General features: G+C 70.8%; 55 protein-coding genes (2 of these 55 only partly in view). 33 read left to right on the top strand and 22 right to left on the bottom strand.

Features of this window, described 5'->3' with window-relative positions; translation table 11 throughout:
* Positions 1-2071 carry the 5' portion of a nitrate reductase subunit alpha gene (locus ABEB12_RS23820; protein ID WP_185065890.1) on the bottom strand. The gene continues 1637 nt to the left of window position 1, outside the view, so 2071 of the gene's 3708 nt are visible here — the first part of the coding sequence; its start codon is at positions 2069-2071; its stop codon lies beyond the left edge, outside the window.
* A gap of 177 nt (positions 2072-2248) precedes the next feature.
* Between ABEB12_RS23820 and ABEB12_RS23815 the strand changes: the two genes are divergently transcribed.
* Positions 2249-3487: an MFS transporter gene (locus ABEB12_RS23815; protein ID WP_185065891.1), complete on the top strand. Its 1239-nt coding sequence runs from the start codon at positions 2249-2251 to the stop codon at positions 3485-3487.
* Positions 3484-3909 carry a hypothetical protein gene (locus ABEB12_RS23810; protein WP_185065892.1) on the top strand — a complete coding sequence of 142 codons (426 nt, stop codon included), beginning with the start codon at positions 3484-3486 and terminating at the stop codon, positions 3907-3909. The genes ABEB12_RS23815 and ABEB12_RS23810 overlap by 4 nt, the downstream gene beginning before the upstream one ends.
* On the opposite strand, the gene ABEB12_RS23805 is transcribed toward ABEB12_RS23810, so the two are convergent.
* The 5 genes from ABEB12_RS23805 to ABEB12_RS23785 all read right to left on the bottom strand — a co-directional run bounded on the left by ABEB12_RS23805 (position 3890) and on the right by ABEB12_RS23785 (position 11667).
* The gene (locus ABEB12_RS23805) at positions 3890-4564 is read right to left on the bottom strand and encodes a methyltransferase domain-containing protein (RefSeq protein WP_185065893.1); all 675 of its coding nucleotides are present in this window, start codon (positions 4562-4564) and stop codon (positions 3890-3892) included. The two genes, ABEB12_RS23810 and ABEB12_RS23805, sit on opposite strands and share 20 nt — an antisense overlap.
* A 217-nt stretch (positions 4565-4781) precedes the next feature.
* Positions 4782-5687, bottom strand: coding sequence for a universal stress protein (locus ABEB12_RS23800; protein ID WP_185065894.1), 906 nt, complete (start codon positions 5685-5687; stop codon positions 4782-4784).
* A complete protein-coding gene (gene cydD / locus ABEB12_RS23795; RefSeq protein ID WP_185065895.1) occupies positions 5656-9135 on the bottom strand; it encodes a thiol reductant ABC exporter subunit CydD in 3480 nt (1159 codons plus the stop codon). The genes ABEB12_RS23800 and cydD overlap by 32 nt, the downstream gene beginning before the upstream one ends.
* The gene (cydB, locus tag ABEB12_RS23790; RefSeq protein ID WP_185065896.1) at positions 9132-10238 is read right to left on the bottom strand and encodes a cytochrome d ubiquinol oxidase subunit II; all 1107 of its coding nucleotides are present in this window, start codon (positions 10236-10238) and stop codon (positions 9132-9134) included. Before cydB ends, cydD begins: the two co-directional genes overlap by 4 nt.
* Positions 10239-10251: 13 nt before the next feature.
* A complete protein-coding gene (locus ABEB12_RS23785) occupies positions 10252-11667 on the bottom strand; it encodes a cytochrome ubiquinol oxidase subunit I (protein ID WP_185065897.1) in 1416 nt (471 codons plus the stop codon).
* Between the two features lie 371 nt (positions 11668-12038).
* Here ABEB12_RS23785 and ABEB12_RS23780 point away from each other — a divergent pair, with 371 nt between their 5' ends.
* Positions 12039-12701, top strand: coding sequence for a response regulator (locus ABEB12_RS23780; protein ID WP_185065898.1), 663 nt, complete (start codon positions 12039-12041; stop codon positions 12699-12701).
* On the opposite strand, the gene ABEB12_RS23775 is transcribed toward ABEB12_RS23780, so the two are convergent.
* Together ABEB12_RS23775 and ABEB12_RS23770 are read right to left on the bottom strand one after the other, a co-directional pair.
* On the bottom strand, positions 12690-13667 hold the full coding sequence (locus ABEB12_RS23775; protein WP_185065899.1) for an Acg family FMN-binding oxidoreductase: 978 nt from the start codon (positions 13665-13667) through the stop codon (positions 12690-12692). The genes ABEB12_RS23780 and ABEB12_RS23775 overlap by 12 nt on opposite strands.
* A gap of 128 nt (positions 13668-13795) precedes the next feature.
* On the bottom strand, positions 13796-13969 hold the full coding sequence (locus tag ABEB12_RS23770; RefSeq protein ID WP_185065900.1) for a CBS domain-containing protein: 174 nt from the start codon (positions 13967-13969) through the stop codon (positions 13796-13798).
* 217 nt (positions 13970-14186) lie between these two features.
* Here ABEB12_RS23770 and ABEB12_RS23765 point away from each other — a divergent pair, with 217 nt between their 5' ends.
* From ABEB12_RS23765 to ABEB12_RS23735, 7 genes are all read left to right on the top strand, one after another.
* Complete coding sequence (locus ABEB12_RS23765; protein ID WP_185065901.1) at positions 14187-14780, top strand: Rv1733c family protein; 594 nt, start codon at positions 14187-14189, stop codon at positions 14778-14780.
* Between the two features lie 113 nt (positions 14781-14893).
* A complete protein-coding gene (locus tag ABEB12_RS23760) occupies positions 14894-15775 on the top strand; it encodes a universal stress protein (protein WP_185065902.1) in 882 nt (293 codons plus the stop codon).
* Positions 15776-15805: 30 nt separating this feature from the next.
* Positions 15806-16255: a universal stress protein gene (locus ABEB12_RS23755; RefSeq protein ID WP_185065903.1), complete on the top strand. Its 450-nt coding sequence runs from the start codon at positions 15806-15808 to the stop codon at positions 16253-16255.
* A 9-nt stretch (positions 16256-16264) separates the two neighbouring features.
* Positions 16265-18685: a phosphoketolase gene (locus ABEB12_RS23750; protein WP_185065904.1), complete on the top strand. Its 2421-nt coding sequence runs from the start codon at positions 16265-16267 to the stop codon at positions 18683-18685.
* Complete coding sequence (locus ABEB12_RS23745) at positions 18682-19872, top strand: acetate/propionate family kinase (protein ID WP_185065905.1); 1191 nt, start codon at positions 18682-18684, stop codon at positions 19870-19872. Before ABEB12_RS23750 ends, ABEB12_RS23745 begins: the two co-directional genes overlap by 4 nt.
* A gap of 7 nt (positions 19873-19879) precedes the next feature.
* Complete coding sequence (locus ABEB12_RS23740; protein WP_345703088.1) at positions 19880-20419, top strand: flavodoxin domain-containing protein; 540 nt, start codon at positions 19880-19882, stop codon at positions 20417-20419.
* Positions 20407-21096 (top strand): hypothetical protein, encoded by a 690-nt coding sequence (locus ABEB12_RS23735; protein WP_185065907.1) that lies wholly within the window; start codon positions 20407-20409, stop codon positions 21094-21096. The genes ABEB12_RS23740 and ABEB12_RS23735 overlap by 13 nt, the downstream gene beginning before the upstream one ends.
* A gap of 4 nt (positions 21097-21100) precedes the next feature.
* Here ABEB12_RS23735 and ABEB12_RS23730 read toward each other — a convergent pair whose 3' ends face one another.
* On the bottom strand, positions 21101-21385 hold the full coding sequence (locus tag ABEB12_RS23730; protein ID WP_185065908.1) for a hypothetical protein: 285 nt from the start codon (positions 21383-21385) through the stop codon (positions 21101-21103).
* A gap of 197 nt (positions 21386-21582) precedes the next feature.
* Between ABEB12_RS23730 and ABEB12_RS23725 the strand changes: the two genes are divergently transcribed.
* The 4 genes from ABEB12_RS23725 (at position 21583) to ABEB12_RS23710 (ending at position 23331) form a co-directional block, all read left to right on the top strand.
* A complete protein-coding gene (locus tag ABEB12_RS23725) occupies positions 21583-21879 on the top strand; it encodes a DUF3040 domain-containing protein (RefSeq protein WP_185065909.1) in 297 nt (98 codons plus the stop codon).
* Positions 21876-22346 carry a pyridoxamine 5'-phosphate oxidase family protein gene (locus ABEB12_RS23720; RefSeq protein WP_185065910.1) on the top strand — a complete coding sequence of 157 codons (471 nt, stop codon included), beginning with the start codon at positions 21876-21878 and terminating at the stop codon, positions 22344-22346. Before ABEB12_RS23725 ends, ABEB12_RS23720 begins: the two co-directional genes overlap by 4 nt.
* Before the next feature lie 278 nt (positions 22347-22624).
* Entirely contained in the window at positions 22625-22834 is a 210-nt protein-coding gene (locus ABEB12_RS23715) for a hypothetical protein (protein WP_221498806.1), read from the top strand.
* Positions 22831-23331, top strand: coding sequence for a hypothetical protein (locus tag ABEB12_RS23710; protein ID WP_221498807.1), 501 nt, complete (start codon positions 22831-22833; stop codon positions 23329-23331). Before ABEB12_RS23715 ends, ABEB12_RS23710 begins: the two co-directional genes overlap by 4 nt.
* On the opposite strand, the gene ABEB12_RS23705 is transcribed toward ABEB12_RS23710, so the two are convergent.
* From ABEB12_RS23705 to ABEB12_RS23685, 5 genes are all read right to left on the bottom strand, one after another.
* Entirely contained in the window at positions 23306-24313 is a 1008-nt protein-coding gene (locus ABEB12_RS23705; protein ID WP_185065911.1) for an Acg family FMN-binding oxidoreductase, read from the bottom strand. The two genes, ABEB12_RS23710 and ABEB12_RS23705, sit on opposite strands and share 26 nt — an antisense overlap.
* Before the next feature lie 63 nt (positions 24314-24376).
* Positions 24377-25285 (bottom strand): universal stress protein, encoded by a 909-nt coding sequence (locus ABEB12_RS23700; RefSeq protein ID WP_185065912.1) that lies wholly within the window; start codon positions 25283-25285, stop codon positions 24377-24379.
* 139 nt (positions 25286-25424) lie between these two features.
* Positions 25425-25868, bottom strand: coding sequence for a CBS domain-containing protein (locus ABEB12_RS23695; RefSeq protein ID WP_185065913.1), 444 nt, complete (start codon positions 25866-25868; stop codon positions 25425-25427).
* Between the two features lie 28 nt (positions 25869-25896).
* Positions 25897-26922 carry an Acg family FMN-binding oxidoreductase gene (locus ABEB12_RS23690; RefSeq protein ID WP_185065914.1) on the bottom strand — a complete coding sequence of 342 codons (1026 nt, stop codon included), beginning with the start codon at positions 26920-26922 and terminating at the stop codon, positions 25897-25899.
* Between the two features lie 248 nt (positions 26923-27170).
* Positions 27171-27941, bottom strand: coding sequence for a universal stress protein (locus ABEB12_RS23685; protein ID WP_345703087.1), 771 nt, complete (start codon positions 27939-27941; stop codon positions 27171-27173).
* A gap of 364 nt (positions 27942-28305) precedes the next feature.
* On the opposite strand from ABEB12_RS23685, the gene ABEB12_RS23680 reads away from it, so the two are divergent.
* Positions 28306-30033 (top strand): GAF domain-containing sensor histidine kinase, encoded by a 1728-nt coding sequence (locus tag ABEB12_RS23680; RefSeq protein WP_425572268.1) that lies wholly within the window; start codon positions 28306-28308, stop codon positions 30031-30033.
* Between the two features lie 53 nt (positions 30034-30086).
* Here the strand turns inward: ABEB12_RS23680 and ABEB12_RS23675 are convergent, their stop codons facing one another.
* Together ABEB12_RS23675 and ABEB12_RS23670 are read right to left on the bottom strand one after the other, a co-directional pair.
* Positions 30087-30455, bottom strand: coding sequence for an STAS/SEC14 domain-containing protein (locus ABEB12_RS23675; protein WP_185065917.1), 369 nt, complete (start codon positions 30453-30455; stop codon positions 30087-30089).
* Between the two features lie 372 nt (positions 30456-30827).
* A complete protein-coding gene (locus tag ABEB12_RS23670; RefSeq protein WP_185065918.1) occupies positions 30828-31724 on the bottom strand; it encodes a phosphate signaling complex PhoU family protein in 897 nt (298 codons plus the stop codon).
* 362 nt (positions 31725-32086) lie between these two features.
* Between ABEB12_RS23670 and ABEB12_RS23665 the strand changes: the two genes are divergently transcribed.
* The 6 genes from ABEB12_RS23665 to ABEB12_RS23640 all read left to right on the top strand — a co-directional run bounded on the left by ABEB12_RS23665 (position 32087) and on the right by ABEB12_RS23640 (position 38039).
* Positions 32087-33646 (top strand): AMP-binding protein, encoded by a 1560-nt coding sequence (locus ABEB12_RS23665; protein WP_345703085.1) that lies wholly within the window; start codon positions 32087-32089, stop codon positions 33644-33646.
* Between the two features lie 47 nt (positions 33647-33693).
* Positions 33694-33861 (top strand): hypothetical protein, encoded by a 168-nt coding sequence (locus ABEB12_RS23660; protein WP_185065920.1) that lies wholly within the window; start codon positions 33694-33696, stop codon positions 33859-33861.
* Positions 33858-35039, top strand: a complete 1182-nt coding sequence (locus tag ABEB12_RS23655; RefSeq protein WP_185065921.1) for a thiolase C-terminal domain-containing protein — start codon at positions 33858-33860, stop codon at positions 35037-35039. Before ABEB12_RS23660 ends, ABEB12_RS23655 begins: the two co-directional genes overlap by 4 nt.
* 167 nt (positions 35040-35206) lie before the next feature.
* Entirely contained in the window at positions 35207-36175 is a 969-nt protein-coding gene (locus tag ABEB12_RS23650; protein ID WP_185065922.1) for an NADPH:quinone oxidoreductase family protein, read from the top strand.
* Between the two features lie 41 nt (positions 36176-36216).
* The gene (locus ABEB12_RS23645; protein WP_185065923.1) at positions 36217-37245 is read left to right on the top strand and encodes an LLM class flavin-dependent oxidoreductase; all 1029 of its coding nucleotides are present in this window, start codon (positions 36217-36219) and stop codon (positions 37243-37245) included.
* Positions 37242-38039: an enoyl-CoA hydratase-related protein gene (locus tag ABEB12_RS23640; protein WP_185065924.1), complete on the top strand. Its 798-nt coding sequence runs from the start codon at positions 37242-37244 to the stop codon at positions 38037-38039. The genes ABEB12_RS23645 and ABEB12_RS23640 overlap by 4 nt, the downstream gene beginning before the upstream one ends.
* Here the strand turns inward: ABEB12_RS23640 and ABEB12_RS23635 are convergent.
* Genes ABEB12_RS23635 through ABEB12_RS23615 form a run of 5 tightly spaced genes read right to left on the bottom strand, consistent with a single transcriptional unit; the run spans position 37978 to position 42498 of the window.
* Positions 37978-38550, bottom strand: coding sequence for a TetR family transcriptional regulator (locus ABEB12_RS23635; protein ID WP_185065925.1), 573 nt, complete (start codon positions 38548-38550; stop codon positions 37978-37980). The genes ABEB12_RS23640 and ABEB12_RS23635 overlap by 62 nt on opposite strands.
* A gap of 3 nt (positions 38551-38553) precedes the next feature.
* Entirely contained in the window at positions 38554-39693 is a 1140-nt protein-coding gene (locus ABEB12_RS23630) for a CoA transferase (protein WP_185065926.1), read from the bottom strand.
* 11 nt (positions 39694-39704) lie between these two features.
* Entirely contained in the window at positions 39705-40490 is a 786-nt protein-coding gene (locus tag ABEB12_RS23625) for an SDR family NAD(P)-dependent oxidoreductase (protein WP_345703083.1), read from the bottom strand.
* 9 nt (positions 40491-40499) lie between these two features.
* Complete coding sequence (locus ABEB12_RS23620) at positions 40500-41315, bottom strand: enoyl-CoA hydratase-related protein (RefSeq protein ID WP_185065927.1); 816 nt, start codon at positions 41313-41315, stop codon at positions 40500-40502.
* 4 nt (positions 41316-41319) lie between these two features.
* Positions 41320-42498, bottom strand: a complete 1179-nt coding sequence (locus tag ABEB12_RS23615) for a thiolase family protein (protein ID WP_345703082.1) — start codon at positions 42496-42498, stop codon at positions 41320-41322.
* 142 nt (positions 42499-42640) lie between these two features.
* Between ABEB12_RS23615 and ABEB12_RS23610 the strand changes: the two genes are divergently transcribed.
* From ABEB12_RS23610 to ABEB12_RS23560, 11 genes are all read left to right on the top strand, one after another.
* Positions 42641-44236 carry an AMP-binding protein gene (locus tag ABEB12_RS23610; RefSeq protein WP_345703081.1) on the top strand — a complete coding sequence of 532 codons (1596 nt, stop codon included), beginning with the start codon at positions 42641-42643 and terminating at the stop codon, positions 44234-44236.
* Positions 44237-44256: 20 nt separating this feature from the next.
* The gene (locus ABEB12_RS23605; RefSeq protein ID WP_185065929.1) at positions 44257-45414 is read left to right on the top strand and encodes an acyl-CoA dehydrogenase family protein; all 1158 of its coding nucleotides are present in this window, start codon (positions 44257-44259) and stop codon (positions 45412-45414) included.
* A 1-nt stretch (position 45415) separates the two neighbouring features.
* Entirely contained in the window at positions 45416-46408 is a 993-nt protein-coding gene (locus ABEB12_RS23600) for a zinc-binding dehydrogenase (protein WP_185065930.1), read from the top strand.
* Between the two features lie 55 nt (positions 46409-46463).
* Positions 46464-47651, top strand: coding sequence for an iron-containing alcohol dehydrogenase (locus ABEB12_RS23595; RefSeq protein WP_185065931.1), 1188 nt, complete (start codon positions 46464-46466; stop codon positions 47649-47651).
* Positions 47652-47695: 44 nt separating this feature from the next.
* A complete protein-coding gene (locus ABEB12_RS23590) occupies positions 47696-47863 on the top strand; it encodes a hydantoinase/oxoprolinase N-terminal domain-containing protein (protein WP_221498808.1) in 168 nt (55 codons plus the stop codon).
* 20 nt (positions 47864-47883) lie between these two features.
* Positions 47884-48945, top strand: a complete 1062-nt coding sequence (locus ABEB12_RS23585) for an MBL fold metallo-hydrolase (RefSeq protein ID WP_185065932.1) — start codon at positions 47884-47886, stop codon at positions 48943-48945.
* A gap of 33 nt (positions 48946-48978) precedes the next feature.
* Positions 48979-49290, top strand: a complete 312-nt coding sequence (locus ABEB12_RS23580) for a DUF1330 domain-containing protein (RefSeq protein ID WP_185065933.1) — start codon at positions 48979-48981, stop codon at positions 49288-49290.
* Between the two features lie 287 nt (positions 49291-49577).
* Positions 49578-50801 carry an ABC transporter permease gene (locus ABEB12_RS23575; RefSeq protein ID WP_185065934.1) on the top strand — a complete coding sequence of 408 codons (1224 nt, stop codon included), beginning with the start codon at positions 49578-49580 and terminating at the stop codon, positions 50799-50801.
* 75 nt (positions 50802-50876) lie between these two features.
* The gene (locus tag ABEB12_RS23570) at positions 50877-52094 is read left to right on the top strand and encodes an ABC transporter permease (protein WP_185065935.1); all 1218 of its coding nucleotides are present in this window, start codon (positions 50877-50879) and stop codon (positions 52092-52094) included.
* Between the two features lie 534 nt (positions 52095-52628).
* Positions 52629-52931, top strand: a complete 303-nt coding sequence (locus tag ABEB12_RS23565) for a hypothetical protein (protein WP_185065936.1) — start codon at positions 52629-52631, stop codon at positions 52929-52931.
* Between the two features lie 349 nt (positions 52932-53280).
* Positions 53281-54075 (top strand): sigma 54 modulation/S30EA ribosomal C-terminal domain-containing protein, encoded by a 795-nt coding sequence (locus tag ABEB12_RS23560; RefSeq protein ID WP_345703080.1) that lies wholly within the window; start codon positions 53281-53283, stop codon positions 54073-54075.
* 178 nt (positions 54076-54253) lie between these two features.
* Here the strand turns inward: ABEB12_RS23560 and ABEB12_RS23555 are convergent, their stop codons facing one another.
* Positions 54254-55750: an AAA family ATPase gene (locus ABEB12_RS23555; protein WP_185065938.1), complete on the bottom strand. Its 1497-nt coding sequence runs from the start codon at positions 55748-55750 to the stop codon at positions 54254-54256.
* A 251-nt stretch (positions 55751-56001) separates the two neighbouring features.
* Here ABEB12_RS23555 and ABEB12_RS23550 point away from each other — a divergent pair, with 251 nt between their 5' ends.
* Positions 56002-56594: the 5' portion of a response regulator gene (locus ABEB12_RS23550; RefSeq protein ID WP_185065939.1), read on the top strand. The gene runs 52 nt beyond the window's last position; the window shows 593 of its 645 coding nt (coding positions 1-593); the start codon lies at positions 56002-56004; its stop codon lies beyond the right edge, outside the window.

Here is a 56594-nt window from a genome sequence, read left to right as displayed (position 1 = left end):
GGCCGTCGCGCAACCGCCCGGCGACGTGTGCCGCGACGTCCGGGCCGGCGGCCTGGGCCTCGTCGGCCACGTCCAGCGGATTGCGGTCGAACTGCGGGTAGGACGGCATCCAGCCCAGCCGGGTGGCCAGCGCGAGGGTGTCGATGGTGTGCATCCCGGCGAACCGCCCGCTGCCCAGCGGGGAGGCCAGCGCGTCGGCCCGGTATCCGTCGTAGCGCCACTGGTCGGTGTGCGTGTACCAGTACGCGGTGCCGATCATCTGCCGGGGCGGGCGCTGCCAGTCGGTGGCCATCGCCATGGTGGCCCACCCGGTGGCCGGCCGGCACTTCTCCTGGCCGACGTAGTGCGCCCAGCCGCCGCCGTTGCGGCCCATCGACCCGGTCAGCATCAGCAGCGCCAGCACCGCCCGGTAGGTGGCGTCGCCGTGGAACCACTGGCAGATCCCGGCACCCATGATGATCATGGTGCGGCCGTCGGACTCCTCGGCGTTTCGCGCCATCTCCCTGGCCACCCCCACCACCTGCTCGGCGGGTACCGAGGTGATCGGCTCCTGCCAGGCGGGGGTGTACGGCTCGGCGGCATCCTCATAGCCGGACGGCCACGTGCCGGGCAGGCCCTCGCGGTGCACCCCGTACTGGGCCAGCATCAGGTCGAACACCGTGGTGACCAGCCGCCCGGCCACCCTGCGCGCCGGAACGCCCCGGCACAGCACGCCGCCGGAACCGTCGATCGCGTCGAAACGGGGCAGCAGCACCTCCGCGACGTCGGAGGAGCCCAGCAGGGTCAGCTGGGGCGAGACCTCGCCGAGGTCCAGGTTCCACCGGCCCACCCCGGACTCGGTGTAGCGGAACCCGAGCGAGCCGTTCGGCACCACCGGCTCCCCGGTGCGCCCGTCCAGCAGCACGGTCCGCCACGCCGCGCCCTCGTCCTCCTCACCGAGGTCGGCGGCGGTGAGGAACTTGCCGGGGACATAGCCGCCGTCGCGGGCGTCCAGGGTGACCAGGAACGGCAGGTCGGTGTAGCGGCGCACATAGTCCACGAAGAACGGCACCCGCCGCTCGACGAAGAACTCCTTGAGCACCACGTGGCCCATCGCCATCGCCAGCGCCCCGTCGGTACCCGGCTGCGCGGGCAGCCAGGTGTCGGCGAACTTGGTGTTGTCGGCGTAGTCCGGGGACACCACCACGACCTTCTGGCCCTTGTAGCGGGCCTCGGCCATCCAGTGCGCGTCCGGGGTGCGGGTGACCGGCACGTTCGAGCCCCACATCACCAGGTAGGTGGCGTTCCACCAGTCCCCGGACTCCGGCACGTCGGTCTGGTCCCCGAACACCTGCGGCGAGGCCACCGGGAGGTCGGCGTACCAGTCGTAGAACGAGGTCATCGCCCCGCCGATCAGCTCGATGAACCGCGACCCGACCGCATGGCTGACCATGGACATGGCCGGGATCGGGGAGAACCCGGCGATCCGGTCCGGGCCGTAGGCGCGGATGGTGTGCACGTGCGCGGCGGCCACGATCTCCACCGCCTCGTCCCAGGACACCCGCACGTGGCCGCCCTTGCCCCGTGCGGACTGGTAGCGCCGGCGCTTGTCCGGATCGCCGGTGATCTCGGCCCAGGCTTCGACCGGGTCACCCAGGCGCGCCTTCGCCTCCCGGTACATGTCGACCAGCACACCCCGCGCGTACGGGTAGCGCACCCGGGTGGGGGAGTAGGTGTACCAGGAAAATGCCGCGCCGCGCGGGCAGCCGCGCGGCTCATACTCCGGCGAGTCCGGGCCGACCGAGGGGTAGTCGGTCTGCTGGGTTTCCCAGGTGATGATCCCGTCCTTGACGTACACCTTCCACGAGCACGAGCCGGTGCAGTTCACCCCGTGCGTGGAGCGCACCACCTTGTCGTGGCTCCACCGGTCCCGGTAGAACACGTCACCCTCGCGGCCCCCTTCGCGGTAGACCGCGCGCAGGTCGGCCGAGGTGTCGCGGCGGGTGAAGAAACGCCCTGTGCGCAGCAACGCGTCAGTGGCTGGGCTGTCGAGTGCGCCGCCGGCGTGGTGGTGTGGTCCGGGTTCGGGCATGGGCGCCTCCTCGGCAGGTTGCCCACCCACGGTGGCAGCGCCCACCGGGCCGATCAATACCCCGGGCGAAGGTGAGGACCAAGGTCCTTTCCTTCGAATCGAACCGGCCCTGCCGGGTACTCCAACCGCGAGGGACGCTTGTCCAGCAACCACCGAACCGGCGAAAAGGATCGCGTCATGCCCAGTGGAACGCCTCGACCAGCGCTGATGCTGGCAATGGCGACGGTCGGCTTCACGATCACCTTCTGGGCGTGGGCGCTGCTGGCCCCGCTCGGGGCGGCGCTGCGCGAGCAGCTCGGGCTCACCGCGTTCCAGCAGTCGCTGCTGGTGGCCACGCCGGTCATCGTGGGCTCCCTCGGGCGGATCCCGGTGGGTGCACTGACCGACCGGCTCGGTGCCCGCCGGATGTTCCCGGCCGTCGCGCTGCTCACCGTCGCGCCGGTGCTCTACCTCGGGCACGCCGCCGACTCGCTGGCCGGATACCTGGTCGGCGGGTTCTTCCTCGGACTCGGCGGCACGACCTTCGCCATCGGGATCCCGTTCGTCAACGCCTGGTACCCGCCGGCCCGCCGGGGCCTGGCCCTGGGCATCTTCGGCGCGGGCATGGGCGGCACCGCGATCTCCGCGTTCAGCACCGTGCAGCTGACCAAGGCCGTGTCACCCAGCTTCCCGTTCGACCTGGTCGCTGGCGTGCTGGTCGTCTACGTGGTGGTGGCCTACCTGCTGCTGCGCGATCGCCCCGACCGGCCGGTGCCGTCCGGTTCCATGCTGGCCCGGTTGGGCGCGACCCTGCGCATGCCGGCCACCTGGCAGCTGTCCTTCCTGTACGCGGTGGCCTTCGGCGGTTTCGTCGCGTTCAGCGTCTACCTCCCCAGCTACCTGGTCACCAGCTATCAGTTGGACCGTGCCGACGCGGCACTGCGCACCGCCGGGTTCGTGGTGCTGGCCGTGGCGATGCGCCCGGTGGGCGGCTGGCTGGCCGACCGCTATCAGCCGATACCGGTGCTGACCGGCGCCTTCGCCCTCGTGGCGGTGCTCGCGGCGGTCACATCACTGGAGGCGCCGCTGATCCCGGTCGGCACCACCGCCTTCCTGGGCATGGCCGCCGCGCTCGGTACCGGCACCGGCGCGGTGTTCGCGTTGGTCGCCCGGATGGTGGCGGCCGAGCGGGTCGGCGCGGTTACCGGCGTGGTCGGCGCGGCCGGCGGGCTCGGTGGATTCTTCCCGCCACTGGTGATGGGCCTGATCTACGGGGTGTTCGGCGACTACAGCGCGGGCTTCCTGCTGCTGGCGGCCACCGCCGCCGCCGCGGCGTTGTTCACCGCGACCGTGCTCCGGCACCGGGTTGCCGGCGCCCCAGGCCGCCGGCTCCGGCCGGCCACGATGTTCCGTCCGACCGTGAAGCGGGCGCGGTGAACGCCGCGTCCGCACTGACCGCCGCCAGCAGCCTGGTCTGGCTCGGCATGGTGCTCGGCATCTCGTTCCTGGAGGCGCCGCTGAAGTTTCGCGCGCCCGGCATCACCCTGCCTCTGGGCCTCGGCATCGGGCGGCTGGTCTTCCGGGCACTCAACCGGGTGGAGCTCGCGCTGTTGGTGGTGTTGCTCGCCGCCGTGGCGATCGCCCGCCCTGGCCCCGCTGCCGTGGCCGGCGTCGGTGCGCTCGCGCTGTTGCTCGCGGCGCAGCTGATCCTGGTGCGGCCCCGGCTGAACCGGCGCTCGGACCGGGTGCTGGCCGGGGAGCAGATGCCGCGATCCAGGGCGCACCACGCGTACGTGGCGCTCGAGGTCGCCAAGGTCGCCGCGCTGGTCACGGTGGGGTTCACCACGCTCCTACCTTGACGCGGGCGCCCCGTGTGCGGGCGGCTGCGTGATTGTCCGCGGCCATCTCGGCGCCGGGGCGCAGGACGGCGACCAGGAAGTCCGACTCATCGGTGAACGGACGGAGATCCCAGGTGGAAAGCCGAAGGTCGAACGCGAACGCGGCGGCCGCCGCGTCGGTGGCGAACTCGTCGAACCCGTAGTCGCGTCCGGCGCCGAAGCCGATCACCGCCCGGCCCTGGGGGGCGAGATGAGCACGCAGTCGTTTCAGCACCTCGCGGCGGGTGCTCGAGGCGAGAAACGGCATCACGTTCCCGGCGCAGACCACTACGTCGAACGGCGTGACGATCCCTCGCGCGGGCAGGTCGAGTTCCGCGAGGTCGCCGACCAACCAGCACGGCCCGGGATGGTCCTGCGCGGCGGCATCGATCAGGACCGGGTCGATGTCGACGCCGACGACATCGTGCCCGGCCTCGGCCAACGCGCCGCCGATCCGGCCCGGTCCGCAACCGGCGTCGAGGATACGGGCGTGGCGCGGCGCCATCGCATCGACAAACCGGGCCTCCCCGGCAAGGTCGTCGCCCGCGCGAGCCATAGCGCGGAAACGCTCGACGTACCAGGTTGAATGTCCCGGGTCGGCGGCGACCTTGCGCATCCAGATGCTCTGCTCGACCATGCGTGGATCCTCCTCGAACGGACAGGGCCACCGGTACTGGTCGGTGCCGGTGGCGATCAGGGCCTGGCAGGGACCCGCGCTGCATGGTCGGGACTGCGCGATGGTCTCGGGCCGAGCGGCGTCGATGGCGTGGGCAATGGAAGCCTGCCCTCGTCCGTGCGGCGTCTCGACGGCAGAAAGCCACCGGTCCGACCGTCTTTAGGCCTGCCGGGCGGGGTTACCAGAGCTGTTCGCGTGCGTGTGGATCCAGCCGCGCTCCGGTAGGGACCTCGGGCAGGACCAGCGCGTCCGGGTTGGCCACGATCACCGGGACCGGGCTGTGGCGCAGCACGGCGCGGCTGGTGGAGCCGAGCAAGGCCCGTCCGACCGGGCCGCGTCGTCGGCTGCCGGTCACGATGGCTTCGGCCCGGCCCGCGCCTCGCAACAACGCCGTGGACGGATCGCCGGACGGGAACCGGTACTCGACGTGGACGTTGGGGTAGCGCCGCCGCCAGACGTCCAGCTCCGCTTCCGGGCGTGGGTGCTCGGCCGACATGCGGGGGTGGTCGTGGCCGGCGTGCACCACGACGAGGGGGCGGCCCCGCCGGTTGGCCAGGTCGAACGCGACCTCAATCGCGACGGCGTCGTCGGGCACCGAGCTCACACCCAGGACGATGGGGCCGGCCTCGGTGTCCAGTGGCCATCGCCGCACGCCGACGACGGGGCAGTGGGCCTTGCCGCTGACCGCGAGGGTGGTGGAGCCGAGCAGGATCTCGGCGGCACCGCCGGCCCCGGTCAGGCCGAGCACCAGCAGTGAGGATTGTTCGCTGGCCTCGACCAGGGCGGTGACGGTGGTCGTGGGAGTGACTCGGGTGCGGGTCCACACCTCGCCGCGGTGGCGCTTGGCCTCCGCCTCGGCGCCGGCCAGGATCGCGTGGGCGTGTCCTTCTTCGGGTGTGTCGGGAAATTCGGGGCCGATGAACGGGGTGGCGTACAGCAGAGCCAGGTTGTGACGGCGCGCCACGGCCTCTTCCGTTGCCCAGCGGACAGCGGCCAGCGATGCCGTTGAACCGTCGACCCCGACGGTGACGGTCCCGGTCGGGAAGGAGGCCTCATACCGGGTGTCGGGAGCCTGCTCGTTCATGGGTGGCTTCTTTCGTTGACGTGGCGATGACCGGCCGGCGGGCGGACCGTGTCGAGCGTGTGCCGTCCGGGGTCCGGTGGGCGCCCATCGGGCCGGTGAGGGCCACGGTGGGCAGCCCGCCGAACTGCCGGGGCTGGTGGGTGACGATCAGGGCGGCCCGGCCGGTGGTGTAGGCCAGCAGGTCCTGGGCCAGGGCCGTGGCGGTCGGGGTGTCCAAGTGGGCGGTGGGTTCGTCGAGCAGCAGGATGGGGCGGTCGGCGAGCAGCGCGCGGGCGAGGCCGAGGCGTTGGCGTTCGCCCCCGGAGACGGGGGTGCCGTGCGTGCCGAGGCGGGTGTCGAGGCCGTCGGGCAGCGCGTCGAACCAGTCGCCGAGCCGGACCCGGCGCAGACCCGCGATCAGGTGGGTGTCGTCGGCGTCGGGTGCGGCGAGGCGGAGGTTCTCCCGCAGGGTGCTGTCGAACAGGTGGGTGTCGGGTCCGCACCAGGCGATCCGGGATCGCAGGTCGTCACCGGTGCAGCGGCGGGTGTCCAGGTCGTCGGCGTGGATGGTGCCGGCGGACGGGTCCAGGGTGCGCATGAGCGCGGCGAGCACGGTGGATTTCCCGGACCCGGACGGGCCGGTGAGGGCCAGCCGCCGGTCCGGGGAGACGGCGAGGGTGACGTTTTGGACGGCGTCAGTGGGTGAGTCTGGCCAGCGCACCGCCAGGTGAGTGGCGCGTAGTGAGCGGGTTGGCGGCACGGGCGCGGGTCGGCCGGGTTCGGTGCAGGTCGCGGGCATCTGGTCGAGCTCGGCCAGCCGGCGGACGGCGTGGCCGGCGCCGAGCAGGCGTTGGGCCGCCTCGGGCAGGCCGGTGACCAGTTCGGCGGTGGCGAGCGGGGTGAGCGCGAGCACCGCGAGCAGCGGCCCGGCCAGCCCGTCGCCGAGGGCCGCGACGCCGAGGGCGGCGCACGCCACCGCGGTGGCGCCGACGGCGAGGGTGGCCAGGCCGATCCCGGCGCCCCGGGTGAGCGCGGCGGTTCGCAGTGCCCGGGTAAGGGCGGTGTCGCGGGCGGCCACGGCGCGTTGGCGCGGTGCCACCGCGCCGAGGGCGATCAGGTCGGGTGCGGCGGTGAGCAGCTCGACGGTGCCGCTGACCACGTCGGCGCGCAGGGCCGAGGTGCGTCGTTCGGCGGCGCGTCCGGCCAGCGCGGACAGCCCGGGTGCGGCGATGCCGGCCACGGCCAACCCGACGAGCAGCGCCACTCCGGCCGCGGGCAGCAGCAGGCCTAGCCCGATGGCGGTGCCGGCGCCGACCACCGCGGCGGCCGCGACTGGGACGAGTCCGCGTACCAGCAGGTCCTGCTGGGCGTCCACGTCGGCGATCAGCCGGTGCAGCAGGTCGCCTCGGCGCAGCCGAGCCGTGGCGGCCGGGCCGAGCCGCACCAGCGCCTGCCACACCCGTACCCGCAGGTCGCCGAGCAGGCGCAGGGCGATGTCGTGCGAGATGAGCCGTTCCAGGTAGCGCAGCGCCGCCTTGGACAGCCCGAAGGTACGCACCGCGACGATGGCCACCATGAGGCTGAGTACCGGTGGGTGCAGGGCGGCGGTGGAGATCAGCCAGGCGGAGGTGGCGGTGAGTGCCACGCCGGAGGCGAGCGCCCCAGCGCCGGCTAAAGTGGCCAGCGCCAGTCGTGTGCGGTAGGGCCGGACCAGCCGCGCCAGCCAACGCCGGGCGCCCCCAGTCCCGATGTATTGGTCTTCGGGACGGATGACACCGGCCGCGGTGGGCGCTGCTGCGCCGCTGTCCTCGGGGACAGCCTGGCCGCTCTCGGACGGTTGGTTCGCCGCGACCGGGGTGGCGCCGGGCAGGGTGAGGACGGTGTCGCACAGGGCGAGGACGGCGGGTCGGTGGGTGGCGATGACGGCGGTGCGGCCGGCGAGCGCGGCGGGTAGAGCGGCCAGGATCGCCGCCTCGGTGTCGGCGTCCACCCCTTCGGTGGGCTCGTCGAGCAACAGCAGCGGCCGGTCGGCGAGCAGCGCCCGCGCGAGCGCGACCCGGCGTTGCTGCCCGGTGGACAGGCCAGCGCCCAGCTCGCCGACGACCCTGTCCAGCGGGATGTCCAGCCCCGCGGCGGTGGCGGCCGCGCGCACCCGCGCGTGCGTGGCCTCCGGGCGGCCCAGGCGCAGGTTCTGCTCGATCGTGCCGCGCACCAGGCGGGGTTGTTGGGGTACCCAGGCGATCCGGGCCAGCCAGGCGTCGCGGTCGATCTCGGTCAGGTCGACCCCACCCACGGTGACCCGCCCGGCGTCCGGGGTGCGGAAGGCCAGCAGCAGGTCGACCAGGGTGGACTTGCCGCACCCGCTCGGCCCGACCACACCGACCACCTGCCCCGGCGAGATCTCCAGAGTGAGCCGGTCGAGGATCGCGCTGGAGCGCCCGTCGACCCGTACGTCGTCCAGGCGCACGGGCAGCTTCGCCGGGTCCGGCGCCGGTCGCCGGCGGCCTTGCGGGGGTTCGGCGGCGTCGAGGACCGCGAACACGTCCTCGGCGGCGGCCAGGCCCTGGGCGCTGTCGTGGAAGCGGGCGCCGACCGCGCGCAGCGGCAGGTACACCTCCGGCACCAGGATCAGCACCAGCAGCGCGGTGTGCAGATCGAGGCCGCCGGAGACCAGGCGCAGCCCGACCGACACCGCCACCATCGCCACCGACAGCGTGGCCAGCAGCTCCAGGACGAGGGCGGACAGGAACGCCACGCGCAGCGTGCGCATGGTCTGGCCGCGGTAGCGCTCGGTGATCCGCCGGATCGTGGCCGCCTGCCCGCGTGCCCGGCCGAACGCGGTGAGCACGGCCAGGCCGGCGACCAGGTCCATGAAGTGATGCGCCAACACGCACAGCGTGTGCCACTGCCGGCGCACGTGACGCCGGGTGTAGAGCCCGATCAGGATCATGAACAGCGGGATCAGCGGCACGGTGGCCGCGACGATCAGCGCCGCGCCCCAGTCGGCCAGCAGGATGCGGGCACCGACCGCCGCGGGCACCACCGCCGCGAGCAGCAGCTGCGGCAGGTAGCGGGCGAAGTAGCCCTCCAGGCCGTCGATGCCGGTGCTGGCCAGGGTGGCCAGCTCGGCGGGCGAGCGGCCGCACGCGCGGGGCGAGCCGCGCAGCGCGTGCGCCACCAGCGTGGCGCGCAGCTGGGCCAGCACCGCCGCCGCGGCGCGGTGCGCGGTGGTCTCGGACAGCCAGGCCAGCGCGGCCCGCCCGACCACTACCGCGGCGAGCAGCCCGAGCACGCTGAGTAGCGCGTCGAGGGGGGTGTGGTCCAGGAAGGCGCGGCTGATCACGGTGGCGAGTAGGCCGGCCTGCGCGATGACCAGCCCGGCCCCGGCGACCCCGAGCGCGGCGGCCACCAGGATGAACCGGCGGGCGGCGCCCGCGTGGCGCAGCAGCCGGGGGTCGACCGGCCTCACCGCCCACCACCGGTAACCGCGCCCGGAGGCGTCACTGGGGGCGTCGAGGGCGGCAGCGGCTGCGCGGTCGGTGCCGCGTGGTGCTTGCCGGTCAGGCTCAGCCCAGTCGTGCCGGTGAAACCGGCGGGGCTGAGCCGCTTGCGGAACACCCAGTAGGTCCAGGCCTGGTAGGCGAGCACCACCGGAGTGAACACCACCGCCACCCACGTCATGATCGTCAACGTGTAGGGGGTGGAGGCGGCGTTGGTCACCGTGAGGCTGTTCGCGGCGGCCGTGGTGGAGGGCAGCACGTTCGGGTAGAGGCTGGTGAACAGGGTGGCGGTGAACGCCGCGATGGAGACGGCGGTCAGCGTGAATGCCCACCCCTCCCGGTTCATCACCGAGGCAACCACGCTGGCCAGCAGCGCGACCGCGGCGATGCCGGCGGGTATGGCGGTGGTGGCGTCGCCGTACACGAACTGGGTCCAGAACAGGAACCCGCCGGCGCACACCCAGGCGACGCCGGAGATCATCCAGCCGAGCCGGGTGGCCCGTTCGCGGATCTCGCCGGTGGTCTTGAGCGCGACGAACCGGCACCCGTGCAGCGCGAACACGCTCAGCGTGGTCAGCCCGCCCAGCAGCGCGTACGGGTTGAGCAGCGTGAACAGCGTGCCGGTGAAGTGGTGCCGTGCGTCCAGCGGGACGCCGGCGACGATGTTGCCGAACGCCACGCCCCACAGCAGTGCCGGGATCGCGGAGCTGGTCATGATGACCCGGTCCCAGTTGCGCCGCCACCGGGCGCTGTCGATCTTCGCCCGGAACTCCAGGGCGACCACCCGGGAGATCAGCGCGACCAGGATGATCAGTAGCGCGAGGTAGAAGCCGGAAAACAGGCTGGCGTACCAGGCGGGGAAGGCGGCGAAGGTGGCGCCGCCGGCGACCAGTAGCCACACCTCGTTGCCGTCCCAGACCGGGCCGATGGTGTTGAGCAGGGTACGGCGCTCGGCGTTGGTCCGGCTCAGCGGGGCGAGCAGCATGCCAACGCCGAAGTCGAAGCCTTCCAGGACGAAGTAGCCGGTCCACAGCACGGCGATCAGGACGAACCAGATGTCGGTGAGTGCCATCGCAGCGGTCTCCTCAGTACGCGAACACGGGTGGCAGGGACTGGCGCTCCTCGGAGTCCGGCTCGACCGGCTTCGGCGCGGGGTCGGCGCCGGCGCGCACGTAGCGGACCATCAGCACTCCGTCGACCACGGCGAGCACCCCGTAGAGCAGGGTGAACACGATCAGCGAGGTGAGCACCGACCCGGCGGACACCGACGGGGACACCCCGTCGGCGGTGCGCAGCACCCCGTACACCGCCCACGGTTGGCGGCCCATCTCGGTGAAGATCCACGCCACGCTGTGCGCCACGTAGGGGGCGGCCAGCCCGGCCAGGGCGCACCCGTAGAACCAGCGCTTGCGGGGTGTGCGGCCGCCCCGGAACAGCCACAGCCCGACCAGCGACAGCAGCCCGAGCAGGAATCCCAACCCGACCATGATGCGGAAGGTCCAGTAGGCGACCGGAACGTTCGGCCGGTAGTCACCCGGTCCGTAGGCCTGCTCCTCGGCGCGCTGCACGTCGTTGATCCCGGCTACCTCGCCGTCGAACGAGCCGGTGGCCATGAACGACAGCACCCGAGGAACGCGCACGCTGAACACCTCGCGGGAGCCGTCCAGCGTGCCGATGGTGAACAGCGAGAACGAGGCCGGTGCGACGGTGTCGTAGAGCGCCTCGGCGGCGGCCATCTTCATCGGCTGCTGCTCGGTCATCACCCGCGCCTGCACGTCGCCGCTGACCACCACCCCCAGGCTGGCGATCAGCAGGGTGACCAGCCCGAGCCGCATCGAGGGCCGGAACACCGCATGCTGCCCGTCCGAACCGCGGCGGCGCCACAGCTGCCAGGCGCTGATCCCGACCAGGAACGCCGCCGCGGTGGCGAAGCTGGCGAAGATCGTGTGCGGGAAGGTGACCAGCAGCGTCGAGTTGGTCAGCACCGCGCCGAAATCCTTCAGCTCGGCGCGGCCGGCGGCGTTGTTGACCACCGAGCCGACCGGGTGCTGCATCCACGAGTTCGCGGCCAGGATGAAATACGCCGACAGCATGGTGCCGATCGAGGCCAGCCAGATCGTGGCCAGGTGCACCCGTTTCGGCAGCCGGTCCCACCCGAAGATCCACAGGCCGAGGAACGTCGACTCCAGGAAGAACGCCAACAGGCCCTCGATGGCCAGCGGGGCGCCGAAGATGTCCCCGACGAACCGGGAGTAGTCGCTCCAGTTCATGCCGAACTGGAACTCCTGCACGATCCCGGTGGCCACCCCCATGGCGAAGTTGATCAGGAACAGCTTGCCCCAGAACTTGGTCATGCGCAGGTAATGCTCACGCCCGGTGCGCACCCACGCGGTCTGCATCACCGCGACCAACATCGACAGGCCGATGGTCAGCGGCACGAACAGGAAGTGGTAGACCGTGGTGATCCCGAACTGCCAGCGAGCCAGGTCCAGTGCGCTCATCAGCTCTCTCCACAAAGAAGGAAGTCCGCTGCCCACGACGGGCGGTGTCTCCCGCCAAGATCCGGCATCGACCGGTCGCGGGAGCAGGGTCGGAAGTCCCGAGCCGGGGAGACCGCGGCCCCTCTATCCGTGACCGGCGGCCCGGGTGCGCACGGCGCGGAGTGCACCGTGAGCCGTGCAGCCCGCGCTGGGGTCACTGGTCCCGAACGTTCGAGGAGCATGGTCATCGGACCTGCGCCGTTCGGGCCACACCGGTGACCTTGGTCCCGATCAGCGGCATCATTTGGCCACGTCGATGTGGTACCCGGGGCACCTAGCCTGGGGGCGAAGGTCTCAGCCGCTGGCTGAGCACGGCTTGAAGGAGCGCGCGGATGCTGAACGTCTTCCTGGTCGACGACCACGAGGTGGTGCGGCGCGGCGTGGCCGACCTGCTCGACGCGGAGGACGACCTGACCGTGATCGGGGAGGCGGGGTCGGTGGCCGAGGCGTTGGCGCGGGTGCCGGCGCTGCGCCCGGACGTGGTGGTGCTCGACGTGCGCCTGCCGGATGGCAACGGTGTCGAGCTGTGCCGGGAGCTGCGCTCGCGGCTGCCGGAGCTGAACTGCCTGATGCTCACCTCGTTCACCGATGAGCAGGCGATGATGGACGCCATCCTGGCCGGCGCTGGCGGCTACGTGATCAAGGACATCAAGGGCCTGGAGCTGGTCTCGGCGGTGCGCACGGTGGGTGCCGGGCGGTCGCTGTTGGACAACCGCGCGGCGGCCGCGTTGATGACCCGGCTGCGGGAGAGCGTCACGGAGCCGGGTCCGTTGGCCGGGTTGACCGAGCGCGAGCGGGATCTGCTGGTGTTGATCGGTGAGGGACTGACCAACCGGCAGATCGCTGAGCGGATGTATCTGGCGGAGAAGACGGTCAAGAACTATGTGTCGCGGTTGCTGAGCAAGCTCGGGATGGAGCGCCGTACTCAGGTGGCGGTGCTGGCCACGGAGCTGCGCGACCAGCACTCGCCACGTTCTCGGGGATCAGAACGGTAGTGGTTCGGCGGTCTCGGCCACCGGCCGTCGGGGCGTGGCGGGCAACTCTGAACCGCTGGGCGCCCACCCGGTCCGGATGAGCAGCTGAGGGCTGAGCTGCCCACCCAGCACGCGGTCGCGCAGGTAACGGCGGGTGTCGCCGATCTCCAGGGGTTGGCTGAGCGGGCAGGTGGCCAGCCCGAGGTCGGTGGCTTCCAGCAGCACCGCGCTGAGCGCCTCGCCGGCGCGCAGTTGGCTGAGCCGGTCGTCGGAAGTGGCGCCGAGCAGCAGCAGCCGAGCGCCGTCGGGCAGCTGCGCGCGGTAGGACAGCTCACCGCCCCGGAACGGCCGTGCGAACGGCACCGAGCGCGCGTCCTCGGGCGGCAGGTTGCGCGCCGGGATGCCGTCCGCGCTGGCGTGCCTGGCGGTCCACAGAGCGAGCTCGGTGTCGTAGCCGGGGACCTCGGCCTGCGCCCTGGCGGCGGCGTGGACGGCGCGCAGCACCCGACTGTGTTGGTCGGCATCGTCCAGGATGCGCAGCTGGGTGCCTTGCCCGGCGGCGGCCGCGACGAGCCGGTCCAGGAACGCGTCCGGCACCGGCCAGTCGCCGAATGGGCGCCGGTCGGTTCGGCGTGCGGTGATGGCGGCGGCCAGCCCCAGGTCGGTTTCGGGACTCTTCGCCGCGTGCAGCTCCACCGAGGCGAGGTGGTCGGGCTCGTCGAGGTTGGGGAAGCGGTGCACCCTGGCGCGCAGTCCGCAGGTGGCCAGCGCGATGCGCAGGTGGTGCAGGGCCGCGCCGCAGCTGAGCAGCATGTCGCGGCCGTCCGCGTCGGTTGCCGGCAACCAGCGGTTCAGGTCGGCGTAGAGGTGCACGCTGCGTTCCCCGAGGTACCAGTGCCAGGGCTGGCTGTTGTGGATCGACGGCGCCCGCGAGGCCAGCTCGAGTGCACCTGACACGGTGCGGTGGTCGATCAATGCTGCGTTCATGCCGGATCCTGTCGTTCGTGGTGCACGGCCTGTCCCGCGCAACCGCTGCTCGGAGTCTTCGTGGCCTTTTGACCTGCCGAAATGGTCAAGAGGCCCGGGTTTGAGGGACTCAGGGCACCCACGCCGCGCTAACCGGCCCGGCCCACGGAGAGCCCCGCGCGGTCCAGATCGCGGCGGGTGATGATCCCGACCAGCGCGCCGTCGTGCAGCACGGGCACGCTCAGCACGTGGCGGGACCGCATGACCCGCGCCAGTGCGGTCGCGTCCGCCTCAGGTGTCGTGACGATCGTGGCTGGGGCCATGACTCGGCCATGGTGTCGCTCCCTGCCCGCGTAGTCGGTTGCGTCACGAGCATCGGCTGCCCGCCCACTGTCGGGTAGGGGCGCGGGATATCCGAGCGCGAGGTCGAAAGACCCCGGCTCGACGGGACTCGACGAGGACCAGACAGATGACCTTCGCCCGTCGCCGAGCCAGCCCGGCGCGGCGCAGGCTTCTCGGCAACCGACGGAGGTGGATCCGATGAGCCGAGACAGGAAACACGCACCCCAGGGCACGTTGCCCAGACGAGCGACCGACCGCGTCGAAGACCTGGTCGCCTGGCTGCTGGTCCTGGTCGGGCTGGTGGGCACCATCGTCACGCTGATGCTCGCCTCGGACGTGTACAGCGGCCAGATGGAGCGAGCGCGGCGGGAAGCGGCGGCGCACACTCCCGTGACCGCGGTGCTGGTGCGGGACGCCTCGACCGCGGTGGCGGCCGGCCGAGCCGGTGACAGCGTTCCCGACGAGATCCCGGTGTGCTGGACCGGGCGGGACGGCCTCGAGCACACCGGCACGACCTCGGTGACCTCCCCGACGAAGGCCGGTCAGACCGTGACCGTGTGGGTGGACCACGCCCAGCGGCAGGTGCCCGCGCCGCCGACCAGAGCCGACGCGATCACCGGCGCGGCGATCGTGGCCGTCCTCGGCTGGTCCACCCTCGCCGCCGCACTGGTGTTGGCCTGGCGGGCCGTCCGACGCACCACCCTCACCTACAACTGCGCCGGGTGGGAACGCGAGTGGTGGGAGGTCGAGCCGCGCTGGAGCGGCCGCGCGCGCGGGGAAAGCATCTCCTGACCAGCGGCGCGGCAGGGGTCGAAAGACCTTCGACGCGGGGACATCAGCCGCTGCCGCGACGCCTCGCCGCCCGGCATCGTGATGAGCAACCAACAGCGAGAAGGGCGAAGGAAATGACTCAGCACGTTCGTGGTCCGGTGGTAGCCGGGGTGGATGGTTCGGACTCCGCGCTCGACGCGGTCCGGTGGGCGGCGGTCGAGGCGCGGCGGCACGGGGCGTCACTGCGGCTGGTGAACGCGTGCCCGTGGCCGCAGCTGCATTACGGCGCCGCTGTGCTCGGTGTCGAGTACCGCGAAGCGTTCCTCGGGATGGCCCAGGAGCAGCTCGACGCCGCGGCGGCGCAAGCCGCCGAGGCCGCGCCGGGCGTCGAGGTTGAGGAGGATGTCGTGGTCAGCTTCGCGGAACCGGTGCTGGTCGACGAGTCGAAGCGGGCGCGGCTGGTCGTCGTGGGCGATCGCGGTGTGGGTCGGCTTACCGGGGTTCTGGTGGGGTCGGTGGCCTCGGCGCTGGTCGCGCGGGGCGAATGCCCGGTCGTGGTGGTGCGCGGCGCGGCCAGGCCGCGACCGGATGCCCCGGTGGTGGTCGGCATCGACGGAGCACCGGACAGCGAGGCGGCGATCGCGTTCGCGTTCGACGCGGCGGCGGCGCGCGGCGTCGGCCTGGTCGCGGTGCTGACCTGGCGTGACGAGTTCGGCGAGTTGCCCATCCGGGCGTTCCTGGACTGGGAGGCGACGATGGAGCGGGAGCGGGAGGTCCTGGCCGAGCGCCTGGCCGGCTGGTCGGAGAAGTACCCGCAGGTGCCGGTGCGGCGCGTGGTGACCGAAGACCGCCCGGTCCGGCGGCTGCTGGCCGAAGCCCAGGACGCCCAACTGCTGGTGCTCGGTTCACGCGGTCACGGCGCGGTCGCCGGGCTGCTACTGGGGTCGGTCAGCCACGCGGTGCTGCACCAAGCCCCGTGCCCGGTCGCCGTGGTCCGACCGGTCGTACAGCGATAGCCGATCGAACAAACGAGAACGGAGAGGGCAATGAGCACACAGACCGTTGTGGTTGGGGTGGACGGTTCGGCGGCGTCGATCGCGGCGTTGCGGGTAGCGGTGGAAGAGGCGGGTCGGCGTTCCGCGCCGCTGCGCGTGGTGTCCGCCTACGATCTGCCGGTGTACTGGGCGTTGCCGGCCGGCCCCGCGCTGGGGGTGACTCCGCGGGAGATCGGTGAGGCAGTCCTGCGGGAGACGCAGTCGGTCGTGGACCAGTTCCTGGCCGGCGTCGCCGATCCGCCGAAGCACGAGGTGCTGGCGGTCGCCGGTCCGGCCGGGCGGGTGTTGGTCGACGCGGCCGAGGACGCCGAGTTGTTGGTGGTGGGTCACCGGGGTCGGGGCGGGTTCTCCAGCATGCTGCTCGGCTCGGTCGGGCTGGCGTGCGTGATCCATGCGCCGTGCACGGTGACCGTGGTGCGTGAACCTTCCCGGGAAGGGTAAGCGGCGACCATGGCTTCGGTGCTTCCGAGCGAACAACAGGTCGACGGGCGCGCGGCGGACGGTGTGTTGTCCGCCGCGCGGCTGCGCTGGGTGGATCGGGTGTGGCGGGCGGCGAACTATCTGTCGGTCGGCCAGATCTACCTGCTGGACAACCCACTACTCCACGAGCCGTTGCGGGCCGAGCAGGTGAAACCCCGGTTGTTGGGGCACTGGGGCACCACCCCGGGGCTGAACTTCCTCTACGCCCACCTGTCCCGCGCGATCGTCGAGCACGACCTGAACGCGATGTACGTGATCGGGCCGGGGCACGGCGGCCCGGCGCTGTTCGCGAACACCTGGCTGGAGGGCAGCTACACCGCCCACGAGCCGGCGATCACCCAGGACCTGGCCGGGATGCGGCGGCTGTTTCGCCAGTTCTCCTTCCCCGGCGGGGTACCCAGCCACGTCGCCCCACAGGTCCCCGGATCGATCCACGAGGGCGGCGAGCTGGGCTACTCCCTGGCCCACGCCTACGGTGCCGCGTTCGACAACCCGGACCTGCTGGTCGCCTGCGTCATCGGCGACGGCGAGGCGGAGACCGGGCCGCTGGCCGCGAGCTGGCACGCGAACAAGTTCCTCGACGCGAAGCGGGACGGGGCGGTGCTGCCGATCCTGCACCTGAACGGCTACAAGATCGCCAACCCGACCGTGCTGGCGCGCATCCCCCACGAGGAGCTGGACTCGTTGCTGCGCGGCTACGGCTACCGGCCCCACTACGTGGAAGGCCACGACCCGGAGGCGATGCACCAGCTGATGGCCGCCACCCTGGACCAGGTCATCCGCGAGATCCACACCATCCAACACGGCGCACGCGGACCCGAACCCGACGGCGAGCGGCCCTGCTGGCCGATGATCGTGCTGCGCACCCCGAAGGGCTGGACCGGCCCCGCCGAGGTCGACGGACTCGCGGTGGAGGGCACCTGGCGCGCCCACCAGGTGCCGTTGGCGCAGGTCCGGGAGAACCCCGAGCACCTGGCCGCGCTCGAAGGCTGGATGCGGTCCTACCGGCCCGAGGAGCTGTTCGACCGGGCCGGCCGCCCGATCGCCGAGATCACCGAGGCGATGCCGCGCGGCCCGAGGCGGATGGGCGCCAACCCGCACGCCAACGGCGGGCAGCTGCTGCGCCCGCTGGACCTGCCCGACCCGCGCGAGTTCGCCATTCCGACGGAGCGGCCCGGCGGGCAGTGGTCCGAGCCGGCCCGGGTGCTGGGCGGTTACTTGCGCGAGGTGTTCCGCCGCAACGCCGAGGCGCGGAACTTCCGGCTGTTCGGGCCGGACGAGACCGCGTCCAACCGGCTCGACGCCGTCTACGAGGTGACCGGCAAGCAATGGCAGGCCGGCCTCGAACCGGTCGACGAGCACCTGGCCCGGGACGGGCGGGTGCTGGAGGTGCTCTCGGAGCACCTGTGCCAGGGCTGGCTGGAGGGTTACCTGCTCACCGGCCGGCACGGGCTGTTCAACTGCTACGAGGCGTTCGCGCACATCGTGGACTCGATGTTCAACCAGCACGCCAAGTGGCTGAAGATCGCCCGGAACCTGCCCTGGCGGGCACCGATCGCCTCGCTGAACTACCTGATCTCCTCGCACGTGTGGCGCCAGGACCACAACGGGTTCTCCCACCAGGACCCCGGCTTCATCGACCACGTGATGAACAAGAAGTCCGAGGTCGTGCGGGTCTACCTGCCCCCGGACAGCAACACGCTGCTGGCCGTCGCCGAGCATTGCCTGGCCAGCCGCGACCTGGTGAACGTCATCGTGGCAGGCAAGAACCCCACCCCGGTCTGGATGGACGCCGAGCAGGCCGCGCTGCACTGCGCCCGAGGCGCCGGCATCTTCGAATGGGCCAGCACCGATACCGACAGCGCTGCTGATGGTGAGCCGGACGTGGTGCTTGCCTGCGCCGGTGACGTGCCGACCCTGGAAGTGCTCGCCGCGACCGACCTGCTGCGCCGGCGGCTGCCCTGGCTACGGGTCCGGGTGGTCAACGTGGTCGACCTGATGCGGCTGCAGCCCCACACCGAACACCCGCACGGCATGACCGACCCCGAGTTCGACGCCCTGTTCACCCGGGACAAACCGGTGCTGTTCGCCTACCACGGCTACCCCTGGCTCATCCACCGCCTCACCTACCGCCGCGCCAACCACCACAACCTGCACGTGCGCGGCTACAAGGAGGAAGGCACCACCACCACACCCTTCGACATGCTCGTGCAAAACGACATGGACCGGTACCGGCTGGTCATCGACGTGATCGACCGCGTGCCCGGTCTCGGGGCCCGCGCCGCCCGGCTGCGCCAGGACATGACCGACGCCCGGGCCCGGCACCATCGGTGGATCCGCGAGCACGGCGAGGACCTGCCCGAGGTCCGCGACTGGGCCTGGCCGCAATGAACGTCCTGGTCGTCAACGCCGGCTCGTCCAGCCTCAAACTCCGCCTCCTCGACCAGCACGACCGGGTGGTGGATCAGCTGGACGTGGACGACTGGGACGACGCCACCGACACCACTGAACTGCGCCGGTTCGTCGCCACGGTGGGGCGGGTGGACGCCGTCGGGCACCGGATCGTGCACGGCGGCACCGAGTTTCGCGAGGCCGTGGTGATCGACGAGGGCGTGCGCGACCGGATCGCCGCGCTCACCGAACTCGCCCCACTGCACCAACCACGCGGCGTCGCCGGCATCGACGCCCTCACCGACACCCTGCCCGACACACCCACGGTGGCCTGCTTCGACACCGCCTTCCACACCGCAATGCCGGCCGCCGCCGCCACCTACGCCCTCCCGCACGCGTGGAACGAGCGCTACCGGCTGCGCCGCTACGGCTTCCACGGCCTGTCCCACGCCTACATCGCCGAACGCGCCGCCCAACTGGTCGGCCGCCCGGTCGAAACACTGCGCACGGTCAGCTGCCACCTGGGCGCCGGCGCCTCCCTGGCCGCGATCGCCGGCGGCCGCTCGGTGGACACCACCATGGGCTTCACCCCGCTCGCCGGGCTGGTCATGGCCACCCGCACCGGCAGCATCGACCCCGGCCTGCTGCTCTGGCTGACCCGCCACACCGACCACACCCCGGACCAGCTCGCCCACGTACTCGAACACGAATCCGGTCTGGCCGGCCTCACCGGCGGCACCGGCGACATGCGCGACATCGAACACGCCGCCGACGCCGGCGACCCGCGCGCCCAACTCGCCCTCGCGGTCTACCTGCACCGGCTACGCCGGGAGATCGCCGCCATGACCGCCGCCCTCGGTGGCCTGGACGTCCTGGCCTTCACCGGCGGGGTGGGGGAGCACAGCGCCCTGGTCCGCCGGGAGGCCGTGACCGGCCTGCGCTACCTCGGTGTCGCCATCGACGAGGACCGCAACCACGACCCACACACCGACACCGACATCAGCGCACCCGACACGGCGGTCCGCACCCTCGTGGTCACCGCGCGGGAAGACCTGCAGATCGCCCGCCAAACCCGCGCCGCACTCCACCGGTCGTCCCCCGGCAACACCGACGAACGCCCTCCCGCGGCGGGGCCTTGGACCCTGTCCCAGGGCACCGCGGCGCGGCAGCATCAACCCCGGAGGTGAACGCATCATGCCGGACGTCCTGGTGATATACGCATCCAAGATGGGCTCGACCCAAGAGATCGCCGAGGCCATCACCGCCCACCTGTGCGTGGCCGGGCTTTCGGTCGACCTCTACCCGGCCGAAGACGCGCCGGACCCGATTGGCTATCGCGCGGTCGTGCTCGGCAGCGCCGTCTACCTGCGCCGGTGGCGCCGCCCCGCGCTGCGCTACCTGCGACGCCATACGACAACGCTGCGCGGACTGCCCGTCTGGTTGTTCCAGAGCGGCCCCTGCGGCGAGCACGACGCGTCCGAGGGCATCCCCACGCCCCGCGCGGTGCGCCGGCTCATCGACCGCACCGACGCCTTCGAACCGGTCACCTTCGGTGGACGGCTGGACCCGGCGCGCGCCGCCGGCGCCCTGGCGCGCTGGCTCAGCTCCAGCAAGGAGCTGCGCGGTGACTTCCGCGACTGGGTGGCGATCCGGGGCTGGGCGCGCGGCATCGCCGGGCAGCTCGGCGCCGGAGAACCGCACCTGGCACACGAGGCCGGCCCGTGGCGCCCCTGAGCCGCCCGGGGCCGCCGGTCCTGGAACGGCCCACGCGGGAAGATCTCGTGGTGCTCACCCAGGCGGTGGCGCCGCCGCACTGGACCGAGACCTGGTGCAAACACACCGACCGACCGTTGGTCACTCGACACCTCACAACGCAGAGCCCGCACGGCGCGCCCACCGGCCTGCTCCGCGCGGTCGCCGACCTCGCCGGCCACCACATCCTGCTCACCCGAGCGGCCGGGGGCCATGCCGCGCCGAACCGTGTTGTCGCGGCACTCGGCGATCTGCCCCGCGACGCCGGGGTCCTGGCCGAGGCCGAGGCGTGCGCCGAGCACCTGAACGTCCCACTGGTGCTGATCCACGGAGTACCGCTGGCGTTCGCCGAACGCAGCGTCGGCCTGGAGCAAGCACTCGACCACGGCGGCTGGCTCCTCGACACCGCCGAGCAACAGGTGATGGCCGGTGCACCGCGCCTGGAAGTGACCCCGAGGCTGGTCAGGACGCGGGCCCATGAACTCGTCACCGACGTCCCGGACAACGAGCTGCTCGTGCTCGGCATGTCACACCACTCGACCCGGCCCGCGCCACACCTGGCCGGGATGAGCGCGATCAACTTCGCACCGGGCCCGATCCTGTTCGTGCCCACCTACCGGTTCACCGAGCCGGACGGCCCGGCTGTGCCGCGCTGGTGAACATTCAGGTCTCGTCGTCCTGCTCGGTCAGCAAGCGGTGGATCTCGTGGAGGGCGAGCCCACGCGCGTAGGTGAACAACCTTCGGCTGCGCCAATCTCCACCCGGGGACTCCTCGACGCGCACCAGCATGTACTTCCCGTAATCCATCGCTCGTGGGTCGCGGCGACGACTCTTCTGCAACTCCAGGCCATGGCGCCGAGCCATCCGGCGAATGTCGTTCTCGTAGACCCGGTACTCGGCCGTGCTCATGGCGTTGATCTGCTCCGCGGACGGGATGTCAACGTCCATGGCCTGAACGGTACTCAAACCGATGCGACGAATGGGCGGCTGAGGTGGCGATTTCACCCCTCGTGGCACGGACCTGTGGCCTCCCCAACGGTGTCGGAAAGCGCTCTTGGTGGGGCAGTACGGCCCTATCCGCGCCGCGGCCCCCGGACGACGATGAATGCCAGAGGAAGCGGCAGACATCGCGGTGGGAGGAAGCCATGTTGAGCGAACGAGAAGCACGCAGCCTGCGAGCGATCGAGCGGCAGCTCGTCGCCGAGGACCACCGGTTCGTCGCGTTCATGAGCCGCCCGGTTTTCGACCGGCGCGATCGGTGGACGCGCCGCGGCTACGACATGGTCATCGGGATCGCGCTTTCGTCGGCGGTGCCGTGTATCGCGCTCAGCGGCGGCGAAACCCTGCTGCCCGGGCTCACGGCCGTGGCACTGGCGGGGCTGACCGGCTATGTGCGCTGGCGGAGGTTCCCTCCGCGGCGGGTCGCACGGTCGCGGACATGAGCAACACCCGATCGGAGATCGTTGTGGACAACATCATTGAGCTCAGGAAGCTGGACAGGGCCGAATGCCTGCGGCTGCTGGCCGAGCAGAACATCGGGCGAGTCGTGTGCACCGATGCCGCGATGCCGGCGGCACTTCCGGTGAACTACCGGTTGGTCGGTGGCGAGGTGATTTTCCGGGTCGGCCGGGACGGTCAACTCGCCGCCGCAACGCGAAACAACGTCGTCGGCTTCGAGGTCGACGAGATCGATGCGCGCACCCACACCGGATGGAGCGTGCTCGGCATCGGGGAGGCGTACGAGATCCTCGACCGCAAGCGACTTTCCGGCCTGGCGAGCACGGTGCCGGAGCCATGGCCCACATACCGTTCGACCAGCACGATTGCCGTACCGCTGCGGGTAATCAGTGGGCGACGGCTGGCCATGGCGAGCTGGGTGAGCAACGCGCTGTGCGGTGAAGCGATCTGACCGCGAGGAGCCGAGGACCCCAGCTTTTATGCAGGATCACTACAGTAGAATCACCACTTATAAGATCCGGCTGCGTGAAAGGGTTGGTGCGGGTGGCGACAACGGCCAGAACGTTCGGAACTCTGTTCTCACTCCTGCTGGCCGGGGCGGTCACCGCCTGTGGCGCCGCGAGTGCACCCGGTCCGGCCGCCCCGAGTGCACCCGACACCGCGCCCGCCGCGACACAGGCCCCCGCGACTCAGGCCCCCGCGACATCCGCCGCCTCGGCGCCTCGGAAGGTGTCGGCGAACACGGCGAGCGAGGAAGAGATCGCCGCCGCGCTGCGGGCCGCCGGTGTGCGCAATGCCGAACGCTGGGCGGAGGAGGTCGTCGAGTACCGGCCGTACCCGGCCGATGACCCGAACCTGACCACGCTGCGGAAGAACCTTGCCAAGTACAACCCGGGGCAGGAAACCACCGACAAGATCGTTTCCGCGCTCACCCCGTGACCGGCGCTCCCGGGGTGTCCGCCGAGCTGACCCGCCGCGGATTGCTGCTGCTCACCGCCCTCGGGATCGGGGCGACCGCGTTCGAGCTGGCCACGGAACGGCACTGGAACGGGCTGGCGCAGCTGATTCCGTGGGTCACCCTCGGGGTCCTGGCGCTCGGCGTGGCGCTCGCGGCGCTGGCCGGCGAGCGGGGGACACTCACGGTGCGGGTGCTTGCCTCGGTCGTGCTCGTCGCCTCGGTCTACGGGATTTTCGAGCATGCTTCGGCCAACCACGCCTCCGGGCCGTTGGACCAGGCCCACGCGGAGGTCTGGGACACGCTGCCGGCGGTGACGCAGTGGTGGTACGCGGTGACCAAGACCGTGGGACCGGCGCCCCCGCTCGCGCCCGGTGTGCTCGGCCAGCAGGCGTTGCTGTTGTTGCTCGCCACCTGCATCCCTACCCGGCCGAACTCCAGTGCCCGGGGGGCGGTCAGGCCTCGGGCTCGACGTCGGTGACCTCGGCGAGATCCTCCAGTGGGCGTCGAGGCGTCCGCGGGACCGGTGACCCTCGGCCCAGCCGCAGCACCGCCTGCGGCCAGAGGCCCCCACCGATGAGCGTGCGGAGCTTGCGCCGGGTCTCGGGCACCTCCACCACCTGCGACAGGAACGACGCGGACATGCCATGGTCGATGGCGGTGAGCAGCACCCGCTGCATCGCCTGGCCGGCCTGCAGGCGCGCCGGAGGGAGATCATGGAAGGAGCCGATCACCACGATCAACGGTGCTGACTCGAAGTCCTTCCCTTCGACGCGGCGCCGACCCTGGCCCGCGGTGAAGTCACGCAGCGTCCACTCGTCGTGCGCCTCCGGCAACGGTCCGCCGCTGGACACGGGCACCCCGTCGCTTTCGCCGAACGGCCGTCCGGTCCAACGCTGCCACTCCGCGACGAACCCCGGGTCTTCCTGCTGCAGGAAGTGCGCCTGCTGCACCAGCTGGCGCAACGTCGGTACCTGCTCGGGCGGCAGCAGCGCCAGCCAGCTCCGCTCGGCCTCCGCCGCCCGGCGCAGCGCATCCCGTTCCGGGCCGGTGAACGTCTCGTCGAAGAAGGGTTGGCGGTTGGTGCGGCGGCGCGGGATCGCCGCGATCAGCCGTTGCTCGGCCGGGCTGGCCATCTGGTGCCCCCGCGGTCGCACGGTCGCGAGCAGCTCCGGTCGCCGATGATCCGGGAACAGGCGTACGTCCGGGTAATACCCGAGGCCGCGAATCGCCAACCGCAGGTTGAGCAGCGCGGCGCCGCAGGCCAGTAACAGCTCCCGGTTGTCCGGGTCGGCGGCGGGCAGCGCACGGTCGACGTCGGCGTGCAACTCGATCGTCGAGGGCGTGCAGCGGAACCGCCAGGGCTGGCTGTTGTGCAGCGACGGGGCGCGGGTGGCCGCCAGCAGGGCTTCCCGCACCTGTTCAGTGCTCAGGCCCCCTACCGGGACCAACGTGGCCGGCATAGCTGTACCTCCTCAAGGGCCGCGCCGCGGGGCGGGTGCTCCGGGCGTGGTGGTTGCTGGTCCTCAGCTGGTTGCGCCGGCACCGGTCGGCTCCTTCGCGGGTTCCAGGATCGCGGTGGCCCCGGGTGGGACGACCGCCACAGGGCAGGGGGCGAACTCGATCAGCCCTTGGCTGGTGGAGCCCCAATGCGGCCCGCCGGGGGCGCCGGCGCGTCGCTGCCCGACGACCACCAGCCACGCGTCGTGGCCGTGAGCGAGCAGCGCGCGCAGCGGCGTGCCGGACACCACCTGGCTGTCCACGGTCAGTTCCGGGTGTCGCCGAGCGAGCGGCTCGAGCCGGGAGGTCAACAGTGCGTGACCCCGCCGGGCCAGTTCGCTGGCGTCCTCGGGCAGCCGGTGAGCGTGCCCACCGATGTCGCGGACGAGCTCGGAGTAGGTGTGCACGGCCAGGAGCCGGCGGTGTTCGCTGTGCCCGGCAAGCTCGGCGGCGAAGGCCAGCGCCCGGTCACCGGTCGCCGACTCGTCCACGCCCACTACGACGGGGCCCTCGCGGCGCGGCGGGACTCCTGGCGTCTGCCCGCGCACCACCACGAGCGGACACGGGCACCGCTGCAGCAGGGGCACCGCGTTCTCCCCGGCCAACACCCCGCCCCAGCCGCGCGCGCCGTAGCTGCCCAGCACCAGCATCCGCGCGTCGGCGGAGCGGACGTGCAGCTGGTCGATCGTCGCGCCGTAGCGCACTTCGGTGGCGACCGGGTCGGCTCCGGTCCGCTCGGCGGCGGAGGCGAGCTCACGTAGCCAACTGGGGAGCTCTGGCGTCGATACCGTGCCGGCCCCGTTGACCACGTGAGTGAGGCACAGCGGTGCCCGCCACGCGCTCGCCAGGTCGGCGGCCCAGAGTGCGGCGTCGTGGGCCGATGCGGTGTCGTCCACCCCGACCACGATGGGTCGGGCGTCGATCCTGGTAGTCATCACGTTTCCGCGCTCCTTCCAATGTGGCGCGTCGTCCGATGACCAGCGTGGCCGTCAGGCGGGGTGTGCGGATAGGGCAGCCGGGACTCACCGGGAAGGCCGAAAGACCCCTCGCCCGACCAGCACCGGCGCGTCTTGATCAGCCATGGCCGGGCACGCTGCGGGCCAGGGACCGGATGATGTCGGTGGCGGTGACGATGCCGATGAGGTGGTCACCGTCGTGGACCAGTACCGCGTCCAGGCCGTTGGCCGCCATGCAGGCGGCGGCGCGCGATCGCCGATCGGTGGTGCGCAGCGACGGAACCGGGCGCCGCAGCGGGCCGACCAGCACGGGGTGGGCCTGCTGGGCCAGATCCTCCAGCACCCCGCGCAGCACATCGCGCTCGAACACCACCCCGAGGCAGTCGGGACCGTCCATGACCGGCAGGTGCCGCACCTGGGCGCTGACCATCAGCCGCAGCGCGACGTGGACGTCGGAGTCGGGGGTGATCGCCACCAGGCGGTGGGTCATCAGGTCCCGCAGCCGCGGATCCTCGTCGAGGGTTTCCGGGGGCGCGGCGAGGTGGGATTCTCCGGCCGACATGGTGGGCCTCCCGCGGTGGTCGGTGGCGCTAATGGGTGAGCAGAACCGAGCCCAGGTCACGCCGGGGGGTGGGTGGTAGTTCGGCGGCGCGACTTGCCGGCCAGCCGATCCGGACGACCAACTGCGGGTACGCCGACACCCGCAGCACGCTGTGGCGCAGCTCGCGGCGGCTGACCGAGGTCTCGATCGCCTGACTGAGTGGAGTGGTGGCCAGTCCGGCTCGGGTGGCGGTGAGCAGCACGGCGCTGGTGGCCTCGCCGGCGCGTAGCCAGTCCAGCGGTTCGTCCTCGGCGGTGACCAAGACGAGCAGTTCCGCGCCGCCGCGGATGGCGGCCTTGTTGAGCGACTGGTGGGGTTGCGACAGGCGTGCGCGGGGAAAGCGCCGCAGCGGGGATGGTTCGAGCAGGTCGGTTGGTGCGGCGGGGACATTCTCCGCCGGTACCCCGTCCCGGCCTCCGGGGTACCGGGCGGTCCACAGCGCCAGCTCGGCGGCGTACCCGGGCGCCACCTGCTGCTCCCGCGCGCCCCGCGCCAACGCGGCCTCGAGCCGTTCGCGCACCGCCGGTGCGGTGGCCGCGATCAGTTCGGCACCTTGGTGCTCGGCCTGCTGGGCGCACTCGCGCAGCAGGTGCCGAGGGACCGGCCGATGGCTCATTCGGCGGCGATCGGTGCGGCGTTGCTCGATGACCGGGTACAGCGCCGCCATCGCGGGGTCGGCGTCGCCTGGTGTGACGGTGATCGTGGCCAGGTGACCGAGCCGGTCCGGGTCGGGCATCCGCCGCACCCTGATAGCGAGGTCGCGGGCCGCGAGCGCCACTCGCAGGTGATGCAGCGCGGCCCCGCAACTGATCATCAGGTCGCGCCGGTCCGGATCGGTCCAGGGCAGGTGCCGGGTCCAGTCGGCGTGCAGCTCGACCCGGTCGGCGCCGATGCGCCACCGCCACGGCTGGGTGTTGTGTACCGAGGGCGCGCGCAACGCGTCGCTGACCGCGGCACTGAGATCAGCACTGAGATCGGCACTGAGGCCGGTGCCGTGTCGTGAGGTCTTAGCCATGTGCCTTCACTCCTTGACGCGTCGACCTGGTGCATTACCGCCTGTGCCCCCAGCATCGGAGGCGCCGGGGGGCGCGGAGAAGGGGCGTTGGCCCCTGACCTAGGGGCCGTTCGGCCGGGCGGTCAGGTCCACCAGGGAGGCGTCCACTACGGGTACGCGCGGCGCGACTCCGTCGAGGGCGACGCGCGGCACGTCCCGCCCGATGCCTCCCAGCCCGTTGATGTCCCGCGCCGGCAGACCGGGGCCGGCTAGCGGCGGTGGGGGACGTGGTCGGGCACCACGAGTACCGGGCAGCGCGTGGCGCGCAGAACCCGGGCGAGTGGTGAACGGAGCCGCACCGCTGTCTTGTTGTCACGGGCGGACTGCCCGACGACGAGCAGCCGCGCGCGGTGGGTGAGCGCGGCGAGCGCGGAGGCCGGGTCGTCGGCGATGACCAGCTTGCGCACCTGAACGGCCGGATACTCGGCGGCCCAGCCATCCACCTTGGCGTCCAGTTCCCGCTGGGCGCGCCGCGCGGCCTCGTCGAAGGCGGCGAAGGCCTCGGGAGTGGGCAGCCCGATCGGCACGGCGGGGTCGAACCACACCCGCACCGCGCGCAGTACCGCTTTCCGGGTGGTCGCCTCCTGGAAGGCGCTCCCGATTGCCTCGTCCGCGGTCGACGTGGTGACACCGAGCAGCACCGGCCCTTCGGAGGCCGGCCGGTCCGGGACGAACGCCACGCGACAGCCGGCATCCAGTGCGTGGCTGACAGCGTTCGGCGCGTCGGCCGGAAGGACCAGCAGGCCGTCTCCGGCCTCGGCCAGCTCCGCCGGGCCACGCAGGCACCGTCGCCGCCGCACGTCGACGGTGGGTCCGGGAGCGATCTCCCGGACGGTCGCCAGCGCGTCCGCGAGTCCTTCGGCGCCGGGTGCCTCGGCGGTCCGGAGCGCCAGAGTGATCGGCGAACGGTGAAGCCTGGCGTATTCGGCGGCCCAGCGAAGCGCGGCGTGGCCGGAGCGCGATGAGTCGAGGCAGACCACGATCGTTTGTGCCGGTGGGGTCGCTGGTTCGGCTCGCCGATCTATTTCGGGCATCGAGTGGGTGGTCACGGCGGTCCCTTTCGTTTGTCAGCCGCCAGCGTCATACCGGGCACACCGGTGGATGAACCTTCTTTGGGCCCGGGTTTCCAGGTCGGCGGTCACCAGTCGCCGGCGAGGCCGATGAACGCCGGCGCAACCCAGGACCTAAGACCTGGGCGAGGTACCGGTGCGGCACTGTGCCGGCTGAGCGCCGGTGGTGGGCCTGGGCGGGAGAAGGAAGACGCCGCGCCGGGGCGGCGAAAACTGTGTCGAGATGAGAGCGACAACACGCGGCGGCCGTGCCAAGGTGAACGTCGTGAACGACATCGAGGGCGAAGACGGTGGCGCTCGCGTGGCACAACCGGCGGTGAGCGAGACGTTGTCCCAGCTGCGGCTGCGGGCATTGCTCATCGAGGTGCAGGACCGCATCGGGGAGATCGTCAGCGGTCGGGACCAGATCGATGGGCTGCTGGACGCGGTGTTGGCGGTGTCCTCCGGTCTGGATCTGGATGAGACGTTGCGCGCGATCGTGCGCGCGGCGATGAGCTTGGTTGAGGCCGAGTACGGGGCGCTGGGTGTGCTGGCCCCGGACGGGTCGTTGAGCGAGTTCGTCTATGTGGGTATCGAGGACGACGTGCGGGACCTGATCGGCGATTTGCCGACCGGCAAGGGCGTGCTCGGAGTGGTGATCGAGGACGCGAAGCCGCTGCGGTTGCCGAACCTGGCGGAGCACCCGATGTCGGTGGGTTTCCCGGCGAACCATCCGCCGATGCGTACCTTCCTCGGGGTGCCGATCAGGGCACACGGCGAGGTGTTCGGCCGTCTCTACCTGACCGAGAAAAAGAACGGGCAGCAGTTCAGCGAGGACGACGAGGTCGTGGTGCAGGCGTTGGCCGGGGCGGCCGGCATCGCCATCGACAACGCCCGCCTCTACGAGGAGAGCCGGCGCCGGCAACGCTGGCTGGAGGCCGCGGGCGAGGTCACCGCCCGCCTGCTCGGCGGCAGCGACCCTTCCGAGGTGCTGCGGCTGATCGCGAACCGGGCGCTGGAACTGACCGACGCCGACTACACCCTGATCGCGCTGCCGGACGACCCAGAAGCGCTGCCCGCCGAGGTCGCCGAGCTGGTGGTTGCCGTGTGCGCCGGCCTGGAACCCGACCAGATCACCGGCACAAGACTGCCGGTCAAAGGATCCACGACGGGGGCCGTGTTCTCCGACCAGGTACCGCGCAACGTGCCCAAGCTGGCGGTCGACCTCGATGATCGCTCCGACGTCGAGTTCGGGCCGGCCCTGGCGCTCCCGCTAGGCACCGGCGACGCCATCGCCGGGGTGCTGCTGGTGATCCGGTCCTCAGGCGCGGCCGCATTCGACGAACACCAGCTGCAGATCGTGTCCTCGTTCGCCGACCAGGCCGCGCTGGCGTTGCGCCAGGCGGAGAACCAGTCCGCGCGCCGCGAGCTGGAGGTGCTCGCCGACCGCGACCGCATCGCCCGCGACCTGCACGACCACGTCATCCAGCGGCTGTTCGCGATCGGCCTTTCCATGCAGGGCACCCACCGGCGGGCGAAGTCCCCGATAGTCGCCGACCGCCTCAACGAGCACATCAACCAGCTGCAGGAAGTGATCCAGGAAATCCGCGGCGCGATCTTCGACCTGCAGGCCGGCCCCGCCGAGACGCCGCGACTGCGGGCGACGCTGCACGGCGTGATCACCGAGCTGACCGAGGACACCCCCATCCGCACCACGGTACGGATGTCCGGGCCGCTGGACGTGGTCCCCGCCCACCTCGCCGAGCATGCCGAGGCGGCGTTGCGCGAGGCGGTGAGCAACGCCGTGCGCCACGCCCGGGCCAGCGAGCTCACTGTGACCGTCTCGGTGGACGACGATCTGGTCATCGAGGTCACCGACAACGGGGTCGGCATCCCGGACACGGTCGCGCGCAGCGGTCTGCACAACCTCGAACGGCGAGCCGAGCAAGCCGGCGGACACAGCGCCATCGCCAACGCGGCCGGCGGTGGCACCAGGCTGACCTGGAGCGTCCCCCTGCCCTGAGCGGCAGCAACGAACTCGGCGCACCGGGACGCCACCAACCCGAGCGCGACTGGTTATCCGGCGGCCCATTCCTTGGCCTGCTCGAGGTCGTCGAGGCCGAACAGGCTGAGTTCCCCTGGCACCATCCAGGCGAAGGCGTGCAGCGCGTGGGCAACCCAGTCCTGGTCGGACACCACCGCGATTCGCTTGAACGACGAATGATGGCCGATCAGAGCACCGAGGCCCAGCTTCAGATCTTCGATCAGGCCGCCCGGTCCGAAGCCCTCATAATCGGGAGCCACGACCTCGACGATTCGGATCTCGTCGGTCCTCCCCAGTTTCTCCATGGCCGGCTTGAACGCATGTAGCTCATCACCGCTCAGGCGGCCCGACACGCGGATGCCGGTCACTCCCTCCGGCATGTCCGGCAGCATTTCGATCATCGATCCTCCTTGGTCGCTTCGCCCAGGTCCTTCCCAAGGGTGATCTTCCTCCCGCGCAGTGGGCCGATCGAGGCCCTATCGCTCGGTGTAGGTCTGTTCGGGCACGGCGTGGCCTCGGGAGCGGCCATGATGACCGTGCGACAGCCGGGGCGTTGCTGGGTTCCTCACCTGAACGCGCGATTCCACAAAGATCGATACCGCTAGGTATCGAAAAGTCGGTGGGCTCCTGGTTAGATCGGCAGATCCCGCGCCAACGGCGTGGGATCTGCCGGAGGGGTCGTCGCCTGGGGTCGGGGGACAGTTGCCTAGGCGACGACCCCTGGGACACCGCGCGTCTGCACCCGATGGGGCATCGTGCAAGCAGGTCGACCGTCAGCCGTAGGGGGTGGTCGGCCGGAGAGCCTGGTTGGCGTGGACCAGCTGAGTGCACGGGTATTCCACGAAATGGTCGGTACTGCATCTGAGACACTCGCCGTACTCGCCTCTTTGATGCTTGGCCAGGATCCACTCGGCGGAGCCGGAATTACGGTAGAACCTGGTCAGCGGGTCCTCGGCCCAGAAGTCTCGGACACCGGACATTCTTACCCGCGCTTCCGCGCCGGAGGATTTGCGCGCCGGGGGTGCCAGTCGCAGGGTCGGCGTGTGGTGCGGTGCGTCACTGGTGGTGTTGTCGAGTTGTCGAGCAATGAAGATTGCGTGGGCGGCGAATCGTTCGAACCATCGCGCCAGCGATGCGACATCCGTGCTGCTCTGTGGGGGATAGGGCGGACTGGTGCGCTCAAGGGTGTCAAGCAGGTGTCGTTGCAGCCAGTCGAGTTCGTCACGCATCCGCTGCAGCGCGGGCATCGACGCCCCGACGGGCGCGGTGATGGCTTGTTCCAGATGGCGCCCCGAACGCAGAGCGAGCTGGCTCATCCGGACGAGCTGCTCGCGCAGTGCACCGGGTATCACCGGCTGAGGATGCAGCCGGCACACGAGCTCGGCGATGTGGCGGTCCAGCTCGCCCATTCGCACGATCTTGTCCGAGGCCGTCATCGCCGCGACCGCGATCCGGCGGTCGGTAGTCAGCGGCTCGAGCAGGCAGAGCCGGGCACATCGGGTGCCCCGTCGCGCGATCTGCTCGTGCGTGTCGATCACCCGGCACGCGAGCTTCAGGTCCTCGTGTAACAGCGCGTGGCTGGCGTGCTGCAACGAGGAACACACAAGCCCGCACAAACTCGCCAACTCGTCTCGAAGCTGGCCAAGCGTGTTGTGAAGTAGGTCACGCACGCCGAGCACCCTATGCCCGCAGTGCAACATCCGTTACACCGGCCGCTCGACCACTGTCATGGGTTCCGGTATCAGTCCTGGCGCGGGAGACCTGAATCGTGTCGGGACTGAAGCGTCTTGATCACGAGTCGATCCTCGGTGTGCTGGCGAGGAGGCGCCAGGCGTCGCCCTTGCTATGACTCCGAGTGCTACCCAGCATGGGGTGAGGCCGCGAACACCGACCAGGCCAGCGCCGAACTTCGCGGTGCCTCCTCCCTGGTCGACGGATTTCTTGACTTATCAGTTAGTTATCTCAGATGCTGGAGGGAGTGTGCCACACCGGCGTCCACTCAGGGGCTCGTCGGCGAAAGAGGGAGCAGGCAGTGAGCGGACAGGCCAGCGAAGGGGCGCTCTACGCCGATCTGATCGTCGAGGCGTTCGACCGCCACGGCGATCGGGAGGCGTTCGTCCACGGCGACCGTCGGATGACCTATGCCGAGGCGAGAGACTTCACGGCCCGGCTGGTCCGCGTCCTGGCCAAGTCCGGTGTCGGCCGTGGCTCGTCGGTCGCCGCCCTCAGCCCGAACGCGCCCGAGGCGTGGCTCATGCAAGCCGCCGCGTACCTGCGGGGGGCTACCTTCAGCGGCCTCCACCCGCTGGGGTCTATCGAGGACCACATCCGACTCTGTGACGACGCCGAGGTAGCGGTCCTGCTGGTGCACCCTCGGCTGGCGGAGGTCGGGGCCGCCGTCGTGGAGAAGGCGTCGACCGTCCATACGGTGCTCACCCTCGGGCCCTCGGACCTCGGCAGGGACGTCCACGAGGTCTGCTCGGAGCAGAGCGGCGGCCCACTGGTCCGCGAGCCGGGGATCGAGCCGGAGGACACCGCGTGGCTGCAGTACACCGGTGGGACCACGGGCCGGGCAAAGGGTGTGATGCTGCCGCAGCGGGCGCTCGCACAGCAGGCGGTGTCGTGGCTGGCGTCGTACGGCGTGCCCGAGCGCCCGCGCTACCTCGCGGCGGCGCCGATCACACATGCGGCCGTGCTCCCGGTGCTGCCCACCCTGCTGAGGGGTGGCTGTGTCGTGCTCCACGAGGCGTTCGATCCTGCGGCATACCTCAAGACGATCGAGGACGAGCGCATCAACTACACCTTTGGCGTCCCCACGATGTTGGGCGCTCTGATCGCCACGGCGCGGCAGGGGAACTACGACCTGACCTCGCTCCGCACGTTCGCCTACGGCGCCGCGCCCGTGTCCCCGTCCTGGCTTCAGGAGGCCCAGGAGACCTTCGGCTCGGTGCTGCTCCAGGGCTACGGGCAGACGGAGTCCGGCGGGTTCATCTGCTCGCTGCGACCGGACGAGCACCTGCCGGAGCAGCTGACGTCCTGCGGACGGCCGGCGGTCGGGGTCCGGGTGCAGCTTCAGGACGCCGACGGCGCGGCGGTGTCGCCGGGAGAGATCGGCGAGATCGCTGTCCGCTCGCGCGCGGTCATGAGCGGGTACCTCGGCCAGCCTGAGGAGACCGCACACGCGTTGCGGGGCGGCTGGCTCCACACCGGGGACATCGGCAGGCTCGATGAGCGCGGCTTCCTGCACATCGTCGACCGGGCGAAGGACATGGTGATCACCGGCGGTTTCAACATCTACCCTCGGGAGGTCGAGGACGTTCTCACCGGGCATCCCGCCGTCTCTGGGGCCGCGGTTGTCGGAGTGCCGGACGAGCGGTGGTGCGAGGCGGTCCGGGCGTACGTGGTCCTGCGGCCGGGGGAGACGGCGACCGTCGAGGAGCTCACCGCCCTCGTTCGGAGCCGCAAGGGACCTGCCCACGCGCCCAAGGCCGTGGTCTTCGTTCCCGACCTGCCGACGACCGCGGCGGGGAAGATCGACAAGAAGGTTCTGCGCGAGCTCACCTGGGCGGGCCGGGACCGCCAGGTCAACTAAGGCTGCCGACTGCTGGCGGCACCCGACCAGAGAGAGGAACAGACACGATGGCCGACAAGCGGCTCACCGCTTTCCTGTACGCCGTGCACAGCGGGGATCCGGACCAGGTGCGCGCGGTACTGGCCGAGGACGTGGTAGTTGCGCTGCAGAACCGGCTCGCGCCCACCCTCGGGGTGCCGGCGCTGGCCCTCGTGCCCCAGGAGGGCGGCCGATGAGGGACGTCGTCGTCGCCGGTGTCGGGATGACCCGCTTCGGCCGCTTCCTCGACCGCTCGTTCGCCTCGCTGGTCACCGAGGCCGTCGGCGCGGCCCTCACCGACGCCGGCGCCACCGCTGATAGCGCGGGGCTCGTCTACTACAGCAACAGCGGTGCCGGGCTCATCCAGGGGCAGGAATCCGTCCGCGGGCAGCACGCCGTCCGCGGCAGCGGTCTCGAGGGCATTCCGTTGATCAACGTGGAGAACGCCTGTGCATCGGGATCGACCGCTGTCAATCAGGCGTGGCTTGCCGTTGCGGCGGGCCAGGTCGACGTCGCGGTCGCGGTAGGCGCGGAAAAGCTCAACCACGTGGACAAGAGCCGCGCTTTCGTGGTGATGACGGCCGCGTTGGACCAGGACCGCCTCGACGAGATTTACGCCGATCTCGGTGAGGGTGGGACGGGCTCGGTCTTCATGGACATCTATGCCCGGTTCGCCCGCTGGTACCGGGAGCGGACGGACGCGACCCAGAATGACTTCGCCCAGGTCGCGGTCAAGAACCACGCGCACGGCGCGCTCAACCCCAAGGCGCAGTACGGGGGTGTCCTCACCGTCGAGGAAGTGCTCGCGGCCCGTCCGATCAGCGGGGACCTGACCCTGCCGATGTGCGCGCCGATGTCCGACGGGGCCGCGGCCGCGGTGATCACCACGCCCGAGATCGCCACCCGGTGGGGGGCCGAGCCGGCACGGCTGCTGGCCACGGCGATCGGAGCCGCCCGTCCCGGTGTCTACGGCGAGCTCGTGCCGGACACCGCGCGCCGCGCCTATGAGATGGCAGGCCTCGGACCGGAGGACATCGACGTGGTGGAGTGCCACGACGCGGCCTCGCCCGCGGAGTTGATCGTCATGGAGGAGCTTGGGCTCTGCGAGCCAGGGAAGGCGCCGGCCCTCCTGCGTGAGGGGGCGACCACGCTCGGCGGCAGGCTGCCCATCAATCCGAGCGGCGGGCTGGGCAGCAAGGGGCACCCGGTCGGCGCGACTGGCCTCGGCCAACTCGTCGAGCTGGTCGACCAGGTGCGAGGAAGGTGCGGGGACCGCCAGGTAGACGGTGCACGGATCGGCCTCGCGGAGAACGCCGGTGGCTACATCGGCCCCGACGCCGCGGCGGCCTCGGTGACAATCGTCGGAGCGGCGTGAGTCAGCGGCACGTCCCGTCGCGCTCCCACACATCACCGTCGACTCGGCTCGGAGCGTGCGCCCATCGGACACCGTGCCGCCGCGGCATGGGCGACCCGTCAGGGCTATATTGACTAACTAGTAAGTATTGTGTCACGCTCGGCAACGGTCTCAGCGGGAGGTGGAGGGTGCGCGCAGCTCAAGTGCTGGGCTTCGACGGGCCGTCGGCGGTGCGGGTGCAGGACGTCGCCGAGCCCGTCGTCGGCCCGGGTGACGTGGTGGTCGATGTCCGGGCGGCGGGCGTGGTCTTCCCGGACCTCCTGCACACTCGTGGCCTCTACCAGGAGCAGCACGACCCGCCGTTCACCCTGGGCGGGGAATGCGCCGGGGTCGTGCGGACCGCGCCCGAGGGTTCTCGATTCGCGCCGGGCGACCGCGTGGCTGGACTGATGCGGATCGGGGCGTTCGCCGAGACCGTGGCGGTGCCCGAGCACTTGGTCCAACCATTGCCTGGCCGGCTCTCGTACGCCGAGGGGACCTGCTTGCCGATCAACTACCTCACAGCCCAGTTCGCCCTGCGCGAGAGAGGCAGCCTCGCGCCCGGGGAGACCGTTCTGGTGCACGGCGCCGCCGGTGGGGTAGGGACCGCCACCATCCAGTTGGCGGTCGCGTCCGGTGCCCGTGTGATCGCGGTGACGTCCAGCTCGGAGAAGGCCGAACTGGCCCATAAGGTCGGTGCCCACCACGTAGTCGACGCGACCTCGTTCCGCGACGAGGTCCTGGAGGCGACCGCCGGCGCGGGCGTGGACGTGATCGTCGACCCGGTGGGCGGCGACCGCTTCACCGACTCGCTGCGCTGCCTACGTCCGCTGAGCGGTCGGCTGCTCGTCGTGGGCTTCACCGCGGGGGACATACCGACGGTCAAGGTAAACCGGCTCCTCCTCACGAACACCGACGTGCGCGGAGTGGGCTGGGCGAAGCCCGCGTTCGATACGCCCGGCTTCGTCACGCGGCACTGGGCGGACCTGCTGCCGCACATCCACTCCGGTGCCGTCGTGCCACCCGTCGCCGAGGTCTTTCCGCTCGACCGAGTGGTCGAGGCGCTCGCCGTCGTCGACGAGCGACGAGTGCTCGGAAAGGTCGTCCTGCGGCCGTGAGCGAGGCGACCCGAGGAACTGTTCGAGAGAGGCGAGCGACGATGCGACTGGGTGTATTCGTGGCCTACTGGCCCTGGTTCACCTACGACGAACAGGTGGCGTTGGCCAGGCGGGCCGACCGGCTCGGCTACGACTCGGTCTGGGTAGCCGAGGGATACGGGCAGGAAGCCGTCGCGATCCTCGGGGCACTATCCGCGGTGACCGAGCAGATCCGGCTCGGCACCGGCATCCTGCAGATCCCTGCCCGACAGCCCGCGGCCGCTGCCACCGCGGCCGCGACACTGGACCGGATCTCCGGCGGCCGGTTGTTGCTCGGTCTCGGGCTCTCTGGACCACAGGTGTCGGAGGGTTGGTACGGAGTCCCCTTCACCGCGCCGCTGCGGCGGACCCGCGAGTACGTCGAGATCGTTCGAATGGCCTGCTCGGGGGACCGGCTGACCTACCCCGGCCGCGAGTGGACGATCCCGTATGAGGGCGGACTGCGCCTGGGTAAGCCGCTGAAGATGCTCGGCGGCGGTCCGATCCAGAGTCGGATCCCGATCTACCTCGGCGTCGGCGGGCAGCGGACGGTCGAACAGTGCGGCGAGATCGCCGACGGCTGGTTCCCGTTCCTGTTCAGCCCCGAGCACTCCGCGATGCTGACCGAGCCGCTCCTGCGCGGCCTGGCCCGCTCAGGGCGGGACCGCTCCGCCATGACGATTGCCGCGGCGGTTCCGGCAGCCCTGCACGAGGACTTGGCCACGGCTCGCGACCTCGTGCGCCCGCTGCTCGCCTTCTACCTGGGCGGGATGGGGTCGAGGGAGAAGAACTTCTACACCGAACTGGCTGTGCGTTACGGGCACGGGGCGAGTGCCCGGGAATGCCAGGACCGCTTCCTCGCCGGCGACCGGCGCGGGGCGGAGGCGGCGTTGACGCCCGAGCTGATCGACCTGGTCACGATCGCCGCCACCCCGACCACGCTGGAGAAGTCGGTGGCCCGGTTCGCCGGCGCCGATGTCGACACGCTCGTCGTGGTGCCCTTCGGCGACCGCCCCGCGGTCCTCGAAGCCCTGGCGGGAGTCCTCGCGTGAGCGGGGCAACGGTCCAGGTCGAACGGCGCGGCGCGCTCGCTCGGATCGCGTTGTGCCGCCCTGAGCGTCACAACGCCCAGAACCTGGAGATGTGGCGGGAGCTGCGGACGGCGGGTCTGCGGCTCGGCGAGGACCCCGAGGTCCGCGCGGCGGTCCTGGTCGGGGAGGGACAGTCGTTCAGCTCCGGCCTGGACCTGGCCGAGATGCGGCCGGGCGGGTTCCTACACGCGGTCGCGGAGTCGAGCGACGCGGACGCCCTCACCCTCATCGAGGAGGCACAGGCCGCATTCGGGTGGATCGGCGCGGCCCCGTTCCCGGTGGTCGCCGCTGTCCGCGGTGTCGCCGTCGGTGCCGGGATCCAGCTCGCCCTCGCCTGCGACGTCCGCATCGTCGCCGAGGACACCACCCTAGCCGTCGCGGAGCTTGGCCTGGGTGCGGTCCCCGACCTCGGAGCGACGGTCGACCTGCCCCGAGTGGTCGGGCTCGAGCGGGCTCTGGACCTGATCCTCAGCGCGCGGCGCTTCGACGGGAACGAGGCTGTGGCACTCGGTCTCGCCCTCCGCGCCGTGCCGTCCGCCGAGGTCGAGTCCGAGGCGCTCGCCTACGCCGAGCGGCTCGCCGCCGCGCCGCGAGCAGCTTTGGCGTGGGCCAAGGCCGCCACCCGCGAGAAGGACTCGGCGCGCAGCCTCCACCTCGCCGCGCTGGGTCAGGTGGAGTGCGTGCGCGCCATGCTCACCGCGGGAATATCGCCCCGAGCAACTTCTCGATCTGCCGCGACAACTCCTCGGGGGTGACGGGTCCCGTGGGGTCGTACCAGCGGTAGAGGGTGGCCAGCATCGACAGGACCAGGTTCGCCGCGATCGTCGTGTCGACACCGCGCTCCACCGGGAGGCACTCGTCGAGCAGGAGCCGGAAGTCCTGCGTACGGGCGTGTGCCCAGGAGCGGAACGTCTCGCGGCCCTGTTCAGACAGCTCGACCTCTTCGCTGAAGACGATGGCGTAGAAGGTGCGGTTGGCTGACGCTGCCTCGATGTGCGCGGAGATCAGCCCGCGCAACCTGGTCTCCGGCGGCTCGCCGCTCTCCAGGACCTCCTTGAGGCGTCTGCCCAGATCGCCGGTGACCACGTCGACCATGAGGTCGAGCAGGTGCTGTTTGCTGCGGGTGTACTTGTAGACGGTCGGCCGGGAGATGCCGGCCGCCTCGGCGATGTCGTCGATGGTGGCGTTGCGGTAGCCCTTGCCGCGGAAGGCTTCGGCCGCCGCCGCAACCAACGCGGTCGTGTCTGTCGCCCGTTCCCGTGCCATTGGCTAATACTGCCTGGTCAGTTCAGCTCTCAGAACCGCGGCCCCCGTCGCGTCCGGCACCCCGGCCTCGCGCAGGACCTCTTCGGTGTGCTCACCGAGCCTCGGCACCTCGGTCCGGGGCCCGGGGGCGGTCCCGTTCACGACGAGTGGCTGCCGCAGGTATCGACGGCTCCCTACTGTCTGCAGCAGGCCCCGCCCGTGCAGGTGTGGGCCCGCGACCAGGCTGGCGAGGTCCTGGACGGCTCCGTACGCGATGCCCGCGGAGGGCAGGACCTGCTCCCAGTGGGTCAGGGGCTCGGCGGCGATGCGGCTGCTCAGCGCGGCGCGGATCTCGTCGCGGCGGGCGGCTCGCTCCGGCCCCGGGACGTCGGCCAGGGTCTCCAACCGCAGCTCCGCGCAGAGCGCCCGCCAGAAGTGGTCCTCGAAGGCGATGGAGAGCGAGATCCAGCGTCCGTCGGCGGTCGCGAACAACCCGTAGCCGGGATCCTGTCCGAGCGTGTCGGCGGGCATGCCATTGGCCGTGGGCACGAGTCGGGTCACCACGAACGACATCAGGGCGTCGAACATGCCGACGTCGTAGTGCCCGCCGTGGCCACTGGCCACACGGCCCGCCAGCCCGGTGAGCGCGGCGATCGCGGCGAACAGCCCGGCAGCCACATCGGCCAGAGCGACCGGCGGTACTACCGGCACCTCCGCGTCGAGCAGGCCCGTCACGGCCTGGAAGGACAGGTCGTGGGCCGGCCGGTCGCGGTAAGGGCCGTCTTGGCCGAAACCGGAGACGGACACCACCACCAGCCCTGGATGATCCCTGGTGAGCTCGGCGGGGGAGAGCCCCAGCCTGCTGAGCACACCGGGACGGAATCCCTCCACCAATACGTCGGCCCGGGCGATCAGTGCCCGACAGGCCTCGAGGCCCGCTGGCGTCTTCAGGTCCAGGGCGACGGAGCGCTTGCCGCGGTTGAGCGCCGCGTAGTGGCCGGGAAAGACTCGTGACGGGTCCCCGCCCCTCGGGCGCTCCACCTGCACGACGTCCGCCCCGAGATCGCCAAGGATCATGGTGGCGAACGGCCCGGGGTACTGCTCGGCCAGGCTGACGACGCGGTATCCCTCGAGTGGCCGCACCGCCTCGGCGCGGTCACTCATGCCCTGATCGCTCATGGTGTGATCGCGTAGCCGCCGTTGACCGGGTAGGTCTGCCCGGTCACCCACGCCGCGGCGTCCGAGGCGAGGAACAGCACCGCGTTGGCGGCGTCGGCCGGCTCGCCGAAGCGGCGGATGACATAGCCGCGCAGCGCCTTCCTGGCCACCTCGGGATCGGCGATGGCCGACGCCACACCAGGGGTGTTGACGGTCGACAGCGCCACGCAGTTCGCGGTGATCCCGTGCCGGCCGACGGACTTGGCCAACCCTCGGGAGAAGCCGGCCGCGCCGGCCTTGGCGCCGCCGTAGACGGCGAGGTTGGGCTCACCGGTGCGGCCCGCGTCGGAGATGACGGACACGATCCGGCCGTAGCCGCGCTCGACCATGTCCGGCAACACGGCGCGGCACCCATTGAGGACCCCGTAGAAGTTGGTGGCGATCCACGGCTCCCAGTCCTTGGGGTCGGTCTCCCAGAACGGCGGGGTGTGGGCCAGCGGATCGTCGGCGGGGCCGGCGTTGCCCGCGTTGTTGACCAGCACGTCGATCGGGCCGAGCTGCTCGGTCCCGTGCGCCACCATGGCCGTCACGTCGTCGAGGTCGGTGACGTCGCAGCGAAGCGCGAGCGCTCGGCCACCCTGCTCGCTGATCTCGGCGGCCACCGCCTCCGCCCGGTCGAGGTGGTAGTCGTTGACCACCACGGCGCCTCCATAGGCGGCGATGTGCAGGGCGACCTGCCGGCCGACCCCCTGTCCGGCGCCGGTGACCAGGGCGGTGCGGCCGGTCATGTCCAGGACGTTCACGGGGTTCTCCTAGTTTCCGGGGAAGTCGGGGGTGCGCTTCTCGGCGAAGGCGGTGATGCCCTCGAGCCAGTCCGCGGAGCGCTCGTGCAGGGCTGACGCCTCGAGCTCCCGGGTGACCGCGGCCGGAAGCGGGGTGTCGTGGGCGTCGTTGGCCAGCCGTTTCATTGCGGCGAGGCCGATGGGGCTGCGGCACGCGATGATCTCGGCCAGCCGGTCGACGGCGGGCCCGAGTTCGTCGGGGTCGACCACGTCGACGACCAGGTCGGTGCCGAGGAAGCGCTCGGCCGGATGCAGCTCGCCGGTGAACATCAGGTGCTTCGCGGTGGACAGTCCGAGCCGACGGACCAGCCGGACCGACGCCCCGCCTCCGGGGATCTGCCCGTAGAGCGCGTGTCCGTCGCCGAGCTTCGCCGCGCGCGAGGCGACGACCAGGTCGCAGACCAGGAGCAGCTCGAGGCCGCCGCCGACCGCGAACCCGTTCACCGCGGCGATCACCGGTTTCCGGAAGGTCTCGAGGCGATCGAGGACCGCCCGGACGCGGTGCAGGAACGCGTTGCCGGCGCTGGCCGCGCCGTCCGGGGCGGGGGTATTGGCGAGGGACCGGGCGTAGCGCAGGTCGGCGCCGGCGCAGAAGGCCTTGCCCTCGGCGGCGAGGACGACGACCCGCACCTCGGGATCGGCGTCGGCGGCGTCGACACCGGCGCTCAGGCCGTCGAGGATGTCCTGGTTGATGCCGTTGAACACCTCGGGCCGGTTGAGTCGCAGCCACAGCGCCGGTCCGCGACGCTCCCGGACCACGGCGCTGTCGGTGAGGGTGGAGGTCATCGGGTCAGTCCTTACTCAAGATCGTGACGACGCACGCCGCGCCCCCGGGATGGGTGTAGCCACCGGCGTTCTCGGCCAGCCCGATGCGAGCGGCCTCGACCTGTCGCTCGCCGGCCCGGCCACGCAGCTGCGTGACGAGCTCGACCAACTGGGCGGCTCCGGTCGCCCCGACCGGGTGACCACGGGAGACCAACCCGCCGCTGGGGTTGACCGGCACCCGTCCGCCGAGGCGGGTCGCGCCCGAACGCAGGAGTTTGACTCCCTCGCCCGGCCCGCACAGGCCCAGCTCCTCGGTGACGATGAGCTCGTTGGGGGAGGCGGCGTCGTGGACCTCGACGACGTCGAGGTCCACGGGGCCGAGACCCGCTTCGGCGTACGCGGCGTCGATCGTGCGCTGTTCGAGGACAGGCTCGGTCCCGCCGGGGATGCCGGAGCGCAACGCGGAGGCGCGGACCCGCACCGCCGCCGACCGGTCAGCAACCCGCTCGTTCGCCCGCAGGACCAGAGCGGCGGCTCCGTCCGCGATCGGGGAGCACATCAGCATGGTCAGCGGACCCGCGACCGGGCGGCTGGCGAGGACCTCGTCGGCCGTTCGTGCGGTGCGGTACTGCGCTTTCGGGTTCAGCGAGCCGTGCCGGGAGTTCTTCGCGGCCACCTCGGCGAAATCAGCGGCGGTCGCACCGGACCGGGCCATGTAGTCCGCGCAGGTCGCGGCGTAGACCTCCATGAAGAACGAGTCGGCCGGGCCGTCGCGGCCGGTGAGCTCGCGGTTGAACTCCTCGATTCGGTCGACGTCCGCCGCTGTGGTCAGCGCGTCGAGCGCCGCCCGCGTCCCCTTGCCGCTCATCTTCTCGGTCCCCACGACCAGCACGGTGTCGTAGGCGCCGGAACGGATGGCACTCAGCGCGACGTGCACCCCGGTGGAGCTGCCCGCACAGGCGTTCTCGACGTTGATCAGGGGCTTGCCGACCAGGCCGGTCCCCGAGGTCACGACCTGTCCTCGCGTCATCTCCTGGCCGGTGAGTAGGCCCGCTACCGCATTGGCGTGCACCACCAGGTCGACGTCGGCCGGGGTGAGGCTGGAGTCGGCCAGCGCCTCGTCGATCGCGGCGGTGCCCAGGTGGCGTAGGGAGATGTCGGGGAACTTGCCGAATCCGGTGATCCCGACCCCGGTGATGCTCACGTCTCGCACGGCGTGCCTTCCGTCCACGGTGACTGTCTGCGAATCGAGGCTTGCAGAATACTAACTAATAAGTCAATATTGCCGTCGTTACCGACCCTGGAGCGCGCGCTCTCACGGCGCGGCGCGGAGAGGGGAGAGCGACGTGGCTCCCGATTTGAGCTCCAACCCGGCTGTCCCGCCCTACCTGGTGGGCCCCTCGTACGGCGATGTGATCGTCGAGGCGCTGACTCGCTACCCGACTCGGGACGCGTTCGTTCTGGGCAAGCGGCGGGTGACCTACGGGGAGGCCGCCGACCTGGTCGGGCGCACCCAACAGGTCCTCCTCGACCACGGCATCCGCTCCGGCCGGGGTGTCGGAGTGCTCAGCCCCAACGCAACCGAGGTCTTCGTGGCGCAGGCCGCGACTTTCCTGACCGGTGCCCGCTACACCGGACTGCACCCGATGGGCTCGGTCGACGACCACGTCTTCCTCTGTGAGGACGCCGAGATCGAGGTGCTCATCGCCCACCCCGCCTTCGCCGAGACCGCGGCGCGGGTCGCCGAACGCGCCGGTTCGGTGAAGCACGTGCTGAGCATCGGCCCGTCGGAGGTCGGGCCGGACCTGCTCACGCTGTGTGCCTCGGCCGGGCCGCGCCGCCTGGTGGCTCCCGCCGTCGACGAGGAGACCACGGCCTGGCTGCAGTACACCGGGGGAACGACCGGGCTGCCGAAGGGGGCGATGCTCTCGCACCGGGCACTGGTCCAGGAGGTCCTGACCCTGACCGCGTCCTGGGGGCTGCCCGAGAAACCCGTGTACCTGGCGTCCTCGCCGATCACCCACGCCGCGGTGCTGCCGGTGGTGCCGGTCCTGGCCAGGGGCGGGACCGTCGTGCTGCAGCAGGGCTTCGATCCCGACGCGTGGCTGAGCGCGGTCGAGAACGAGCGGGTCAACTACGCCTTCGTCGTCCCGACGATGCTCTACGCGATGTTGGACAAGGCCGACCCGGCCGCCCGGGACACCTCCGGGCTGGAGACCCTCTGTTACGGCGCAGCGCCGATGAGCCCTTCACGGCTGCTCGAGGCCCAGGAGGCCTTCGGGCCGGTGATGATGCAGGTCTACGGCCAGACCGAGTGCGTGGGAATGAGCACGAGCCTGCGCAAGGACGAGCACGACCCGGTCGGCCGTCCGGACCTGCTCACCTCCTGCGGCCGGGCGGCGGCGGGCGTTCGCATCGAGATCCTCGACGACGACGGCGCGCCGGTCCCCGACGGCGAGGTCGGGGAGATCTCGGTCCGCTCCCGTGTGGTGATGACCGGCTACTGGAAGCGCGAACAGGAAAGCGCCGACGCGCTGCGCGGTGGCTGGCTGCACACGGGGGACATGGGCGTCCGAGACGGCGACGGGTTCTTCCACATTGTCGACCGCAAGAAGGACATGATCGTCACCGGTGGGTTCAACGTGTACCCGCGCGAGGTCGAGGATGTCCTGACCGGCCACGATTCGGTCCGGGAAGCCGCGGTCATCGGTCTGCCAGACGACCGGTGGGGTGAGGCCGTCACCGCGTTCGTCGTCCCGAGCGCCGGCCACCGGATCGACGTCGCCGAGCTCACCGCTCTGGTGAAGAGCCGGAAGGGCGCGCACCAGGCGCCCAAACGGGTCGAGGTCGTTCCCGAACTGCCGACCACGGGCGTCGGAAAGATCGACAAGAAGGCGCTGCGCGCCGCCCACTGGACGGGCCAGGACCGGCACGTCCACTGACGACCTCGCAAGGAGCCACGTTGTCCGCCAACCCTTTCGTCCTCGACGAGGACCACACCCAGTTCCGGGACTCCGTGCGCAACCTCGCTCGCCGGGAGTTCCTCGACAGCTACCACGCGCGCGCCGCGCGCACCGAGTTCCCGCACCAGGAGCTGAAGAAGCTCACCGAGGCAGGGCTGACGAACCTGACTCTCGCCGAGGAGCGAGGTGGTCAAGGAGCGGATCTGCTGGCTCTGGCGGTCGCCTGTGAGGAGGTGGCCTACGCCGACCCGAACATGGGCTACATCCTGTTCAGCACGAACAGTCTGGTTGCTCTGTTGGCCGAGCAGGAGTCCGAGGCGATCCGGCGCTGGTCGCCGATCGTCGCCGCGGGCGATGCCCTCGGCTGCTGGGCGGTGACCGAGCCGGGCGCCGGCTCGGACGCCTCGGCGCTGCGGACCAAGGCGGTCCGAGTCGACGGCGGCTGGGTCCTCACCGGCGAGAAGACCTCGGTCACCCTGGCTCCGCACGCGGATATCGCGGTGGTTCTCGCGCAGACCGATCCCACCCTCAAGGCCCGCGGAATCGGCTGCTTCCTCGTCGAGTGTGCCGACCCGACCGTCAGCTCGCAGAGCTTCGCCGACCCCGGGTTCAAGCCGTTGGGGCGAGGGTCGATCACGATGGACGGCACCCTCGTGCCGGACGAGCGAGTCCTCGCCGAACCGGGCAAGGGCTTCGGCCAGATCATGGCCGAGTTCGACCTCAGCCGGACCCTCATCGCGCTGACCTGCGTCGGTTCCGCCCAGCGGGCCCTGGACATGGCCGCTGCCTATGCCAAGGAACGGACCGCGTTCGGCCGGCCGCTGGCCACGAATCAGGGAGTGTCCTTCCCACTTGCCGAACACACGACCTACCTGGCCGCGGTCCGGGCGCTGGCCTACCAGGCGATCGGGCTGCGGATGGCCGGCCTGCCGCACACCACGCAGGCGGCGATGTTGAAGTGGTGGGCTCCGAGGGTCGCCTTCGCGGCGATCCAGGAGGCCGTGGTGCTGCACGGGCAGGTCGGTTGGTCCGACGAGATGCCGCTGCAGGCGTTGTTGCGCGACGTCTCCGGCTACCAGATCGGCGACGGTACCCCGCAGATCCAGAAGGTCATCATCGCCCGGGACATCCTCGGCCGGGATGCGCTCGGGTCGTGACATGAGAGCCACCTGGTACGACCACACCGGCCCGGCCGCCGAGGTCCTGACCTATGGTGAGCTACCCGACCCTGAACCCGGTCCCGGCGAGGTCCGCGTCAGGATCCACACGTCCGGGGTCAATCCGGCCGACACGAAACGCCGCCGTGGCTGGGCAGGCCTGCGGATGGACTTTCCCCGACAGGTTCCGCACGACGACGGCGCCGGCGTGATCGACGCGGTCGGCCCGGAAGTGGACCCGGCCCGCATCGGTACCAGGGTGTGGCTCTACGACGCCCGGGTCGGCCGGCCCATCGGCACGGCCGCCGAGTACGTCTGCGTACCAGACCGGAACGCCGAACCGCTACCGGACCGGATCGGGTTCGTCGAGGGTGCCTGTATCAGCGTCCCCGGGCGGACCGCCCATCGCTGCCTGTTCCGAGACGGCCCGCTCAAGGGTGCGACGGTGCTGGTCGCCGGGGCCGCTGGCGCGGTCGGCAACGCCGCGGTCCAGCAGGCCGTCGCGGCCGGAGCCACGGTGATCGGCACGGTGGGCCGCGAGGAGAATCGCGAGATCGCCCGCGCCTCGGGATGCTCGCTGGTGCTGGACTACCGCCACGACGACGTCGTCGCCGCCGTTCTGGACGCGACCGACGGCCGTGGCGCGGACCGGATCGTCGAGGTCGATCTGGCCGCGAACATGGAGATAGACGCCCGATGCGTCGCCATGAACGGGACCATCGCGGTATACGGGACCGACTCGGGGCACAAGCCCGTGGTTCCGGTGTGGCGGCTGATGAACGCCAGCGTGACCGTGCATTTCGAGCTCCTCTACAACCTGCCCTACGCCGCGCACCGCCAGGCCGCCGACGATCTCAACCGTTGGCTCACTGACGGGGTCGTGTCCATGCGCGTCGGGCGCCGCTTCCCCGCGGGCGAGGTCGCCGCGGCGCACGAGACCGTCGAGACCGGTCAAGGCGGCGGAAACGTCGTCGTCGAGATCGTCCCTACGTGACGCTGCTGGCCGACCACCATCCGCCACTGCCACTGCCACTGCCGACAGGAGACTCATGAGCCCGAGGTCCTTCCTCGTCCCACCGGTCGACACCGTCACCTACGGCCCCGGCGCGTTCGACGAGGTCAGCAACCGGATCGCCCAGATCGGCGGCGTCCGGGTCATGGTCATCCTCTCCGGATCGCTCGCCGGCGGCCCGGTCGAGAAGGCACTGCACGAGCGCCTGGGATCGAGGGTCGTCGGGGTCTACTCCCGCACCCGCCAACATGTTCCGCGTTCCTCCGTGCTCGAGGCGGCGCGGATCGCGCGGGACAACCGGGCCGACTGCGTGATGAGTGTGGGGGGTGGAACCCCCATCGACTGTGCCAAGGCGGTCGCGCTCGCCCTGAGCGCCGAGATCCGGCAGCCCGAGGACTTCGAGCGCCACCGGGTCCGGTTCACCTACCCGAGTACCTACGAGGTGCCTTCGATCGATGGTGACGTCGTTCCACACGTCGCCGTCCCCACCACGCTCTCCGGCGGGGAACACACCGGGTTGTGTGGAGTGACCAACGACGCGACTCGCTCGAAGGACGCCTACACCAGCTCGAAGCTGCAGCCTCGTGCCGTGGTCCTCGATCCCTGGGTCACCGCGGGGACACCGGGCTGGCTGTGGGCGGCGTCCGGGATGCGTGCGGTTGACCACGCGGTCGAAGGAATCCTGTCCGCCCGGCACATGCCGATGACCGACGCCCTCGGCTCAGGCGCGCTGCGCCTGCTCACCGAGAATCTGCCCGGCAGCACCGCCGACCCGCACGATCAACACGCGCGCACCCAATGCCTGCTCGGCACCTGGCTGTCGATCTTTGGGTTGACCAACGTCGGGGTGGGGCTCTCCCATGGCATCGGCCACCAGCTCGCCGCCGAGTTCGACATGATCCACGGCGTGACCTCGGCGATCATGCTGCCGTTGGTCATGGAGTTCACCAAGGTTCAGACCCTGCCCCGCTTGCGCGTTGTCGCCGAGGCCATGGGAGTCGACACCCGCGAACTGACCGACTCCGCCGCCGCCGACGCCGCGATCAGCGCGGTGCGGGATCTCGTGGCCCTTCTGGGAGTCCCGAACCGAATCTCCGCGGCCGGTGGCACCCGCGACGAGCTACCGAAGATCGCCGACCACGTCATGGGCGACGCCGCGGTCGCGGCCTGCCCCCGTCGCGTGACCCGTGACGACGTCCTCGAGCTGCTCCACGCCGCTTGGTGAACCCCTCGGCACGACCGACCGCACGACAGGAAGGACACGACGACGTGAGTATCGCGGTGGAGTACCAGATCGGCTGCGACATCGGTGGCACATTCACCGATGTCACGGCCGTCGACAGCACCGGCACCGTCTACTCGGACAAGTCCGACACCACTCCCCACGACCTGTCGATCGGAACCTGGCGGGTCGGATCGGCTCGGGCGTCCGCGTGAATGCGGTCGCCCCCGGTCCCGTGTACACCCTGATGGTCGCGGTCGGAGTCCTCACGGACGAAGCCCGCCAGCGAACGGTCCCGCTGGGTCAGCGGGATCCCCCTGACCGTCGACGGCGGCTTCAGCGCCGATCCGCGCATGAGCACGGCAACCACCGTGACCCCGCCAACAACCTCAGCCGTCCCCCATCCCGCACCAGCACCGAAAGGCACGTCCGGATGTCGCTCACCGTCCACACCCTCGAACTCGGCCGCGCGGCCGCCGACTCCACCTTCTTCGTCAGACATCGCGTACCCGGCACCCTCGTCAGCGCCCCGGTGCACGGTTACCTGATCCTGGGAGGCGACGCCCCGATCGTCGTGGATACCGGATTCCGCAACGACGACGTGATGGCCCGCGTCGGTCTGCACCCTGAGCTCCGTGACGAGAACTCGATGGAGGCCCAACTCGATCGCTACGGGGTCAGCATCGACGAAGTCGGCATGGTTATCCAGACGCACCTGCACGTCGATCACGCCGGCCACATCGACAAGTTCCCGACCACCACACCCGTGGTCGTCAACCGCGCCGAGATGGAGTTCGCGGCGAGCGGGTTGCAGGGGCTCGGGTACGCGCCGGAGGACCTCAAGCACATGATCGACCGCACCCACGCTCCCGACGCGGTGCGCTGGCTCGATCTCGAGCTCACCGGCCCGGTGAGCGTCGCGCCCGGGGTGCGCTGCGAGCACGCGGGCGGCCACACCGACGGCTCGCTGGTGGTTTACGTCGACACCGAGCACGGCCCGGCCGCGATCTGCGGCGACATCCTCTACGACATCGAGGACCAGGTCATAACCGGCCTCATGCAGAACGGGTTCCTCGAGCCACAGGTGTCCAACAACTTCAGCGGCTCGTTGCGCGGAGAGACGGCGGCGATCAAAAAAGTCCTCAACAACGCCACCTTCGTGCTGCCGGGCCACGACATCGGCGCCAAGGTCGAGAACGGCCAGGTCATCGGCCGGGTCGAAGGCCTGACTGTGCCCGGACCGGTCATTGCGCTCCCCAGTCCAGGAGCCTCCCGTGAGGTCTCCCTCAACTCCTGACCCTTCCCTCACTTCGCAAGGAGAACCAGAGCGATGAGCTACTACTTCATGGCCGCGATGACCCCGCACGACGCCGACGTGTACCGGGAGTACCAGCAGAAGACGGCGGCGATCGTCGCCCAGCACAACTGCACGCCGCTGAGCGCCAATGCGGAATTCAAGATTGTCGCCGGCGACACCCAGCCCAACGTCATCGTCCTGCTGGAGTTCCCCAGCGAGGCCGACTTCGACAACTGGTGGAACAGCGATGAGTACGCGGTGGTGAAGAGGCTGCGGGAGAACTCGGCGGAGACGGTGATCGGAGTTGGGTTCGGGGGCGAGGTCAAGATCCCGGGGATCGGTTAGATGTGCGCCCTTACCTACGAGGGGCCGCGCAACGTCCGAATACCAACGATCTCGGGCGATCGTCCAGGTCACTCGCGCCGCGCAGGGTCTCCCGATCGGTGTTCGTATTCGCCAGGAGTTGATTAAGGGACGACTTGATCAACTGTTGGGGGGAGCCGCGATCGGGGCCAGCACGACCAAACCATGCGCGCGTCGAACGACCGTGCCGGTGGGGTCTTTCGCCTCCTGTCCTTGGTCTTGCTGTCGGTCAGTCTGGGCTGGCAGCAAGGGTTGAGGCGGGAATGGCCATGAATTTCTGGGATGCGTGTCGTACGGCGCTGCGGGCGCTGCGGATCAACAGGATGCGTTCCGCGCTGACCACGCTCGGCATCATCATCGGTATCGCGGCGGTGATCATTGGTGTTGCGTTGGGCAACGGGGTGAAAGCCTGGTTCGACGAGCTGGTCGCGCCGTTGATGACGCAGATCACCGTGACTTCCTCGGCGGGGCACATGGCGGGTGCGGTGCAGGTCAGGGACCTCGACGATGCGGACGTCGCCGCCCTACGGGACTCGGCCCGCGGGCCGGACATCGCCTCGGTGACACCGCTGGTGTCCGGGGGTGTGGTGCTTCGCGCCGGCACCGGCCAGCGCCGGGTGACTGTCCTCGGCTCGACCGACGACTACGTGACGGTGACCGACCGCAAACTGTGGGCGGGCCGCCACGTCGTCCGGGAGCGTCTCGGGGGTGGAGTGAGTTCCCGCGAGATCGTGCTCGGCCCGACCCCGGTCCGGGAGCTGTTCCACAATGATCCGTTCGCCGCCCTGGGCCGACAGGTCCGCCTCGACCGCACCACGTTCGTGGTGGTCGGGGTGCTGACCACCAATGGTCAGCAGGATGACATCGCGCTCATGCCGATCCGGACCGCCCGCACCTACCTGTTCGGCAACGACACCACGGTCAACCAGGTCATCGTTAAAGCCACCAGCGCGGCCACCGTGCCGGCCGCAACCGAGCAGATCACCGCGATCCTGGACGCCCGACACCACATCATCGACCCGGGGCGCCGCGACTTCGAGTTGATCTCCTTGCAGCGTTTGATCGAGCAACGCCAGCAGTTCCTCGATGCCCTGCAGGCGTTCATCGGTGTGATCGCGGCGATCTCGTTGCTGGTCGGCGGCATCGGCGTCGCCAACATCATGTTGGTCTCGGTCACCGAGCGCACCCGGGAGATCGGCCTGCGTAAGGCGGTCGGCGCCTCCCGTGCCGCGGTCGTCCGGCAGTTCCTGATCGAGTCCAGCGTGTTGGCCAACGTGGGCGGGGTGGCCGGTGTGCTGTTCGGACTGCTGGTGTGCCGGGTGGCCGCGGTCGTGATCCCCCGTTCGACCGATGTGTTCCCAGCTCCGGTCATCTCGGTCGACTCGGTGTTGCTGTCATTCGGCATCAGCGTCGCGATCGGCATCGTGGCCGGCCTCTACCCGGCCGTCCGGGCCGCGAGGATGCCGGTGGTAGAGGCGCTGCGCTATGAGTGAGCGCCCGAAGGTCTCGCGCCTCACCGACCATCTCGCCACCACGAATGGTCACCACTTCAGGGCAGGGGATGGCCGATGAATCTGTGGGAGGCGTTCCGCGCCGCTCTGCGGGCCTTGCGGGCCAACAAGCTCCGTTCCGGGCTGACCACGCTCGGGGTCGTGATCGGGGTCGCGGCGGTGATCTTGGGTATGGCGCTGGGCCGCACCCTGGAGTCCTACTACTACGAGCTGGTCGGCCCGCTGGTCAGACAGGTCATAGTCACCAAGACCACCGGGCAGCTGGCGGGCGCCGCCCAGGTCCAGGACCTCACCGAGAACGACGCGCGAGCGTTGCGCGACCCGGTCAAGGTCCCCCACGTCGTGTCGGTGACAACGCTGGTCTCCGGCGGCGCGATCCTGGACTCGGGCACCGAGCAACGACGGGTGACCGCGATCGGCGCACCCGACGACTACCTGACCGTCGCCAACCGGCGGCTGGCTGCCGGCCGCTTCCTCCCGCCGACCGAGTCGGGTCCGGTCGTGCGCGAGATCGTGCTGGGTCCCACGCCGGTGGAGGAACTGTTCGGCAACAACCCGAGCGCCGCGCTCGGCCAGCACGTCCGGGTCGCCGGCGCAACGTTCACGGTAGTCGGCACGATCACCGCCAACGGCCTGCAGGACGACATCGTGATCGTCCCCAAACGGACCGCCCGCGCCTACCTGTTCGGGAAGGACAACGCCGTCGACCAGATCATCGTGGAAACCGGTGACCTCACGACGGTCGGCCCGCTCAGTGACGAGGTCACCGCCGTGCTGGACCACCAGCACGGCATCACGAACCCGTCGCGGCGTGACTTCGAGGTCCTCAACTACCAGTACGAGATCCAGCAGGACATCCGGTTCCTCACCGGGCTCAGAGCCGCGATCGCCGCGATCGGGGCGATCTCGCTGCTCGTCGGCGCGATCGGGATAGCCAACATCATGTTGGTCTCGGTCGCCGAACGCATCCGGGAAATCGGGATCCGCAAGGCCGTCGGCGCCACCCGCGGCGCCATCCTGCGCCAGTTCCTCACCGAGTCGATCATGCTCACGGCGACCGGCGGTCTGGTCGGCGTCGTGCTCGGCGTGGCATTGACCGAGGTCGCGGGCATGCTCATCCCGCACGCTCTTCCCGACCTCCCGGCACCCGCGACGTCACCGGTGTGGTCACTGATCGCGCTGGGGGTCACCGTCCTGGTCGGCATCGTCGCCGGCGGCTACCCCGCGTACCACGCCGCCCGACTGCGCCCCCTCGATGCGCTCCGCCACCAGTAGGCCGGCGCCGATCAGGGCACTGGGCGGGTGTGTGCGGATGGGGGCAGGGGTCGAGGTCCCGGTGTGTCGGGACGATCGGCCTTAGCTGGTCTGGCGTGACCCTGACGCCTCCCAGAGAGGCTGGCGCTAGCGAGCTGGGCCAGCGACGCGCTGGCCGGGGCAGCCACTCCCGTAGCGGCTGCCCCGGCGGGGCGGCCACCTGTCCGCTCCCCAGCGACAAGTGGCGGGTCGGGCGCGACGGCCGGGTGGGGCGAGGGACTCCGCACCCACCCGACCGTGCGAGCGGCCACCGCAAGTGGGGGGATCGGCGGCCGGCCCCGCCGTTCCGGGCGGTGCTGCGCTTCCCGGCGAGGCACAGATCATTTTTCGCGGGACCGGACGCCCTCCCCAGGGCGGTAGTGCCCCGGATCGGCGGCCGAACGTCCCGAGTACCGAGGGACGACGTACCCTCACCGGCCCAGTCGGTTCCTTGGACTTGTCGGTTCGGGACGCATGACCCTGCCCGGCGGGTGCCGCCTGGGGTTGGCTGGGGCCATGGACGGGATCGAAGTTGCGCAGCGCGACTCCCTCACCACGGCCGGTTCGACCGAGCGTTGCCCGGACTGTGCTTCGTACACGTTCGGCGAGGCGGGGGCGGGGATGATGCTCGGGTATGGCGGTGCGCTGTGGGGCGGCCCGATGTATGCGCTGCTGGTGGTGATCGGTGTGGCGCTGTGGGTGCTGTTCATCGTGGGCCTGTTCGAGTGGGCCGGCCGCTGCGGCACGCCACGCCAGGGACCGCGGTCAAGCGATGGCGCGAATCCCGACCGGCCCCGAGACCAGCACAGCCCGTCATGACCGGCGGTGCGGTGGTGACGCCGCGGGCGGCGCGCCGGTTGTTGCCGTTCCTGGGCGCCGCTTCGCCTGTCACGTTCGCCTGAGCGCCGGATGCGCGCACCGTGCGCCGATTCGGGCCCCGGAAGATGATCGAACACGGTCGCGGCGGCGACGTTCGGGACCGGACGCGGGTCCGAGCCTGGGCGGATCGAAGCGGCCGCCGGGTGCGCCGGCGAAAGGTCCGATGTCCGGGGGACTTTGGTCCCTAGACCATGCCTACTCCTCGCGTCAGGATGGCCGGCATCGTTGCAGGTCATTGCCACTGTTCCGTCGCAGAACGGTGCTCGGACAGATCAGAGGTGTTCGGCGCGTGAGTAGGGAGGGCCAACTGCCGGTGCTCGATCTTTCGGTTGTCGATGGCATCAGTGTGCGGGCGGCGGGGGAGGTGCCGGGCGGGGCGCGGGAGCAGGTGCATCGGCAGGTGGCGCGGTTCCTCGCCCGGTTGCCGGAGTGCTGGTCCGACGCGCGGATCAGGCTTACCCGGGTGAACCATCGGCGCCCGCGGTGGGCAGCGTTGGCGCAGATGAACCTGGACTTCAAGGGCCAGCAGGTGCGCGCGCAGGTCGCCGCTGGGTTCTTTGCCGAGGCGGGCCGGTTGTTGGTGGCGCGGCTGGAGGAACAGCTGGCGCGGCTGGCCGAGCCGGGAACCACGCTACCGTGGCCATCCCGGCAGCCAAGGCCCGAGCCGGTCGAGGTGCCGGTCGGGCAGCGCCGGATCGTGCGTACGAAGCGCTACCCGCTGGTGGGCTGCGGCGTGGAGCAGGCGGCGCTGCTCATGGACCTCGGTGACTACGACTGTTACCTGTTCCGCGACAGTGAGGCGGACCAGGACGCGATGGTGTATCGGGTCGGGCCGACCGGTTACCGCCTGGCCCGGGTGGCCGGACTGGCCGCCGCGGCACCCCGCACGAGCATGCCGGTGACGGTCAACGTGCACCCGGTGCCGAGCTGTGACGCGGCGGAAGCGGCGCGGCAGCTGGGCGAGACGGAGTTGCCGTACCGGTTCTTCCGCGAGGCCGATACCGGTCGAGGCGCGGTGTTGTACCGCCGCTACGACGGCCACTGCGCACTCCTCGGCGCGACGCTTCCGGCTTCCCACGGTTAGAGGCGGAACAGAAATGAGCAGCGGCCACTCGCTAGGAACGCCGGCGATCCGCCCGGTCAACCACATCGTGGACGAGGACGGCTGTGTGAGCATCCGCACCCACCTCGGCAACAATGCACGGTCGCTGTTGGTGGACGGGGCAACCCCGACGACCACCGCGCCCGGCGGAGCGTTCACCTCATGGCCTTCCCCGGCGATCGCTGGCCTCGGTTGCCTCGCGCCAGGCTTCGTGGGCTTGGGCCAGCGCGTCCTCGGGGCCGCGGGTGGTCGGGATGGTGGTGGCTTGCGGCCAAGGGGCGAAGTCCAGCGCCATCTCGGTGGCCACCGCGAGGGTGGCGTCGGAGGCGCCCCTGGGTCGGTGCAGGATTCGTTCGGCGGTGACCGAGCGGGGTGCGTCGCAGCGCAGCTCGAGCAGTTGCGCGTGGGTGCGTTCGGCGAGGTCGGTGGCCCAGGCGCGGTGCTCGGCGTTGTGCCAGGAGGCGTCGATCACCACGTGTTCGCCGAGTTCGAGTGCCTTCTCGGCGCGGCGCAGCAGTTCGCTGTAGACGTGGTCGGTAGTGGCGGTGGTGTAGAGGCCGTGCTGGTACGGGGCGGTGGCCGGGTGGTCCGGATCCATGCCGGCCAATTCTTTGCGGAGCCGGTCGCTGGACAGCAGGACAGTGCCGTAATGGTCCGCGAGCGCGCCCGCGAGGGTGGACTTGCCAGTGCCGGGCAGCCCGCCGATCAGGGCGAGCCGGACCGCGCCTCGCTCGAGGTGCTCGGTGCACAGCTGGGCGTGTGGTTCGACCAGCTCGGCGGCCTCGTGGTCGCCCTGGTCGGCTTTGAGGCAGTTGACCAGGGTGCGGACGCAGGCGCGGTAGGCCACGTAGTGGTGGCGCAGCGAGGCGGGCGCGGGGTCGGCGGCGAACTCGGCATAGTCGGCGAGGAATTGGCTGGCCAGTTCCGGGCGGCCGAGCCGTTCGAGGTCCATAGCGAGGAACGCGGCGTCGTCGAGCGCGTCGACGTAGCGCAGCGCGTCGTCGAACTCCAGGCAGTCCAGCGCGCGGGGACCGTCGGGCAGGCAGAAGATGTCATCGGCCAGCAGGTCGGCGTGACCGTCGACCGCACGACCGGCCGCGCATCGCGAGTCGAAGAGCTCGGTGCGCCCGGCGGTGAACTTCAGCGCGAGCCGAGCGGTCCGCTCGGCCTGGTGCGGGTCGAGCCGGGTGCCGCGGAAGCGGTGGAGACGATCGAACAGGTCCGCCCAGCGTTTCGAGGCTGCCTCGGCGGTGCATGCGGCCGAGATGGCCGGTCCCCGTTCGGCTTTCGCGTGGAACACCGCGAGCTGGCGGGCCAGGGCGCGCAGCGAATCGGCGACCGGGGCGCCCGCCGTGACCAGGGTCGACAGCCGGCGGTCCTCGGGCATGCGGCGCATGACCACGAGATGGTCGGCCGGTCCGCCGTCGGCCGGGTCGGTGACGTCGCTGACCCCGAGATAGACATCCGGGGCGAGGCGGCGGTTGAGCTCGACCTCGCGGCGGCAGGCGGCCAACCGCGCCGCGCGACTGGTGAAGTCCAGAAAGCCCATGCGCACCGGCTTTTTGAGTTTGTAGGCCCGGTCGCCGACCAGGAACACCACCGCGACGTGCGTCTCGTGACAGCTCGCGAAGGTCTCGGGCGGCTGGTTCGAACGCATCGTGTGACTCCGATCCGATCGGGTGGAACAGGCTGTGATCAGTGCACCGCGAACCACCCGGCCGACACAGGGGTCGCTGGTCCCCAAGTTCCGGGGCGCATGGCCATGAGGCGCTGCCCCACTCGGGCCGAACTGGTGACCTTGGTCCCGATCCGCGGCATCATTTGGCCACAGGAGCGGGGTCTGCACGGCGCCTAACCTGGGCCGTAGGTCCCAGCCGCCGGCTGGGCGCGGGTCGAAGGAGCGCGGGGATGTTGAAGGTCTTCCTGGTCGACGATCACGAGGTGGTGCGCCGCGGCGTGGCCGACCTGATCGATGCGGAGGAGGACCTGTCCGTGATCGGGGAGGCGTCGTCGGTGTCGGAGGCTTTGGCGCGGATACCCGCCCTGCGCCCGGACGTGGTGGTGCTCGATGTGCGGCTGCCCGACGGGAACGGGGTGGAGCTGTGCCGGGAGCTGCGCTCGCGGCTGCCGGAGCTGAACTGCCTGATGCTCACTTCGTTCACCGATGAGCAGGCGATGATGGACGCCATCCTGGCGGGCGCCGGCGGCTACGTCATCAAGGACATCAAAGGCTTGGAGCTGATCTCGGCGGTACGTACCGTCGGCACCGGGCGATCGCTGCTGGACAACCGCGCCGCCGCCGCGTTGATGACCAGGCTGCGGGAGAGCGTCGAGGAGCCGGGTCCGCTGGCCGGGCTGACCGAGCGTGAACGGACCTTGCTGGAGCTGATCGGCGAAGGGCTGACCAACCGGCAGATCGCCGAGCGCATGTACCTGGCGGAGAAGACCGTCAAGAACTACGTGTCCCGGCTGCTGAGCAAGCTTGGCATGGAGCGCCGTAC

Origin of the sequence: Actinospineispora eucalypti, from assembly GCF_039543365.1 — a bacterium.
Lineage (GTDB): Bacteria > Actinomycetota > Actinomycetes > Mycobacteriales > Pseudonocardiaceae > Pseudonocardia > Pseudonocardia eucalypti.
The sequence above is the reverse complement of the archived record's forward strand: the minus strand, read 5'-3'. Positions and strand labels throughout refer to the sequence as shown.

Coding starts and splice junctions, on each gene's coding strand:
- ABEB12_RS23730 (WP_185065908.1), bottom strand. CDS start 21,385: ATGGACGTTGACATCCCGTCCGCGGAGCAGATCAACGCCATGAGCACG.
- ABEB12_RS23695 (WP_185065913.1), bottom strand. CDS start 25,868: ATGTCGGCCGGAGAATCCCACCTCGCCGCGCCCCCGGAAACCCTCGAC.
- ABEB12_RS23565 (WP_185065936.1), top strand. CDS start 52,629: ATGGACGGGATCGAAGTTGCGCAGCGCGACTCCCTCACCACGGCCGGT.
- ABEB12_RS23635 (WP_185065925.1), bottom strand. CDS start 38,550: ATGGCACGGGAACGGGCGACAGACACGACCGCGTTGGTTGCGGCGGCG.
- ABEB12_RS23655 (WP_185065921.1), top strand. CDS start 33,858: ATGAGGGACGTCGTCGTCGCCGGTGTCGGGATGACCCGCTTCGGCCGC.
- ABEB12_RS23740 (WP_345703088.1), top strand. CDS start 19,880: ATGCCGGACGTCCTGGTGATATACGCATCCAAGATGGGCTCGACCCAA.
- ABEB12_RS23750 (WP_185065904.1), top strand. CDS start 16,265: ATGGCTTCGGTGCTTCCGAGCGAACAACAGGTCGACGGGCGCGCGGCG.
- ABEB12_RS23575 (WP_185065934.1), top strand. CDS start 49,578: ATGAATTTCTGGGATGCGTGTCGTACGGCGCTGCGGGCGCTGCGGATC.
- ABEB12_RS23745 (WP_185065905.1), top strand. CDS start 18,682: ATGAACGTCCTGGTCGTCAACGCCGGCTCGTCCAGCCTCAAACTCCGC.
- ABEB12_RS23720 (WP_185065910.1), top strand. CDS start 21,876: ATGAGCAACACCCGATCGGAGATCGTTGTGGACAACATCATTGAGCTC.
- cydB (WP_185065896.1), bottom strand. CDS start 10,238: ATGGCACTCACCGACATCTGGTTCGTCCTGATCGCCGTGCTGTGGACC.
- ABEB12_RS23725 (WP_185065909.1), top strand. CDS start 21,583: ATGTTGAGCGAACGAGAAGCACGCAGCCTGCGAGCGATCGAGCGGCAG.
- ABEB12_RS23620 (WP_185065927.1), bottom strand. CDS start 41,315: ATGACCTCCACCCTCACCGACAGCGCCGTGGTCCGGGAGCGTCGCGGA.
- ABEB12_RS23800 (WP_185065894.1), bottom strand. CDS start 5,687: ATGAACGAGCAGGCTCCCGACACCCGGTATGAGGCCTCCTTCCCGACC.
- ABEB12_RS23770 (WP_185065900.1), bottom strand. CDS start 13,969: ATGGCCCCAGCCACGATCGTCACGACACCTGAGGCGGACGCGACCGCA.
- ABEB12_RS23570 (WP_185065935.1), top strand. CDS start 50,877: ATGAATCTGTGGGAGGCGTTCCGCGCCGCTCTGCGGGCCTTGCGGGCC.
- ABEB12_RS23775 (WP_185065899.1), bottom strand. CDS start 13,667: ATGAACGCAGCATTGATCGACCACCGCACCGTGTCAGGTGCACTCGAG.
- ABEB12_RS23645 (WP_185065923.1), top strand. CDS start 36,217: ATGCGACTGGGTGTATTCGTGGCCTACTGGCCCTGGTTCACCTACGAC.
- ABEB12_RS23815 (WP_185065891.1), top strand. CDS start 2,249: ATGCCCAGTGGAACGCCTCGACCAGCGCTGATGCTGGCAATGGCGACG.
- ABEB12_RS23690 (WP_185065914.1), bottom strand. CDS start 26,922: ATGGCTAAGACCTCACGACACGGCACCGGCCTCAGTGCCGATCTCAGT.
- ABEB12_RS23785 (WP_185065897.1), bottom strand. CDS start 11,667: ATGAGCGCACTGGACCTGGCTCGCTGGCAGTTCGGGATCACCACGGTC.
- ABEB12_RS23600 (WP_185065930.1), top strand. CDS start 45,416: ATGAGAGCCACCTGGTACGACCACACCGGCCCGGCCGCCGAGGTCCTG.
- ABEB12_RS23595 (WP_185065931.1), top strand. CDS start 46,464: ATGAGCCCGAGGTCCTTCCTCGTCCCACCGGTCGACACCGTCACCTAC.
- ABEB12_RS23765 (WP_185065901.1), top strand. CDS start 14,187: ATGAGCCGAGACAGGAAACACGCACCCCAGGGCACGTTGCCCAGACGA.
- ABEB12_RS23675 (WP_185065917.1), bottom strand. CDS start 30,455: ATGATCGAAATGCTGCCGGACATGCCGGAGGGAGTGACCGGCATCCGC.
- ABEB12_RS23555 (WP_185065938.1), bottom strand. CDS start 55,750: ATGCGTTCGAACCAGCCGCCCGAGACCTTCGCGAGCTGTCACGAGACG.
- ABEB12_RS23630 (WP_185065926.1), bottom strand. CDS start 39,693: ATGAGTGACCGCGCCGAGGCGGTGCGGCCACTCGAGGGATACCGCGTC.
- ABEB12_RS23580 (WP_185065933.1), top strand. CDS start 48,979: ATGAGCTACTACTTCATGGCCGCGATGACCCCGCACGACGCCGACGTG.
- ABEB12_RS23660 (WP_185065920.1), top strand. CDS start 33,694: ATGGCCGACAAGCGGCTCACCGCTTTCCTGTACGCCGTGCACAGCGGG.
- ABEB12_RS23700 (WP_185065912.1), bottom strand. CDS start 25,285: ATGACTACCAGGATCGACGCCCGACCCATCGTGGTCGGGGTGGACGAC.
- ABEB12_RS23780 (WP_185065898.1), top strand. CDS start 12,039: ATGCTGAACGTCTTCCTGGTCGACGACCACGAGGTGGTGCGGCGCGGC.
- ABEB12_RS23755 (WP_185065903.1), top strand. CDS start 15,806: ATGAGCACACAGACCGTTGTGGTTGGGGTGGACGGTTCGGCGGCGTCG.
- ABEB12_RS23805 (WP_185065893.1), bottom strand. CDS start 4,564: ATGGTCGAGCAGAGCATCTGGATGCGCAAGGTCGCCGCCGACCCGGGA.
- ABEB12_RS23760 (WP_185065902.1), top strand. CDS start 14,894: ATGACTCAGCACGTTCGTGGTCCGGTGGTAGCCGGGGTGGATGGTTCG.
- ABEB12_RS23705 (WP_185065911.1), bottom strand. CDS start 24,313: ATGCCGGCCACGTTGGTCCCGGTAGGGGGCCTGAGCACTGAACAGGTG.